A 54,322-nucleotide genomic window follows, 5' to 3' on the forward strand; every position below is an offset into this window, starting at 1 on the left:
ACATGATCTTCTCCCTGGTTTGAAGCGGCGCATCGTTCTTGCCGAGTATGAGGTTCGGGCCGATGCGGTGGTTGCCGCCTCACGCCTTGCGCAGGCGTAGAGGCCGGCTCTTGTCGCGTCTGGCGATGCCCTTGGCCTCCAGATCGAGCTGGACGGTCTTGGCCCACCGGCCCAATCCAGCCCTGCCGGAAACGTCTCTTCGGAAGGATGCGTTCCGAGGCGCAGGCTGATTTCTTCCGATGTCGGCCCGTCCGGAGCCGACGAGAGCACGGCGAGATAGGCTCGTTTCGCCGCCTCGCAGCGGGCGGCGTCCACTTGCCTGGTCGAGCCGGAATGGTTGAGGTTCTCGCCCGTCACCATGGCCATGGTCCGCCTCCTGTCAGGGTTGGAGGTCGACGGCGGCACGGAAGCTACCGTCCATGTAGAAGGGCACGGATTCGTGTTCGTGCACGATCCGCCAGTCGCCGCCGATTCGCCTCAGGCACAGAGTGACGCGGGTCCAGAAGACGGCGTGCTCGCCACGCCTGGTCGTCGCGCTTGTGCGGAGCAGGGCGTGGCAGAAGGCGATGTCGTCCTCGGCCGTTATGGCGAGGTCCTGTGTCGACCGGTCAATCGGTCCCTCCCAGCCGTCGAACCAAGCCTGCAGCCTGGCGGGATCGGTCCCCGTCGCGGAAACGAGTGGCGGAGCGAGGTCGAAAATGGTCGCATCGGATGCATAGGGCGCCAATGCGGCCGCGCTGTCCTTGTCATGAATGCTCCGTTGGATGCCTTCGATCAGTGCGCTGATCGCGTTGCGGTCGGTCTCGCTGGTCATGTTCATTCTCCTCGTTGTTCCTGCCCGAGGACGATCGGCATCGGGCGATCCCGACATCATGGCGGGCATTTTTTCTTGCATCCGGCCAGGCGGACCGAAAAATCCGGCCGCGCTTGTCGGCGCGGCCTGCTGTGCTACGTCCTTGATCTGGATGAAGGAGGACGAACCGATGCGTTTTGCGATGTTCTGCTACGCCCCCGAATCGGTCGAGTGGCGCAAGGAGGACGACGAGGCCGTGATGGCCAGGCATACGGTCACGGATGGAAAGCTCGAAGCTGCGGGAAAGCTCGGCCCCAATCTGCGCCTTATGCCGACCAGCACCGCGATGAGCATTCGCGGCGGGGCCGAACCGATGGTGCTGGACGGTCCTTTCGTCGAGACCAAGGAGGTTCTGCTCGGCTTCTGGGTCTTCGAGGCGGCATCGCTCGAGGAGGCCATCGACATCGCCCGCGAATATGCCAGCCACATGCCGGGCGGCGGGCTCGAGCTCCGTCCGGTCAAGGAATTCAACCCGGGTGTCGGACTGAAATGACCGAAATCGGCTGGATCGGCGCACAGCTTGCGGCGGCCCGGCCTCGGGCCATCGGTGCGCTGCTGCGTTATTTCCGGGATCTCGATCTGGCCGAAGAGGCCTACCAGGAAGCCTCGCTCCGGGCGCTGAAGACCTGGCCCGGGAAAGGGCCACCGCGCGATCCGCTAGCCTGGCTCATCTTCGTCGGTCGCAATGCCTCGCTCGACGAGACCCGCCGCAAGGCGCGGCAGCAGGCCCTGCCGCCCGAGGATGCGATTTCCGACCTTGATGACGCGGAGGCTTCGATGGCCGAGCGGCTGGACGACGGGCTCTATCGCGACGATGTGCTCAGGCTGCTGTTCATCTGCTGCCATCCCGATCTTCCGGCGGGACAGCAGATCGCGCTGGCGCTGCGCATCGTGTCCGGCCTTTCCGTCAAGGAGATCGCCCGCGCCTTCCTCGTGGGAGAAAGCGCGATGGAGCAGCGGATCACGCGGGCGAAACGCCGGATCGCCGCAGCCTCAGTTCCCTATGGCGCGCCCGACGCCCTCGAAAGGCAAAGGCGGCTGGGCGTCGTAGCGGCGATGATCTACCTGCTGTTCAACGAAGGCTATGCCGCAAGCGGCGGCGAGGCGCATATCCGGCTGCCGCTCTGTGAGGAGGCGATCCGCCTGTCGCGACTGCTGCTCCAACTCTTTCCCGGCGAACCCGAGATCATGGGGTTGGCTGCACTCATGCTTCTGCAGCATGCGCGCGCCGGAGCCCGGCTCGATGCCGATTGCGCGATCGTGCTCCTCGACGACCAGGACCGCCGCCTCTGGGACACCGCACTGATCGCGGAAGGCACGGTGCTGGTCGAGAAGGCGCTGCGCCACCGCCGCCCCGGGCCCTATCAGATCCAGGCGGCGATCGCCGCGACACATGCCGCCGCGGCCCGGGCTGAAGACACGGACTGGGCCGAGATCGACGCGCTCTATGAGGCGCTCGAAAGGCTGCAGCCCTCACCTGTCGTGAGCCTCAACAGGGCGGTCGCCGTGGCCAGGCTCCATGGACCGGAATCCGCGCTCGCCATGGTCGAGCCATTGGCCGCGCCGCTCGACGGCTATTTCCACTTCCACGGTCTCAAGGGCCAGCTCCTGATGCAGGCGGGGCGTGACAGCGAGGCCAGGGCCGCGTTTGCCAGGGCGATCGTCCTCGCCAACACCGCAGCCGAGGCGGCTCATATCCGGATGCAACTCGATCGGCTGGGCGCGACGCGCTGAGCGTGCGCTCGTGGCGCCTGGGGATCGCCGGCCTACTACAGCGTGTCGCGTGAAAATGGATTAACGCGACACGCTGTAGGTCTTTAATTTGACGCATGTCATTGTCCCGAAACCGGTACCCACTTTCGGGAGACATGCTTTATCTCGGCCGCGATGCCGTGAGGCCGAGATGACGGATATTGGACAGCCGCCGGGCGAGCGAAGCATAGAGCCGGCTCGCTGTTCGTCCGACCGGCCCGACAAACGACCTCTCGCGGTTTGCCCTGGTGTCGCCGATGTCAGACCGTTCCTCGACATCATGACGGATGTGGAAGGGCAGGATCGCCACGCTCTGGACGCCGTGGGTCCAGAAACGGTCGAGATAATCGTCGACCGGCTCGATCCAGGCACCCGCCTTGGCGAGCAGCATGCGCGCGGCCTCCGGCGAGATCGCATAGCACTGCGTGCCGGCAGGCCCTTTCAGGAAGCGGACGAGCCGATAGGGCGCTTCGAGCGGACGGATGGTCACCTCGGCGACCTTGTTGAGGCCGGCCAGGCGGATGAAGCCGAAACGAGCGATCGAAGCCTCGACGAGCGCGACCACGCTGCAGAAGCCGGCATCGATGGCGAGATCGTCCTCCATGACGATGATGGGCTCCGTGCCGGATGCACAGCGTTGCCAAAGCAGATAGTGGCTGGCGAAACAGCCGATCTCGCCGGCGCTCATGCGCCGCTGGCGCAGCCAGACCGCGCGCCGTGGAGCGTAGCGCGAGATGGACAGGTGCTCACCCTTCGACGCGTCGACAGCATCGAAGAAGGAATGGCCGATGCCAAGCGCGTCGAGCTGGCGCTTCATCGTTGCCCGCCGGGCGCCCGACCGCTGCAGATTGATGACGTAGAGCTGCAAGAGGACCCGCCGCATCGTACTTCGACCGGGCCTTGGGTATATGAAGCCGCCGGGTTCTTCAATGATGACAAACCGCGTTCCGCGCGGCAGGCGAAAGCATCAATCCGACAAGGCGGCCAGCTCTGCGGACGGAACGACATCAGCCGGGCAACCGGGCGTGATGACGATCGCCCGGATCTTCACTTCCGGCGCGCCGATTCCCGCATAACGCTGAAGCCGGGCGAGATAGTGAACCATCATCGGCTTCAGCATAGGCTGCTGGTCGCGCAGTTCGCCCATTGCGGAGTATTGAAGTCTTTTGCCGGCTGCATGCCAGTCGACGATTGCGCGATGCCAACCCTGCGGGGAGACGCCGGCGATGTCGATTTGGCAGCCATTCCTGGTGCCGTGCACCCAGACCGGATCCGTGTCGGTCGCGGCTCTCCACGTCTGGAAGCCGTGCTTTTGAAGAAGGGCGACGATATCCTGGTCGCCGACATCGTCCGCGCTCCCGGCGAGCGCGGCACGGCCGTAGACCTTGATGGCGAGGCTTGCCGCGAGCAGCAGGCCGAGGGCGACGCTAAGCGCGAGCCGGCGCATCGGGTTTGATCCCCGCGGTGTAAATGGCGAGAACCGCCAATATGGTCGCCCATTCCGCCGCCATTGCGCCGGTCGTACCGTGGAGCAGTGCGTAGCTGTCGGGGAAGACCCCGATGAGAGCGATCCGGAACACGTTGATCGCGATGGTGGCAAGGCAGGCGAGCAAGGTTGCGCCGATGATCGGGCCAGACCATAGCCGATCGTAGACCTTCACGAACAGCACGCCGCACAGAAGGGCGAGCGACACATTGGTGAGTGAGGAGCAGGCCGGCTCGAGGAACAGCACGCCGTTTCCGTTGGCGAAGGGGATCGTGTTGCCCGTGCTCTGAGTGCCGACGAGCCAGCCGACTAGCTTGGCGTCGACGCCGAGGATCGCATTGCTGAATGAAGCGAAGAGGATGCGGGCCCACAGCATCGGCACGGTCAGGGCGGCGAGCACGACCGCCGCGCGCCGCATGGGCCCGTCGGGTGGCGAGGTCCAGACGAGCCAGGCGGCCAGCGCCGTGATCGCCAGCCAGGCGAGAGACGGGACCGGCAGCAGGAAAGCGATCGCCGCGGCCGCGGCGACGGCGAAATCCATTCGCGTCGCAGCCTCGCGCGGAGCCCGCGCGAGCAGCCAGAGGGCCGCGATTGCGCCAGCCCAGACCACCGCGCTGACCCCGAATGTGTTGAACAGTGCCGTCGCGACACCGCTCCCGGCGATCTGGTCGGCGGCCCGCTCGCTGATGCCGTTGGCGAAGCCCACGACAGTGAGGCCGCCAAAGAGCACACCCCGGGTGACCGGTGCGGCCTGAAGGTGACCGCTCGCCTCCGGCGCGGCCGCCGAACCCGAGGCGTGTGCGCCTGACTTCGGCGCGCCGGCACGGGAAAGTTGTGAGAGAAGTTTCGTCACGGCCTGCCGACACCCAACCGGACGGAGTCCTTTAGCCGCGGCCACTTACGCGCGCCGCTATTTCCTGCGCCGGATCATGTACAGCGCGTACCCACCTGCGATCGCCAATGCCGGGAGGCCGATTCCAAGGACAGGCCCCGGCGCGGAATGGCTTTGCGGCGGGTTTCCCTCGCCATCCCCGTCACCGGGGAACCACCATCCCATTGCAAAGCTCGGAGCTGTGGCCATCAACAAGACCGCGCCTGCCCAAGCAAAGGTTTTGATCTTCCGCATTCCTACTACTCCCAGCCCGTATGGAAAAACTGACCGGAGCTTACCACAACGTCCGCGCGTGCCACGTTACGCATAAGGCGTAAGCGCGGTACGGATTCAGGGTGGACGCGTTTCTTGTGGGACTGTCGTGCGTCCGACTGGCTTTGCATCCGACTCCCGCGTTTCGACCAGGCGTCGGATCTTACCGGTTTCGCATCGGATAAGCCCGCCGTTGCAACGTGTTGCACGCATGATGCCTCCCCGTGCAAGCGCTGCGCCGAGGATGATGAGCATGACCGCTGCGATCCGCAGCGGATCGAGCGGCATCCCCCAAATGGGGTATTCGATCGCGAGGCCCGCCGCCATCTGGCCGCCGATGATCAGCGTCAGCGTGGTGAGGGCGCCGAGCCTCGGGAGGACGCGGCTGTTGATCGCGACGAAGAGCGCCCCCAGAACGCCTCCGCAATAGGCGGCGGGCGGTGCGCCGAGCGCTCTGTCGGGATCGGGCAGCCCGGCGGCAGTCAACAGGACGGTGAGCAGGATCAGGCCCCCGAGATGGTTCCAGAAGGAGGAACGCAGGGCGCCGATCGACATGCCAAGGCGTGCGTTGATCGACCGGCTGGCTGCGATCAGTCCGCCATTGAGAAAGGCGACGAGGATGAGGATGGTCACGGTGCGCGCCCTCCGAGATGCAGAAACGCGCTGCCGGCAAGAAGCGCGAGGGCGCCGACCAGTTCCCTTGCTCCGAGCGGTCGCCGCGCAAGGCCGAACCATCCGAAACGATCGGCGGCCATGCCGAATGCCGTCTGTCCGACAAGCATCAGGGCAAGCGTCGCCGAAAGCGTCAGGCCGCCATTCACTGCGATTGCCGCCAGAACGACCGTGAAGGCTCCCGGAATCCCGCCGAGATAGGCCCAGAACGGCGTCGGCAGGCGCGGAAGAGGCTCCTGCGTGTCCCCCACGTCGCGGGGGCCTGCAAAACGGGCGAGCCGCGAGGCGGCGGCCGCCAGGCAAAGGGCCATTGCGGCGCCGACGCCGTGAGCGACCCATGATGCAAAAAGGGCGCTGCTGTGCGCGGCGAGCAGGCTGTTCAACTGGATCATCACTGCGAGCACTGCACCGGCGGCGGTTGCGAGCAGCCAGTCTGTCGGGCGTCCCATGAAGGTTTCCTGCCTGTCTGGTCGATGGCCATCGAAATAAGGCATCGGCTTTCCGGAAAAATCAGCTATGGTTCCGGACAATCCGGAAGATTCTTCCGCAATCGAGGTGCAACCATGGACAGGCTCGTCGCGCTCGGCGCCTTCGTCCAGGCTGCCGAGGCTGGTAGTTTCGTTGCCGCGGGGCGGCAACTCGGCATGTCGGCATCCGCCGTCGGCAAGGCGGTGGCGCGGCTGGAGGGCCAACTCGGCGTGCGGTTGTTCCATCGCAGCACGCGCACCATGATGCTCACCGCCGACGGCGGCATCTTTCTCGAACGCTGCCGACGGATCCTGCGCGAGATCGAGGCGGCCGAGCAGGAATTGTCGGAAGCCGCCTCCGCTCCGCGAGGGACGCTTCGGGTCAGCCTGCCGATCGCGGAGGGCCTGCTGCTGCCGACGATCGCGGCCTTCATGCGCGCTTATCCCGATATCCGCATGGAGATCGATTTTTCCGACCGCCTCGTCGATATCATCGAGGAGGGTTTCGACGCGGTGGTGCGGACCGGCGACGTCGCCGATTCCCGGCTGATGAGCCGTAAGCTCGGCAGTTTCCCGCATCGGCTCGTCGCCGCCCCCGCCTATTTGGCGCGCCGCGGCGTCCCGGCCGTGCCGGAAGACCTGACGAAACATGCCTGCCTGCACCACCGGCATCCGACATCGGGCAAGCTGGAACCATGGCCGCTGGTGCGGGATGGCGCCGATCTGGACATTGAGTTTCCGGTCGCCGCCACGGTGAGCACGATCGAAGCCCGTGCCTATCTGGCCGAAGAGGGCTTCGGCATCGCCTGCCTGCCCGCCTATGCGGTCACCAGGCAGATCGCGGCGGGAAGGCTGGTGTCGCTGCTCGAAGGCTCGGTGCGCGATTGCGGGGCGTTGCGCGTGCTGTGGCCAGCAAGCCGCTCGCCGAGAATCCGGGCCTTCGTCGATTTCCTGGCCGAGCGGCTGGTGGTGTCCTGATCTCCGGTCAATCGATCTCGGGCGAGGGGGGCGGCAGGTCCCTGTCGTCGCCGATTTCGAAGGTCACGCGCTCGATCCGACCCGAAAAGCAGAACTGGTCGGCATAGTCGTCGACCACGGGCGGCATGCCGCTGCGGCCGATCAGCATCGGGGAGAGCGAGATGCGCTGCAGGGTCGCATCGAAGGCGCGCTCTCCCGCTGCCCGTCCAGCAACCGTCAGGCGGCCCGTTCCCCTGAGGATACCGGTCTTCCTGAACTCGAAGCCCAGCGACACCCGTCCCGTCCCGATCGCCCGGTCCGAAACAAGCCGCATGATCTCCCCGCAACGGTTGTAGGCATAGACGAGCCTGCCGCCCTTGACGAAGAGAGCGTAGCCGCCGGCGCTGCTGCCGAAGGCCACCAGCGCGCCCGCGTCGCCGTCGCCGAGTTCGGCTTCGATCTCGATGCGGTGCGAGACGTCCTGGGTGAGCGGCGCGGCCTCGGCGGGAACGGCCGAGATCGGGGGATGATAGACGAAGCGCTTCTTCGCCCGGATGGAATCGGGCTTTGGCGCCGGCTTGAACAGGATCTCGCGCCGGTCGTCCAGCGGCAGGACGTCATACTTGCCGGCTTCCGCCCACCATCGTTCGACCAGTTCCCGGAGTTTTTCGGGATGCGACTTCGCCAGGTTTCGCGTCTCGGCGAAGTCCTCGTCGAGGTGGTAGAGCTCCCAGTTGTCGAGATCGAAGGAGGTCGCCGGCTGGTGGTTGGTGACCGCCTTCCAGCCCTTGTGCCAGATGCTGCGGTGGCCATACATCTCGAAATACTGCACTTCCTTGCGCGTTTCCGCCTTGGGGTCGGCGAAGGTGTAGGCCAGGCTGGTGCCGTGGATCGGCATCTGCGGCACGCCGCGAAACGTCATGGGTGCGTCGACGCCGCAAATCTCGAGCACGGTCGGCGTGATGTCGGTCACGTGGTGGAACTGGTGTCGTATCGCGCCGTGATCGGCAATACGCCTTGGCCACGAGACGATGAGCGGGTCGCGCACGCCGCCGCCATGGGTGTAGCTCTTGTAGAGCCGAAGCGGCGTGTTGCTCGCCTGCGCCCAGCCCCAGGGATAGTTGGTGAAGCTGCGCGGCCCCCCGATCAGGTCGATCTCGGCGAGATTGCGCTCGACCGTGTCCGGGATCTGGTTGAACCAGCGCAGCACGTTGGTCGTGCCATCGGGGCCGCAGTCGATCGACGCCCCGTTGTCGGACAGGAGCACGATCATCGTGTTGTCCAGCTTGCCGACGCGTTCGAGGAAGTCGACGAGCCGGCCGAAATGGAAATCGGTATGTTCGAGGAAGCCGGCATAGGCCTGCTGAAGCCGCACGGCGACCGCACGCTGCTCCGGCGAAAGCGCCGACCAGGGCTCGACCCCGGGGTTGGACGGCGGCAGTTCCGTCGCCTCGGGCACAAGTCCCATCCGCTTCTGATGTTCCAGCCGGGAGGCGCGGACCTCGTCCCAGCCCGCTTCATAGACGCCGTCATAGCGGTCCATGAATTCGCGCGGCACCTGATGCGGGAAATGCCCGGCGCCGAAGGCCAGGTTGAGGAAGAACGGCTTTTCCGGCACCAACGAGACGTGGTTGGAAAGCATGGCGATCGTCTTGTCGATCAGGTCCTTCGAGAGATGATAGCCGTCCTCGGGGCCGGCCGGTGCCTCGACGGGATGGTTGTCCTCGATCAGCTCCGGATAGTACTGGTCGGTGCTGCCGTTCATGAAACCGTAGAAACGCTCGAAGCCGCGTCCCAGCGGCCATTGGCCGAAGGGGCCGGCGGCGCTCGCCTCGTCGGTGGGCGCCACATGCCATTTTCCGACGGCGAAGGTGGAATAGCCGCTCTCGCGCAGCATTTCGGCGATGGTCGCGGCGCGGTGCGAGATGGCGCCGCGGCCGCTCGGCCAACCCATGTCGACATTGGCGAGATAACGCATGCCCACGGCATGATGGTTGCGGCCGGTCAGCAGGCAGGCGCGGGTGGGCGAACAGAGCGTGGTCGTGTGGAAATTGCTGTAACGCAGCCCGCGCCCGGCGAGGCGATCCATGTTGGGGGTGCGGATCTCCGAGCCGAAGCAGCCGAGATCGGCATAGCCGACGTCGTCGAGAACGACGAAGATGACATTGGGACTGTCCGGAGCCGGCTTCGGCCTGGCCTCGTACCAGGGTGCGGATTCCAGATGCGTGCGACCGATGCGGCCGGCCGGGCGGCTTTCCGTCATGACCTTTCCTTTCGTCCTTGCCGGCGCGCCGGCGGCACCCGCGAGGCTCGTGCCTTGCTGGGCGCCAGCGCGGCGGGTCAGTATTTCAGCGCGTCGCGCAGATAGCGTTCCATCAGGAGACGCCCCAGGACGCGCATCATCCTGTCCGTGATGAAGCCCAGCAGGCCGAGCAGGACGATGGCGCCGAACATCCAGTCGATGCGGAAATAGAGCCTGGAGTTCCAGATGAGGTAGCCGAGGCCCGATTGCGCCGCCAGCATCTCGGCCGCCACGATCACCAGGAAGGAAGAGGCAAGCGCGAGGCGCATACCGACATAGATGTTGGGCAGGCTGGCCGGCAGGATGACCCTGGCGAAGACCTGCCACGGGCTGGCGCCGAGGCAGCGCGCGGCATCGATCTTGTCGGCGGGTATCGCACCGATCCCGCTGGCCGTGTTGACCAGCACGATGAAGCCTGTCGCGTAGGCGATCAGCAGGATCTTCGAAGTCTCACCGATGCCGAACCAGACGATGAACAGCGTCACCAGCGCGATGGCCGGCACGAAGCGGAAGAAGTGGACGAAGGGGTCGACGACGCTCTTCACCGGGCGGAACGTTCCGACCAGCAGGCCGATCGGGATCGCCACCAGGCTGCCGAGAAGCCAGCCGGCGAAGATGCGGTATAGGCTCGCGCCGACCGACTGCGCGAGGGTGCCGTCGAGCAGCATTTCCCATAGCCCGGCGAGCACCGCCGTCGGCGTCGGCAGGAAGAAAGGATCGATGACCCGTCCCGGGGCGAGCTGCCAAAGCGCCAGCGCAAAGACGACCGCCGCGACCGAAATGAAAGTATTCATTTTCCAGCCCATTGCCGTGTCGCCTCCCTTTCGATCTCCTCGTCGAGCTGGCGGGTGAGCGCCAGGAATTGCGGGTCGAGCTCGTCGCGCGGGAACGGCAGGGCGATCTCATGGATGTGCCTGACCGTCGCCCGCGGCCCGACGCTCATGACCCCGATGCGCTGGCCAAGCAGCAGCGCCTCGCGGATGTCGTGGGTCACGTAGACGAAGGTCTTGCCGGTCTCGCTCCAGATGCGGGCGATCTCGCGCTGCAGAACGCGCCGCGTCAGGGCGTCTAGTGCGGCGAAGGGCTCGTCCATCAGCACCACGTCGGGTTCGACGGCCAGCGTACGGGCGATCTGGACGCGCTGCTTCATGCCGCCGGAGAGCTGATGCGGAAACTTGGTCTCATGGCCCTTCAGGCCGACGAGCTCGACATGGCGCGCAACGACAGCGTCCCTGACGTCGCGCGGCGTATGGGCGATCTCCAGCCCGAAGGCGATGTTCTCGGCCACGGTCAGCCAGTCGAAGAGTGGCCCGTCGACGGACTGGAATACCATTGCCCGCTTCCGGCCGGGACCGGTCACGGGTGCGCCCTCGAAAGTCACCCGGCCTTCGTTGGGGAATGCCGTGCCGGCAATAAGCTTGAGCAGGGTCGACTTGCCCGAGCCGCTCGGGCCGACGAGCACGAAGAACTCGCCGGCGCCGATCGTCAGATCCAGATCGGCCAGGATGTAGTTCTCAGGCCTGGCGGCCTGGCCATAGCCCATGCCGACGCCTTCCAGCCTGACGGCGGCCGGGCCGGCGCTGCGCCCGCCCGTCATGGCGGCTGAACGTTGCAACGTGACGTTCATGGGTCTCCTCCCGGTCCGTCGGTTCAAGATAGGGCGCCCGATGGGTGACGGCGCTATTTCGCCAGCGAAACCCGAGCGGGGTCGACGGCCCCGAGGAAGCTGGGGTCGATGAAGTCTCCCGGCTCGACCCGTGCCTTGGTGATGCCGTTCGTCGCGGCGAAGTCGGCGATCTTCTCGAAGCCTTCGAGCTGCTCCGGCTTCAGCGAGATGGTGAAGTGCTGGATCTCCATCTGGGCCTTGACCCTGTCGCGCGGGGATTTGGCGTGGCTGGCGACGATGTCCACCGCTTCCTCGAAATTGTCATCCATCCAGTCGGTCGCCTCGGCGAGGGCTCGCAGCGTGTTCTCGACGGCCTTGGGGTTTTCGGCGGCAAAGGCCTTGGTCGTCGAGATGTAGCCGTAGAGGCGGACCTTGGCTGGCTTGTCGTCGCCAAGGATCCGGAAACCCGGGATCTCGGACGCCTGCGCCACCCCGTCCCCCCAGACGAAGGCGGCATCGAGGCGGCCGGCGCGCAGCGAAGCGATGATCTCGAGCAGGCTCGGAAGCGGTATGATGGTCGCATCCGCGGGATCGACGCCGGCATTCTTGAGATAGCTGAGCGTCACCAGGTGCTGCGCCGTTCCGTTGGCGAGGCCGATGCGCTTGCCGGCGAGGTCCTCCGGCTTCTGAATGGCTTCGCTGACGGCCAGCTTGTGGAAGCCCGGCTCCGGTTCGATGATCGCCGAGACGATCTTGAGCTGGCCGCTCTGGAGGCGGGTGGTGGTGGCGAAGTCGAGCGCGAGACCGAAATCGAGTTGCCCGGTCAGCGCGGCATCGATGGTGTCGATGCCGAAGGCGAAGGGCTGAACGTCGGCATTGATGCCGTTCTTCTCGAAGAAGCCCTTGTCCTTGGCGACCCAGACCTGAGAGCCGAGAATGTTGAAATCGACTCCGATCGTCACATCGTCAGTTGCATGGGCCGCGCCACTCGTTGCGACCAGCACGGAACCGAAGGCTGCGGCCAGCAGGCCGCGCAGCACAACCGAAATTCTCCTCATTTCCTGGATTCCTTTTTCCCCTGGGTTGGGTTCATGCTTCTTTGCGTACGCTGGGCGACGGGGGAGACCTCGTCGGCGAGCGTGATGATCGGCGGGCTCGCCAGGTTCACGCGCCGGCTGGACTTGAGTTCCATCAGCCGAGGATTGAGCCAGGCCCAGGCCACGCAGACGGTGCCGGCCGCCTCTGAATGGATGATCGAGTAGATGTGGAGTGCCGGGTGGCCGGCAGGCAGTTCAAGCAGTTCGGCGCGCTCGTCCGAAAGGTCAGTCGCGGTCGTCCAGGTGTCGATGCGTGTGCCTTCCATATTCGTCTGGGTGGTGAGGCCGGCGATCAGATCGATCGCGTAGGCGTCGAGGTCGATCCTGGCCGCGTCCAGCCCGGGCGCGAGGTGGTCCTCGATAAGAACGACCGGGTCGCCATTGGCCCTGAAGACGCGGAGCAGCCGCGAAGCCTCGGTGCCTTCGGCGCAGCCGAACTCGGCGGCGAGTTCGGCGCCGAGCGGCACGCGGCCGACCGAGATGAGGTCGACCGTCGGCGTGAAGCCGGCGGCGCTGATGCTGGCAGCAAAGCCCGTCTGATAAGTCTGGTCGTCCTGGATGGGGACCTGGCCGACGAAGGTGCCGAGCCCGTGGCGGCGCACGATTATCCCCTGCGCCATCAGCCTGACATAGACCTCGCGGATCGTCGCCCTGCTGATGCCGAGCTGGCCGGCCATCTCGACCTCGGCCGGCAACTGGTCGCCGGCCTGCAGCCGTGCCTGCCTGATGTAGTCGAGGATCTGGTTGCCGATTTCGCGAGCGCGGAATTCGGATGTGTCGGCCATGGTTTCCTCCCAAGGTCAGACGTCAGACGTCTGACGTCTGACCTTTAACCCGACTGAAGGCTGATAGCAACCGGAATCATGGGGCGGAGCCCGAAAGCGGTTCGATCCGAGTGGCCGCGCCCTCAGGGCTGAAAGTCCGCCAGGGATCAATGGGCCGATCCGGGAGTCGGGCGCATGATCATCCGCCGCTCCCTGAGCGCAGATCGACGACACGCGCAAGGCGAAGATCGAGCGTCGGAACGAAACGAAAGGAAACCCGATCCGTCATGACAAGGCTGCATGACAGGGCTATCTATGTGGAGCCAGGAAGGGAGGGATCATGACGAGAGTTCCGCGAATCCTCGCAGTAGTGGCCGGCATCATGGCATTGTCGCCTTCGGCGCGAGCCGAAGTTGCTCTTGATGGCGCCTTCACGGCGGGCGAGAACTGCAGCGCGTTCCAATCTCTGAATAAGAAGTCCAATCCGGTCCCCCTTGAGGCAGACCGCTCCTACCGGATCGTCGCCGGCAACAAGCAGCCGCCGACCCACTATCTGATCATCGTTCCGGGCGCTGCTCCCGAGCGGCGCTGGGCGCCGGTCGACTGCGGTACGGCTGCGGTTGAGGGCAGCGGTCCGGCAGGCGAAGCCTCCGTGGGAAGAACGGACTATGTGCTCGCCGCGAGCTGGCAGCCGGGCTTCTGCGAGACGAAGCCCGGCAAGGCCGAATGCGAGAGCCAGACTGCCGACCGCTTCGACGCCAGCCATTTCGCGCTGCACGGGCTTTGGCCGCAGCCCCGGAGCCTGGGCTATTGCAATGTCGGGCAGGCGGCGGTCGCGGACGACAAGGCCGGGCGATGGGACCGGCTTCCCGAGGTGGTCCTCGAGCCGGCTACGGCGAAGGAACTCGACCAGGTCATGCCCGGCACGCAGTCGCATCTCGATCGCCACGAGTGGATCAAGCATGGCACCTGCTACGGGCCGTCGATGGAGGAATATTTCGGCGAGTCGCTTTCGGTCATGCGCCAGCTCAACACGTCACCGGTCCAGGCGCTTTTCGAGGGCAGGGTCGGCGGCTTCCTCTCCTTCGACGATATCAGCACGGCTTTCGACGAGGGTTTCGGCGCCGGTGCCGGGGACCGGGTGCGCATGCAGTGCGTGCGTGACGGCGGCCGGCTGATCATCTCGGAACTCACCATCGGTCTCGGCGGCGAAATCACGCCATATGCGCGGCTCGCCGATCTCATCGCCGCGGCCGCGCCGACCAGGACGGAATGCCCGGGCGGAATTGTCGACCCGGTCGGTCTGCAGTAGGCCGTTGCCCAGCGACAGGTTGTGCTCCGGCCTCTTTTCGGCGAGCCGCGAATAGTCCACAAGCCGGTCTGAAGGGTGGGGCCACTTGCTTCATGGGGCGGGGCATGGCGTTGAAGGCAGAGGACATCGCCGGTAACCTGGCCTTGCCTGGCTGCATCCGGCGGCAGTCCCAGGCGCTCGTGCTGGCCTTTGAGGCCAATCCGCGCGTTTCGGCCGTCTTCGCGACGCAGCAGCGCTGGCTGATGGCCCATGCCGGCCTGATGTTGCATTTTCGGGGCAGTCTCGGCCAGGGATGGAAGGGGCTGACGCTGGCGCGCCTTCTGGAAAAGGTTGCCGAGCACAATATCGCCAGCCGCAATACGGCCGATGCCTTCATCAAGGAACTTCTGAAATACGGCATTGTGGTCCATGTGCCCGCCGCCGGGGATCGCCGCGTGCGGCTGATCGCCCCGACCCCGGCTGGCCTCGACGCCCTGATGGGCTGGACCTATGCGCATCTGACGACGCTGGACGGCCTGGACGGCGGCAGGCGCGTCGCCACCTTCTCGACGGAGGAGAACGCGCTCGCACGCCTGCAGCCCCTGATCGCGGATGGGCTGCTGGCCTCGCAGCCGGTGCGAGAGCCGGAGCGCACCTTCTCGCTGTTCACCTGGCTCAACAATGGCGGCATCGTCATGGACTGGCTGATCTCACGCATCGGCGCGGCCGATGCGGATGCCGAACGCATTCCGGCCGGCGTCGTGTCGATCGCCGAATTCGCCGGACTGCTGAAGCTGTCGCGGACCCATCTCGGCCGCAAGCTGCGTGAGGCCGAGCAATTGGGCAGCATCGGCTGGGAGGGCGCGCGCGGGCGTTCGGTGATGTGGGTGTCGAAGGGGTTCCGCGAGGAGTATACGGCTGCCCAGGTGATCAAGCTCGCCATCATCGACGATGCCTTCGACCGCTGTTTCGCGGTCGCTTGACGGCGGGCCCGTCAGGCTGCGGCCTTCATCGCCTGCTCGAGCGTACCGTAGACGCGGTCATCGGTGCATTGAGCGACATTGAAGCGCATGAAACCGGAAGCCGTCTGCGACGGGCTGAACACATTGCCGGGCGCCAGCACCAGGTCGGCCGAGATCGCGCGGCGCGCGATTTCGCCTGCATCGAGCCCGCCGGGCAACCGGCACCACAGGAACATGCCCGCCGCCGGTTCGATCCAGGGCTCGATGCCGAGGGCGCCGAGCCGGCGTCGCGTCGCCGCTCTCGCTTTCGCCAGGCGCCCGTGAAGAGCTTCCAGATGCCTGCGGTAACTGCCGTCCTTCAACATTGCGAGCACGAGCTCGGCCGAAAGGCGCGGGCTGGAGAAGCCGGTGGCTATCCTCAGATCGACGAGGCTCTCGATCCAGTCCCGTCGGCCCGCGATATATCCGCAGCGCACCGATGCAGACAGCGTCTTGGAGAAGCTGCCGATGCGGACCACTCGGTCGAGACCGTCGAGAGCGGCGAGGCGCGGCGCCGGCTCATGCTCGAAATCGGCGAATATGTCGTCTTCGACGATGATCAATTCATGAGCTTCGGCAAGCTTCAGCAGCCTGTGCGCGACGGAAGGGGCCAGTGACGCTCCGGTCGGATTGTGCAGGCCGGAATTGGTGACGTAGAGGCGTGGCCGGTGCTCGGCCAGGGCCTGCGCGAAGAGTGCTATGTCGGGCCCGCTCGGCGTATAGGGCACGCCGACGATCTTTGCCCCGTGGGCACGCAGCAGCGCGAGAAAGTTGAAATAGCAGGGATCGTCGACGAGCACCGTGTCGCCCGGTCCGATCAGCAGGCGGCACAGAAGATCGATCGCCTGCGTACCGGATTCGGTGAGCAGGATCTGGTCGGGCGGAGCGTCCATGCCGCGCTCGGAAAGCCGCCGGGACAGCAGGCGACGCAGCGGCGGCAGGCCGAGCGCTGGCCCGTAATCGGTCAAGGCCGCTATCTCCGCCGTCCGCCCGAGGCCGCGCAAAGCGCGCCTTATGCCGTCGATCGGCATCCATTCGGCGGGCAGCCAGCCGCAGCCGGGCTTCAGCATGCCTTCACCCGCATCCAGCGACTGGCGCGACACCCAGAACGGATCGACGGCCCGGTCGAGGCGCGGACCGATCTCCGCCAGCGAAAGCGGCGCCAGGGGCGCAGCGACGTAGAAACCGGAACCGGGCCGCGAGCGTATGGCACCCTCGGCGGCGAGCCGGTCGTAGGCTTCCACCACGGTCGACTTCGACACCCGCATGGTTTCGGCCAAGGCGCGGATCGAGGGCAGCTTGGCGCCCGGGGTCAGCGCGCGGCGGGCGATCCTCTGATGGACTGCGCCCATGACCTGCTCGACGAGGGTGCGTTCATCCGTAGCGGTGCTGTCCACTGTATTGCATCCATATCAGGTACAGTTTGTCAGAACCGTATCGAACCGTTTCTGGAACGTCGAGTCGCTTCGGAGGAAAGGTGCGGCCGAGAGAGACTGGAAACGAAGGACCCGGTATGGACAAGACCTCGCAGGGGTGGCTCAGCGGCTTCCTCGGAGTGCTGATCTTCAGCGGTTCGTTGCCTGCTACCCGCGTGGCGGTGGCGGATTTCGATCCGCTCTTCCTGACGGCCGCTCGCGCGAGCATTGCAGGGCTTCTGGGGGTCGCGCTTCTTGCCGCGCTCCGCCAGAAGCGACCGCAGCGCGAGGACCTCGTGCCGCTTCTCATCGTGTCGCTCGGCGTGGTCGTGGGATTTCCTCTTCTGACGGCGCTGGCGCTTCGCCATGTCACGACGGCGCATTCCATCGTCTTCGTCGGGCTCCTGCCTCTGGCGACCGCCATCTTCGGCGTCGTCAGGGGCGGCGAGCGGCCGCAGCCCTTGTTCTGGCTGTTCTCCGGCCTGGGCAGCGCGCTGGTCGCAGGTTTCGCGCTGGCGCAGGGGCTCCAGGCATCACCGGTGGGCGACCTGCTGATGCTGGCCGCGATCATCGCCTGCGGGCTGGGATATGCCGAAGGCGCCAAGCTCTCGCGCAGGCTGGGGGGCTGGCAGGTCATCTGCTGGGCGCTGGTCTTGTCGCTGCCCGTGATGGTCGGGCTCACGCTGGCCAGCTTGCCCGCCTCCTGGGGTGGGATCGGGGGACCGGCCTGGCTCGGGCTGGCCTATGTGTCGCTGTTCTCGATGCTGATCGGCTTCGTGTTCTGGTACCGGGGGCTGGCCTTGGGCGGCATTGCCGGGGTCGGCCAGTTGCAGCTGCTGCAGCCCTTCTTCGGGCTGGGGCTGGCCGCACTGTTGCTCAGGGAACCCGTCAGCGGCCTTATGCTGGCGGTCACGCTGGGCGTGGTGCTGTGCGTGGCCGGATCGCGACGCTTCGCGAAATAGCCGTCTGGAGCAGGACAGCGGGCCCGGACCGCTTTGCGCCAACGCTTCCCCGTTGAGCCTCGCCGCCGCATTGCCTATGGTCTGTGGCGTTGCAACGGGAATGCCGCGCAATGCCCTTGTTTTTCATCGTGGTCGGCCTGGTCGCTGTGGTCGTCCTCTGGTGGTATCGGCGCAAGATGTTGAACGAGGCCGCGAATGACGCGGCGGAGGCGCTCGGACGCGCGCGCCGCGCGGTGCGCGGGGAAAGACAGCGCGGGCTGAACGGCGCCTCGCCGCTGCCGTCCATCGACGATCCCGTGGTCGCCGCGGCGGCCCTGCTGGCATCCATCGCTTCCGACGGCGTCGAGATGGCGCCCCAGCGGGAGACAGCGCTGCGGAAGGAGATCTCCGCGATCGCTGCCGCCGGGAAGGCGGATGCTGCTGTGGACTATGCCCTGTGGGCGACCGGCCGGATCGACGACACTGCAATGGTGATCGACCGGCTCGCGCCCTTCTTGCGCGACCGGCTCGACGAGGCGGAGAAGGGCGATCTGCTGACCATGATACGGCGCGTCGCCACCGCGGGCGGCCCGCCGCTGCCGATGCTTGAGCCGCGCATGCATCGTCTGCGGCAGAAGCTGGGGGTCGTCGTAAACTGAGCGAATAGCGAATAGCGAGTAGCGAATAGGGGAAGGACAGCCAGCCGAGCCCCTATTCGCTACTTGCTATTCGCTATTCGCTTCTCCTCATATCGCTTCTCCCCGCAGCAGCTTCGGCGTGTCGCCCGACAGGCCTGAGGCCTGGCGGATGAAGAACTCCTTCAGGCGGGGCATGCGCTCGACGAGGCCGAGCCCGATGTCGCGCACGGCACGGACCGGGCCGAGGTCGTTGGAGAAGAGCCGGTTCAGCACGTCGGTCGTCACGCCCATCTGGACGGTGTCGAAGCGGCGCCATCGCTCGTAGCGCTGCAGGACGTCCAGGGCGCCGATGTCCTGGCCGAGCCGGTCTGCCTCGACCACGGTCTCGGCGAGCGCGGCGACGTCCTTGAAGCCGAGATTGAGACCCTGGCCGGCAATCGGATGGATACCGTGGGCGGCGTCGCCGGCGAGCGCGAAACGCGGCGCCACGAAGGCGCGCGACAGCGTCAGGCCGAGCGGCCAGGCGCGGGGCTTGTCCTCGACCCTGATCTCGCCGAGCTTCAGGCCGAAGCGCTGCTCCAACTCGATCTCGAAGGAGAATTCGTCACCCTGCACCAGCCTTTCCGCGTCGCTGGTGCGTTCGACCCACACGATCGAGGAGCGGTTGCCGTTGAGCGGCAGGATGGCGAAGGGGCCGGCCGGCAGGAAATGCTCCTCGGCGCGGCCGTCATGCGGCCGTTCATGGGCGATCGTGCAGACGATGCCCGACTGGCCATACTCCCATTTCACCGTCTTGATGCCTGCCATGTCGCGCAGCCGCGACCTTGCGCCGTCGGCGGCCACCAGGAGCCGGGCATCGATGGTGATGCCGTCGGCCAGATGCACCGAGATGTCGCGGCCGTTCCTGACGAAGCTGGTGACCGCGACGCCTTCGATGATGTCGATGCCGAGTTCGGCGGCGCGCCGGCGCAGGGCGCCGTTGAGGATCCTGTTCTCGACCATATGCGCGAACGGCTCACCGGGAGCGACCTCGCCGTCGAAGGTCAGGAAGACCGGCCGCACGGGGTCCGAGGTCCTGGAATCGGTGATGATCATCTCGGTGATCGCCTGCGCCTGCGGGGCGATCTCGTCCCAGCAACCGAGTTGGCCGAGCATGCGGCAGGCCGCGGCGGCGATGGCCGAGGCGCGGCCGTCCTTTTGCCAGACATTCGCCGGCGCGGCGTCGACCACCGCGACCGAGAGGCTCGGTCGCGCCTCCCGGATCGAGACGGCGGCCGCCAGGCCGACATAACCGGCGCCGGCCACCAGCACGTCGATATCGGTCTTGTTCTGGTCGGCCATGGCCTTCGTCCTTTTCACCCGGCCCGGCGCCTTCCGCGCCGGCAAGCTTGACTTCGACGGTGGTTCGTCTGAAACCGGCCCGTCCGTTCTCTCAACCAAAAGGGCGAACCATGTCGGCCGCCATGCAAGAGTTGCTTGCCATACTCGACCTCGAGGAACTCGAACACAACCTTTATCGTGGTCGCAGCCCGAAGGTGAACTGGCAGCGTGTCTTCGGCGGCCAGACCATCGCGCAGGCGCTGGTCGCCGCGCAGCGCACCGTCGAGCCCGACCGGCGCGTCCATTCGCTGCACGGCTATTTCATGCTGCCGGGCGACACCACGGTGCCGATCGTCTATCAGGTCGACCGTATCCGCGACGGCGGCTCCTTCACCACGCGGCGCGTCGTCGCCGTCCAGCACGGCCAGGCGATCTTCTCGCTGGAGGCTTCTTTCCAGGTCGAGGAGAAGGGTCTCGAGCATCAGTTCGCCATGCCCGACGACGTCCCGCCGCCGGACAGCCTGAAGTCGCAGCGCGAATTGCTCGAACAGGCCGAGAACGTGCCGGAGAATATCCGCCGCTTCTGGGCGCGGGAGCGGCCGCTGGATATGCGGCCGGTCAATGTCGATCACTATACCAGCCGCGAGAAGCTGCCGCCGAGGCAGAACATCTGGCTGCGCACCACCGGGCCGGTGCCCGCCGATCGCACAATGCAGGCGGCCGTGCTTGCCTACCTCTCGGATATGACGCTGCTGGACACCTCGACCTTCGCGCATGGCCGCGCGGTGTTCGACCGGGATCTGCAGGTGGCGAGCCTCGATCACGCAATGTGGTTCCACCGTCCGCATCTGCTCGACGGCTGGCTTCTCTACACGCAGGATAGCCCCTCGTCGTCGGGCGCGCGAGGCTTCACCCGCGGCGCCATCTATGCCGAGGACGGCACGTTGATCGCCTCGGTGGCGCAGGAAGGCCTGATCCGCCTGAGGACCCCGCCCTCAAACTAGGCAATTCTGAAAATTTGCATAATTTTTGTGCATGTTGGACATGGCGATGGCGTGGGCCGTAGCCACAAGCAGCCTTTTTTCCGTTCAATTGCAAAGCCTTGAGCGACGATTCCGGCAACTGGCACGGAGCTTGAATCCCTTGTTGCACGCTCCGTCGCCTTCGGGTGGTCGGAGATGCCACGACCAATCGCGGGACCCGCAGAACAACAAGGGTGAACCAATGAAAATCGTGATGGCAATCATCAAGCCGTTCAAGCTCGACGAGGTGCGCGAGGCGCTCACCGCCGTCGGGATCCAGGGCCTGACCGTCACCGAAGTGAAAGGCTACGGCCGCCAGAAGGGCCATACGGAGATCTACCGCGGCGCCGAATATGCCGTGAGCTTCCTGCCAAAACTCAAGATCGAGGTCGCCGTCGCCGCCGACCTCGTCGACAAGGCCGTCGAGGCGATCACCAACGCCGCCAAGACCGGACAGATCGGCGACGGGAAGATCTTCGTCTTCGGGATCGACCAGGCGGTGCGCATCCGCACCGGCGAAACCGATACCGACGCCCTCTAGCTTGCTGTTTCCGCGCCCGACTTCCCGAGGCGGATGTCCGCTCCGGGCCGATGCGGCAGCCGCCATTCCGCCTTCATGGAGATATCGATGAGATTAGATGCTTCACCTTTCGCGCCGCCGGCGCGGACCGCCCTTGCGGGCCTGTTCTTTCTTGGGGCGCTCGGCACCGTCACCGCCTTCGCCCAGGAGGCCGCGCCGGCCGCCGCAGCGGCGCCGGTCCCCGACAAGGGCGACACGGCCTGGATGCTGGTCTCGACCATCCTCGTCATCCTGATGACCATTCCGGGCCTCGCCCTCTTCTACGGCGGCCTGGTTCGTGCCAAGAATGTGCTGTCGGTGCTGATGCAGGTGTTCGCCGGCTTTGCCATGATCGCGCTTCTGTGGGTCGCCTACGGCTATTCGCTCGCCTTCACCGGCGCCGGCACGGCCGAGGAAGCGACCGCGCTGACCCCCTTCATCGGCGGCCTGAGCAAGGTCTTCCTGGCGGGCGTCGGACCGTCGTCCCTGGCCGAGACCTTCTCGGAGGGTGTCTTCATCCCGGAACTCACCTTCGTCGTGTTCCAGCTCACTTTCGCGGCCATCACGCCGGCGCTCATCATCGGCGCGGTCGCCGAACGCATGCGCTTCGGTTCGGTGATGTTCTTCCTGGCGCTGTGGTTCACCTTTGCCTATCTGCCGATCGCCCATATGGTCTGGTGGTGGGGCGGCCCGAGCGCGGCCTCGGCGCCCACGGGCTATCTCTTCGGCATCGGCGCGCTCGATTTCGCCGGCGGCACGGTGGTGCACATCAATTCCGGTGTCGCCGGCCTCGTAGCGGCGCTGGTGGTCGGCCCGCGTGTCGGCTTCCTGAAGGAGAACATGGCCCCGCATAACCTGACGTTCACGCTGATCGGCGCCTGCCTGCTGTGGGTCGGCTGGTTCGGCTTCAATGCCGGCTCCAACCTCGAAGCCAACGGCCTGACCGCGCAGGCGCTGCTCAACACGATCACCGCTACGTCGGCCGCAGCCCTTGCCTGGTCGATCGTCGAGCGAATCACCCGCGGCCATGCGAGCCTCTTGGGTGCGGCTTCGGGCGCCGTCGCCGGCCTCGTCGCGATCACGCCCGCAGCCGGCCTCGCCGGCACCGGCGGCGCGATCCTGCTCGGCGCGGTGGCCGGTGCGGTCTGCCTGTGGGCGGTGGTCTCGCTGAAGCCGATGCTGAAATACGACGATTCGCTCGACGTCTTCGGCATCCACGGCGTCGGCGGCATCGTCGGGGCGCTGGGCACCGCGATCGTCGCGGCGCCCGCCCTCGGCGGCTTCGGACCCGGCGCGGAGGACTACTCGATCGCGGGGCAGTTCGGCACGCAGTTCTGGGCGGTCATCGTCGCCGTCGTCTGGTCGGCGGTCGTCGCCTTCGTGGCGCTGCAGATCGTGAAGGCGGTGATGGGCCTTCGGCTGCCTGAGGCCGGCGAGCGCGAAGGGCTCGACATCACGTCGCATGGCGAACGCGCCTACAACTGATCGTCCATCGACGGGGCGGCGACCCAACCGCCGCCCTGTCCTTCAATTATCCTCCCTGACCCGGCTTCGGCCGGGTTCTTTTTTGTCGGCAACTCAGCGCGCGACGAACCTCGACGAGGAGAAGCACCTTTTCACCGGGCAATATTTCATATCCGAAGTCGGGACGCCGGCTGGGGAAAGCACGCTGCCGTCAGGGCAGTATTGCTGGCCGCTGGCATAGTGATCGTAGATCGGCAAGCCGAGTACGCGGGACGAACGATAACTGAGGATCGCCAAGCCGTCGGCTGCGATGCGTGCCTGCACCTGCGCGCAGGTCATCTGCGTGACGTCGTAGCGTGACGCGGCGGCTGCATCGAAAACGGTGAATGAGAGAAAAATCGCGACAGGCAGAAACGGCTTCATACATCAAGGTCCGTACTCAAGAGCGCCGATCATGCGCGAAAAACGATTGCACGCGCAATGCCTTGTCACTGCGGCGCCGGGCAATTGCCACCGCTGGGCGATGACCGGAAGAGATGCCGGGCCTGTAAGTCTTGCGGGGGAGAAAAGCGGAGAAAGCCGCCCGGCTCATCCCGGGCGGCCTTCACGACCTGCCGGGTTGGGGAGGACAGCAGGTCGTGAGACAGAGACTAGGTCGGCAGCGTGAATTCAGCGTGACCTAGCGGAAGCTTAAGGCCTACCCCTTATGATCAGGTATCCTCCGCCAATCGGAGCAGTCGACTCTCCGGTAGGCGACTTTGGAAGGTGGGCGAGCCGCGAGACCATAACGGTGCAATGGCGGCGCGCATGACCAAGGGGCCGGCTTGCGGCTGGCCGCTTCCGGGCAATCGCTTTCCCGTCTTCCCGATGATCCGTGCAAAGGGGCTCCGCGATCGATTGCTCGACCGATCGGGCAACAGGACAATTGCCGTGCCGCCTGAACGCGTCGCCCACGGCGCCTTTGAGGGACTTCTCGACCTCGTCGCGTGGCGACACGCTCCAGGGATCGTCAGCCGGAGCACCTTGGCTGGCACCTCAGGCAGCGGCTTTGGATTTGAGCGGCGGCTTCGCCGTCTTGGACGCGCCATCCGGGCTAGGCGACGGCGCCTCTCTGGTGTCGCGAGGAGGGTGCGCCTTGTGCCCCGACGGCGGCTAAGCCGCGGCTTGCGGTTTTCCGCGGCTTCCTGAGAAAAATCGTCTCGCGGGTCAGGACCACTCGCGGCCATGAGTTTGCGAGCGCCGAGTTCGTAGGCAGTCTTGTCGGGCATCGCCAGTACTCCGGTTTCGATCGAGTCAACCGGCTGTGACGCTTCTGGTTCCGGGCTCCTTGAGCGACGGAGCCGCTATCGTCAGCGCTACCCCTCCGACCAGCCGGCGTCCTCCAGAACTCAAGCATCCATGCGCTTGTCGGGCGTCAGGAATGGTGTGAGTATTCCGTCCGAATATCGTGATTGCGATGGAGAGGTGCCATGCAACTTCATCAACGCGGCGTCGATCTCCTGGTCAACGTGATGGATGCCGCCGACCACGTCGAAGTGCTCACACACGATGAAATCCGTCGTTTGCTCAAGGAAGTCGCGGAGGTCATGAGTCTCATTCTCGAGCGCGACGCAGAAGTTGCGCTCAAAGAACAATAATCGAACGACCTTCGATCCTGCGGGGACGTTTGAGCTGGATCGCTACCTAACCTGGGCCTTGAAGGCGGCGTAGCGCGCCTTGTTCTCCTCGTTCGGCGGATAAAGACCTGGTAGCGCCACGCCTTCGTCCACCCGGCTCATGATCCAGCCTTCCAGCCGTTCCTGCTCGATGGACTCTTCGGTCACCGCTTCGACCAGGCCGGCGGGGATCAGCACCGCGCCGTCATCGTCGATCACGATCATGTCGCCGGGGAAGACGGCCACGCCGCCGCAGCCGATCGGCTCTTGCCAGTTGACGAAGGTGAGGCCCGCCACCGAAGGCGGAGCAGCGACACCGCTGCACCAGACCGGCAGGCCGGTGGCGCGCACGCCCGCCACGTCGCGCACGACACCGTCGGTCACCAGCGCGGCCACGCCGCGCTTCCGCATGCGCGCGCAAAGGATGTCGCCGAAGATGCCTGCGTCGGTGACGCCCATCGCATCGACCACGGCGACGCAGCCCTCGGGCATGGCTTCGATCGCGGCGCGGGTCGAGATCGGCGAGGACCAGCTCGCCGGCGTTGCCAGATCCTCGCGCGCGGGCACGAAGCGCAGCGTAAAGGCGCGGCCGACGATACGCGGCTGGCCGGGGTTGAGCGGTGCCGCGCCCCGCAGCCAGACATTGCGCAGGCCCTTCTTGAGCAGCACCGTGGTCAGGGTCGCCGTGGTTACCTTGGACAAGGCCTCGATGAGTGCCTGATCATTGTTTGTATCGACGGTCATGAATGTCTCCTCGGGAATTCGGTATCAGATGCTGGCGATCAGGCCGCCATCCACGCGCACGGTGCTGCCGGTGATATAGGCCGCGCGCGTGCTGGCAAGGAAGGTGACGGCGTCGGCATATTCTTCGGACTGGCCATAGCGCCCGACGGGGATGGCGGCGACGCTCTCGGCGGCCACTTCCGCAACGCTGCGGTTTTCGCGTTCGGCTTTCTGCTTGTCCAGGAAGGTGATGCGCGACGTGGCGATGCGGCCCGGCAGGATGATGTTGGCTGTGATACCGTCGCGGCCCACCTCGCGCGCGAGCGTCTTGGACCAGCCCACAAGCGCAACGCGCAGCGAATTGGAAAGGCCGAGATTGGGGATCGGCGCGACCACGCCCGAGGAAGTGGAGGTGATGATGCGTCCCCATTTACGCTCACGCATGCCGGGCAGCACCCGGTCGGTGATCGCAATCACGGACAGGACCATGGCCTCGAAGCTCTGCCGCCACAGAGCGGCGTCCTGGCCCGACACAGTGGAGGGCTTCGGCCCGCCCGTGTTGTTGACGAGAATGTCCACGTCTCCAAGCTCCGCCTCGATCCGGGCAACGTTCGGCTCGATCACGGCAAGGTCGCCGAGGTCCCATTCAAGGGCGAGTGCAACGCCACCCTGAGCACGGATCACCGTTGCCGTGGCCTCTGCCGCCGCGAGATCTATGTCGCCGAGTGCGACCTTGACGCCTTCGCGCGCGAGCGCCTGCGCGATGGCGCCGCCGAGGCCGCCGCCCGCGCCCAGAACCAATGCCGTCTTTCCCCTGATTCCAAGATCCATCACCTAATCCGTTCCTTGTCAGTGTCGTCGGGTTTGGGGCGGCTCGATCTCACGACAGCCTGTCGCAAGCCGACCTGATGCGGGTGCAGGCCGCTTCCAGCTTCTCGGTCGCCGTGGCGAAGGAGATGCGGAAATAGGGAGCAAGCCCGAAAGCGCTGCCGGGCACGGCGGCGACGCCGGCTTCCTCAAGCAGCCACATGACGAAATCCGTATCGGTCGCGATGATCTTTCCGTCCGGGCGCTTGCGGCCGATCATCCCGGCGCAGGAGGGGAAGAGATAGAAAGCCCCGACCGGCTTGATGCAGCTCAACCCCTCAATGGAATTGAAAGCCTCGAGGCAGAGGTCACGCCGCTGGCGGAAGGTTTCGTTGCGGGCGGACAGGAAATCCATCGGCCCGTTCAGCGCCGCGACCGCCGCTGCCTGGCTCACTGAACTCGGGTTCGAGGTGCTTTGCGACTGCAAGGTGGCCATGGCCTTGATGATATCTGCCGGGCCGCCGGCAAAGCCGATGCGCCAGCCCGTCATTGAATAGGCCTTCGACACGCCGTTGCAGGTCAGAGTGCGGTTCATGAGCTGGGGCTCGACGGCGGCAATGGTCGCGAATTCCCATCCGTCATAGCGGATATGCTCGTACATGTCGTCGGTCATGACGAGGATGCGGGGGAATTCCAGCAGCACCTCGGCCAGTGACTTGAGATGCGCGGCCGAATAACCGGCGCCGGTCGGGTTCGACGGTGAATTGAGGATCAGCCATTTGGTGCGCCGCGTTATCGCGGCGCGCAGCGCCTTCGCCGTCAGCAGGAAATTGTCTTCCTCGGGACAGGGCACGGTGACAGGCACGCCGCCAGCAAGACGCACCATGTCCGGATAGGAAACCCAGTAGGGCGCTGGGACGATCACCTCGTCGCCCTCGTCCAGCGTGGCCAGCAGCGCGTTGTAGAGCACCTGCTTGCCGCCGGTACCGACGCTGACCTGGTCGAGCCCGTAGCTCAGGCTGTTCTCCCGCAGGAATTTCGCGGCCACTGCCTGCTTCAGCTCGGGCGTGCCGTCGACATCGGTGTAGCGGGTCTTCCCCGCTGCGATCGCTGCCTGTCCCGCCACCTGGATATGCTCCGGCGTATCGAAATCGGGTTCGCCCTGCGACAGACCGATGATCTCCTTGCCCTGGCCGCGCAGTTCGGCTGCGAGCCGGGTCATGGCGATGGTGGGCGAAGGCTGAACTGCCTGAAGACGCGAGGAGAGGCGTGGCGCCGAATTGGAGGTCATGTCGTTCTCATGCTTCCCTAGGAGTGGGCCGCATCAGATTGCGGCGATCAACTGGATTTCGACCGGCGCATTGCCGGGAAGTGTCGTGACACCGACGGCGGCACGGCTGCCGATGCCCTCCGGTCCCAGCTCGGAGCGGAGATGCTGCGAGGCGAAATCCGCAAGCTTCGAATGAGCGATGAAGCCTGGCTCGGCCGCGAAATAGACGGTAAGGCTGAGGATCGCGGCGATGTGCTCACCCTCGCCGAGCATGCCGCGGGCGGCGGCAAGCGCGTTGGCGCAGGCCAGAACCACCGCGTCGCGATAATCCTCGACCGACACGTCGGCGCGCACCGGACCCGTGAACATCAGTTTGCCGTTCCGGCGCGGCGTCATGCCCGAGGTGAAGATCAGACCGCCGTGCCGTTTGGCGGGAATATAGTCGCCCTGCGGCACGGGCTGGCCATGCAGAGAGGCGCTCATGCGCGATACCTTTCGACCAGCGAGGCCAGACGCTCCACCGCCGCAACGGCGGCCAGATGATCCTGCGAAAAGTTCAGCCGCACGCTGTCGCCGGTATGCGGGCTGAATTCGGTTCCCGGCGTTACGATCACGCCGGCTTGGAGGCGGAGGATCTTCACGAAATCGGCGTGGGAGACGGAAAGCGCGGGAAGGCGCGGGAAGAGATAGCTGCCGGCCTGCGGTGCGCGGGCGAAAGCCCCCTCGATGCCACGCAGGACCTTGAGCAGATCGTCGCGGATGGCCTGATGCTGGCGGATGCGGTCGTCCATCCAGCCTTCCGGCTCGTCGAACCAACTCCGCAGAACCGCCTGCGAATAGCCTGCCGCGCGCAGGCTGACGATGGCCTGCAATTTTTCCATGCGAGCGATGACGGATTTCGACCCGAAGGCCACGCCGAGGCGGTAGCCGGAGAGCGATTCCGTCTTGGACGGCCCCATGATGGTGACGACGTTTTCCGCGTTGATCGCCTGCGCGCGCAGATGCGTGTAGGTGACGCGCGTATAGTGCAGGCGCGAATAGAGCTGGTCGGCGATGACGGTCGCGCCGTATTTACCGGCCAGCGCCGCGATCTGCCTGACTTCCTCGGCGGAGTAGACAACGCCTGCTGGATTGTTCGGGTTGGAGAAGAGGAAGACCTTCGCCCCCGCCTTGAAGGCGTCTTCGAGCCCGCTGAGGTCGAGCCCGGCGCGGCTTTCATCAGCGCTCACATAGTCGAGTTGGACCGGGAGCATCTCGCCCTCGAAGAACTCAACAAGCTTGCGATTGGCGAAGTAATCCGGCTGAACGATGGCGACCTTGTCGCCGCGTGACACGGTTGCCGCCACGGCGAGGAACAACGCGCCTTGCGTGCCGGGCGTGATGATCATGCCGTCGCGGCCATCGACAGGCGCGCCGGTGAAGGCGGCTAACCGCCCGGCGACCAGTTCGCGAATGCCGATGTCGCCGCGATATTCGGTATAGGCCTGCGCGCCTCCGAGCGCGACGCCGGCCGAAAACAATTCGAAGGAGCCGGGCGTCGGCTCATGTGCGTCAACGTCGCCATGCGAGAAATCGACCGGACGCCCTTCGATCGCCGCGCCGCGCAGCAGGCTTTCGATGTCCGATGTCTGTTGTCGGACTTCCTGGCCGGGCGCATTGTCCGTGCCCAGCTTCTTGAATTTGGCTTCGATCGACATTCCGGTTCCTCGGGGAAAGGCGTGTATGGGCGGACCGGCGTCCGTCGCGGCGGCGACTTTATGCGCCGAAAAGAAACGACAAAATCTGGTCTTTTGTAGTTTTAGAAGATAGAAAAACTATCTTATGGACATTCGTTTTCTCGAAAGTTTCGTCACGGTCGCGGATTATGGCTCAATCGCCGAGGCGGCGCGCCGGCTGAACGTGACGCCCGCCGCATTGGCGCAGCGTCTGCGCACGCTGGAACAGGATCTCGGTCATTCGCTTGTGACACGCGTAGGGCGCACGGTGCGCCCGACCGCCGCGGGCCTGGCAGTGCTGCGACATGCCCGCAACCTGATCGAGAGTGCGCGCGACCTGCGCGCCATTGCAGCCAATGACGAGCCAGCCGGTCTGCTCCGGCTCGGTGCGACCGCGACATCGCTGACAGGGCTTTTGCCCGATATCATCTCGCGGTTGAGGGCGCGCCATCCGAGGATCGAATATTTCATCCGGCCGGATTCATCGGTCGATCTCTATCACGGTGTTCTGGCGGGGGAACTCGACGCTGCCGTGATCGTGCAGCCGCAGTTCCCGATCCCGAAATCGACCGGCTGGCTGACGCTCCGGGAAGAACCTCTGGTGCTGATCGCGCCCGAGAAGACGGAACTGGGCGATCTCCACGCGGTGATCGCGCACCATCCCTTCATCCGCTATGACCGCAACCAGTGGGGCGGACAGATCGTCGATCGATACCTGCGCGAGCATTCGCTGAGCGTGCGGGAATGGCTGGAACTCGATGCGCTCGACGCGATCGCGGCACTTGTGAGCCGCGGGCTTGGCGTAGCCATCGTGCCGGACTGGGCGCCGCCATGGCCGGAGGGCCTGAAATTGCAGAAGCGCCATCTGCCAAAAGGCGGCGTGCGCCAGACCGGCGTTCTCTGGAACCGGTCCGGCGCGCGGATCGCGGCCGTGCGGGCCTTCGTCGATATTTGCGGCGGCGAGTCCGCGGAGTAAGTCAGGCCAGCCGGATTTCCAGCCGCGCCATCAGCCTTTCGACTTCAGCAATGTCAACTGCCGAAAGCTTCGGTCCCGGCGCGCGGGTCGCGGCCGAGGCGATCGCGCCGCGCCGCATCAGTATATATTTGCGCACCGCGAGACCGAATCCGGGCTGCTGCTCGTGACGCAGGATCGGAAGGTAGCGGTCAAACAGATCCTCGGCTTCGTCTGCCTTGCCGGCGCGATGCAGCGCCACCGTCTTCACCAGCGCCTCGGGAAAGGCGAATCCGGTCATCGCGCCGTCTGCTCCGCGCTGCAATTCCTGCGGCAGATAGAGCCCGCCATTGCCGACGAGGATCGACAGCCGCGCCACGCCAGGCGTTTGCTCCTGCTCGCGCAACTGCGTGATTTTGGTCAAACCCGGCCAATCCTCATGCTTGAGCATGACGATCTGTGCACGGGCTGCCGAAAGGCGCCGGATCAGGCCGGGCGATACCGGCAGGTTGGTCGAAAGCGGGAAGTCCTGGAACACCACCGGCACGTCTGCGCCGAGCGCATCACAGACCGCATGGAAATAGGCTTCGATTCGGTCCTCGCGAGCCGGGCCCGCATTGGGAGCGACCATCACGCCGGCCGCGCCGTGATCCATCGCGTAGCGGCCTAGATCGGCGAGATTGCCGAGCCCCGCATCCGAGACGCCGACGACAACCGGCACATCGCCGGCGCGCTTGGAGACCGTGTCGATGACGGCGCGGCGTTCTTCCGGCGTCATCTTGTTGGCTTCGCCCATCATGCCGAGGATCGTCATGCCGGTGACGCCGTGTCCGACATAGAAATCGACCAGGCGGCGCAGGCTTTCGTGATCCACCGCTCCGTGATCGGTGAACGGCGTCGCGGCGATGATGTAGACGCCGCTGGTTTCACGATCGATTTTCCGAGCCATGTCTTCTCCCCTCAGATCGCCGCGGCGCGGCGCGTTTCGATGTAGTAGCGGCGCAGGTCACGTGTGAGTGCGCCCGGCTTTCCGCCGCCGATGACTGCGCCGTCGATGCGGACCACCGGCACCACGAAGTTGGTTGCGGAAGTGATGAAGGCCTCGCGCGCCGCCACTGCCTCGGCTGGTGTGAAGGGGCGTTCCTCAACGCGGATGCCGTGCTCGGCTGCAAGCTCGAGCACAGAGGCGCGGGTGATGCCCGGCAAAAGCGCATGTGAAAGATCGCGTGTGACCAGGACATCGTCGGCCGTGACGATATGGGATGTCGCCGCGCTGGATTCGGTGACATGCCCGTCTTCGACGAGCCAGGCATCGTCCGCGCCACGTTCCTTGGCCTCCATCTTGGCCATGCAGGGATAGAGAAGCTGGATCGTCTTGATGTCGCGCCGGCCCCAGCGCAGGTCGGGCAGAAGCGCAACCGCGATGCCCTCTTCAGCGGCGCGGTTCTCCAGCACGTTCTTCGCCTGGGTGAACAGTACCAGAGTCGGCGGCGTGCCGGCCGGCGGATAGGCGAAATCGCGGTCGGCGACGCCGCGCGTCAACTGGAGATAGATCATTCCCTGATCCATGCCGTTGCGCGCCACGATCTCTCGGTGCACCGCAAGCAGGCCGTCCTCGTCCAGCGGCAGAACCATGCCCAGTTCGCGTGCCGAGCGCTGCAGGCGTGCCGCATGGCCGGCATAGTCGACCAGCTTGCCGTCGAGCACGCAGGTCACTTCGTAGATACCGTCGGCCATGAGAAAACCGCGGTCGAAAACCGAGACCTTGGCTTCGGACTCCGGCAACCACTCGCCGTTGATGTAGATGATCCTTGTCACGTCCTTATCCTTCAGGCTTTTGCAAAGGGCGCGATCTCGACGCCGTTGTCCTCCAGCGCGGCCCGCAGGGCGCGCGCGATTTCGGTCGCGCCAGGCGTATCGCCATGGACGCAAAGCGTTTCAGGCTCGACCGGCAGCGTCTTGCCGCCGGTCGTCGGGATGCGGCCGTTGAGCACCATCTCCAGCACCTGATCGAGACTTTGCCTCGGATCGTGGATGACCGCGCCCGGCTGGCCGCGCGGGGTCAGTTCCCCCTCATCCGTGTAACTGCGGTCGGCATAGATCTCGCAGGCCACGGGCAGCCCCGCCTTCTCGGCGGCGCGGTAGGTCTCGGAATAGGGCAAGGTAATGAAAGTCAGGCCGGGATCGACTGCGCGGATCGCACTGACACAGAGTGCGGCAAGTTCGGGATCGACCGCCGCCATGTTGCCGAGCGCGCCATGTGTCTTCACATGGGTCATCGGGTGGCCTTCCAGCGCGCACATGCCCTGCATGGCGACGATCTGGAAAATGAGCTGGGTTTCAAGGTCCTCCGGCCGCTCGCCAGAGATGCGGCGACGTCCGAAGCCATAGAGATCGGCGAAGGATGGATGCGCGCCAACGGCCACCCCGTTCTCCTTGGCCATGCGAATCGTCCGGCGCATCACGACCGGGTCGCCGGCATGAAAACCGCAGGCGACATTGGCCGTCGTGACGAGTTTCAGCATCGCGGCATCGTCACCAATCGAATAGGCGCCGAAGCTTTCTCCCATGTCGCAGTTAAGGTCGATTCTTCTGGTCATTCCCGCCTCCTTCGAGCGAATGCCTTTTGATTACAACTTGTTAGCATATTTTCCGAGGTCATTTCCCCGCAACGGATTGACAGGCGGGATTATGATGGCCTTATAATGGATACAGGTGGTGTACCGAAATTACAAGAACATTGGCAACCACTGGCAACATCAAAGGGAACATGATGAAAATGGGAAAACTTGCTACTTTCACCGCTGCCTGCGCGTTCGCAATCTCGACAACGGCTGCATTCGCCGAAACAGCCTGGGACATGTCCGTCGTCTGGCCCGAGGGGAACTTTCACACCCAGAACGCCATGGCTTTCGCCGAGCGCGTCAAGGAAGCGACCGACGGCGAGGTTGTCATCACCGTGCATTCCGGCGGCGCGCTTGGCATCAAGGGCCCGGAAGGCATGGCAGCCGTGCGTGACGGGCTCGTGCCGATCGCCGATATCCTGCTGAACCAGCAGGTCGGTGAGGCTCCGGTGCTGGGCGTTGAGACGCTGCCTTTCCTCGCGCCGACGATGCCTGAGCTTGCGCTCCTGCACAAATTCTATCGGCCCAAGCTGGAGGAAGTCGCGGCCAGCATGAACCAGAAGGTTCTCTACATGGTGCCGTGGCCGGGTCAGGCGGTCTATTCGCCTGACAAGATCGATACACTCGACGACATGAAGGGCCTGACCATTCGTGTCGTGGATGCGAATGGCACGTCCTTCTTCGAGGCACTTGGAGCCACGCCGATCCAGATGCCATGGGGCGAGGTCGTTCCCTCGCTCGCAGCCGGAACCATCAAGGGCGTTACGACGTCGTCCTCCTCCGGCGTTGACGGTGCATTCTGGGAATTCACCAAGAACATGAGCACTTTCAACTGGCAGGCTTCCTCCAATATGGTTTCCGTCAACCTCGACGCCTGGAACGAGTTACCGCTGGAGACCCAGAAGAAGATCGAAGCGGTTGCCGAGCGGATGGAAGGCCAGTTCTGGCTCAACAGCCGCGCCGAGGATGCCAAGAAGATCGCGATGCTGAAGGAGCATGGCATCGACGTGACGGCGCCTTCGTCGGAGCTGAATGCGGCCCTGATGGAAAAGGCGATGCCGTTGTGGGACGAGTTCAAGAAGCGCGTACCTGACGCCGCGCCGATAATCGACGCCTATCTCACGGCCAGAGACTGAGGCTGTTTCGCCGAAACCGGCTGGCTTGGGGTCAGCCGGGACGAAACCCGGTCGCTTGCCGTTGACGCAAGCGGCCGCCTATCGGTCGGATTATTGTTATGACATCTTCCTCTTCTCCTCGGTTTCATGGTCTGATCGCGATGATCGACCGGTTGACCGATCTGGGCAGCATCACCGGCGCGCTGAGCCTGCTCTGCATTCTCATCCTCATCGGCGGCGAGATCGTCGCCCGGAACCTCCTCGGTATCTCCCTTCATTTCTCGTGGGATCTTGCAGGTTATCTGATGGGTGCCTGCTTTCTGCTCTCCAGCGCCGCCGCGATGAAAGGCGGCAGCCACGTTCGCGTCACGGCGCTTCTCGAGACGCTTCCTCCCGCTGTTGCCCGTGCGCTTGAGGTATTCGCCTGTCTGGTGGGCTTCGCGATCTGCGTGACGCTGAGCTGGGCGCTGATCGACATGGCCTGGCTGTCGGGAATGCGCGGCTCGACCGCAGCGACTGCCTTCCGCGTACCGCTGATCTATCCCCAGGCCGTGCTCGCCATCGGCGCCGTGCTTCTGACCTTGCAATGTCTGGCGCAGTTCCTGAGGCTGATGTGCGGCGAAGCGCTCGCGACCGGTCCGGGCCTGGAATAAGGGGCGCGAGGATGGGAAAAATCATTGCCACCCTTCTCGGTCTGATGACGCTGCTTCTGGGCTCGGGCCTGTGGATCGGCCTGGGTCTGATCGGCACTGGCGTCGGCCTGCTGGAATTTTTCCGGCCGAACATGCCGTCGCTGAAGCTGATTGCTCAGCAGACCTGGAACACGGTCGTATCGCCCGAGCTGCTGGCATTGCCGCTGTTCATTCTCATGGCCGAGATCCTGTTCCGAACCAGGATTTCCGAAGCGCTTTTCACGGGCCTCTCGCCCTGGCTTCGGCGCGTGCCCGGCCGGTTGAGCCACCTGACGGTAATGGGCTGCACGCTGTTTGCCTCGGTCTGCGGATCGTCGGCTGCGACGACCGTCACGGTCGGACGCATCACCGCCAAGGAACTGATCGGCCGGGGCTACAATCGCGATCTGGTCACTGGCAGCCTAGCCGGGGCAGGAACGCTGGGCTTCCTGATCCCGCCTTCCACCATCATGATCATCTATGGGGTGATGGCGGAGGAATCGATCCTGCGTCTCTTCATCGCCGGCATTGTGCCGGGTGTCCTGCTGGCGGCCTCCTATATGGGCTATCTCGGCATCCGCGCCTGGCTCAATCCATCGCTGGTTGGCGAGCCGCCGGACCCCACGACATTGTGGGAGAAGCTCGTCGCACTCAAGGATCTGGGGCCGCTCATCCTGCTCATCCTGGGTGTGATGGGCTCCATGTATGGCGGCATCGCCTCGCCGACCGAGGCTGCCGCCGTGGGCGTGGCCGCTTCGATGGCGATCGGCTTCGCGCAGCGTACTTTGGATCTGAAAGGTGTGATGATTGCCGCACGCCAGGCTGCGGAAAGCTGCGCCATGATCGGCCTGATCATGATCGGCGCCATGTTCCTGTCGACCGTCATCGGCTATCTGGGCGTGCCGCGCTTCATCGCCACCGGAATCCAGAGCTGGGGCATGCCGCCGCTTATGCTGGTTGTCGTGCTGCTGGTCTTCTACGTCCTGCTCGGCATGGTCATGGAGGGGCTCGGCATCATTGTCATGACCCTGCCGATCACGTTGCCGCTGGCTCTGTCGGCGGGCTATGACAAGATCTGGTTCGGCATATTCATCGTGATCGTTGTCGAGATGGCGCAGATCACGCCGCCGGTCGGCTTCAACCTGACCGTGATCCAGCGCCTGACAGGCGACAGCATGGGGCGGATCACCCGGGCCACCATGCCGTTCTTCTTCATCATGGCGGCCTTTGTGTTCATCATGGCGCTCTTTCCCGGAATAATCGGGTTCCTGCCCCAGACGGTGCGGGGACAGTGAGAGCGGACCGGCAAACCGATGCGCGGCGGCCCCAGGGTCGCTGCTCCAAACGGAACTGATACTGTGAATACCGATGACCCCGACCATTCTTCCCTGCGGTGATGCCGCGCTCGTGCTGCAGATCGGCGACAAGATCGACGCCGAAGCAAATGCGTGCGTCATTGCATTGGCGGACGAGTTGACGGCCCGCGCGCTGCCCGGGGTGCTGGAGATCGTGCCTACCTATCGCTCGCTGCTCGTGCGTTACAATCCTGGGCAGATCAGGGGCGGCGATCTGGAACAACGGCTGCTCCAAGCCTTTGAACATCCTGCCAATGTGTCAGACCAAGGACGCTTGTGGATCGTGCCTTGCCTTTATGGCGGTGAGGTCGGGCAGGACCTTGACGAACTGGCCGCGACGAAGGGCCTGTCGTCCGAGGAGGTTATCGCGCTGCATTCCGGTGCGGAATACCGCATTTACATGATCGGTTTCGCGCCCGGTTTTGCCTATCTCGGCGGCCTTCCGGAAATCCTCCATACGCCGCGCCTGCTGAAGCCCCGGCAGAACATTCCGGCAGGCGCCATCGGCATAGGCGGCCAGCAGGGCAATATCAACTCCGTGGCTGGCCCGTCGGGATGGCGTTTTATCGGCTGGACGCCGGTGAAGTCATTTGATCCCGAGCGGGCTGAGCCGTTCCTGTTCCGCGCCGGGGATCGCATCCGCTTCCGCCCCATAGGCGAGGAGGAAAGCCGCGATCTTATCGCGCGCTCCGCCGCGGGCGAAATGATCGTTGTCCCGGAGACCACGGGAGGACTGGCGCAATGAGCATCGAAGTCCTCTCCGCCGGGCCGATGCTGACCATACAGGACGCCGGCCGCTTCGGTTTTCGTCATCTCGGCGTGTCGGCCGCCGGCCCGATCGATGCGGCGGCCATGGCGCTGGCCAATGCGCTTTGCGGCAATGACATCGGAGCGGCGGCTCTGGAATTTGCAGGTCCGGGCGGCCGCTTTCGCACGACGCGCGCACTGCGCTTTGCCGTCACAGGCGGACCCTGCGACATCCGTGTCGACAACCGGATCGTCGCTGCCGGCGAAAGTCATCGCCTGTTGCCCGGCGAAACCCTGTCCATAGGCGTGCCCCAGGGCGTGGTCTGGGGTTACATGGCCATTTCGGGGGGCATCGCTTCACCTGTCGTACTGGGGTCGCGCTCCACTCATCTGCGCAGCGGTCTCGGCGGGATCGAGGGGCGTGCCCTGCGTACGGGCGACATACTCCCGCTCGGCCTCGATGACGTCGATGGTCCATGCCTGCGGCCCGCGAGCCCGCTTCAGGGGGCGAGCATTCCTTGCGGCAAGGGACCCATTCGTCTGATCCTCGGCCCGCAACAGGATTACTTCGCGCCTGAGATCATTGCACGGCTGACGGAGGAGGAGTTCACCGTCACACCGCAGCGGGACCGGATGGCCATGGTGCTCGGAGGTGTCGAACTGCCGGCAATGGGCGGACACGACATCGTCTCCGACGGCACAGTGCCGGGCTCGGTTCAGGTGCCCGGTTCGGGTCTCCCGCTGGTTCTTCTCGCGGAAAGCCAGACGACCGGCGGTTATCCGAAGATTGCCACCATCGCGTCGGTCGATCTGGCGCGGCTGGCACAGATGCCGGTAGGCAGCACGCTGCGTTTCGCCATCATAACCCGCGACGAGGGAGAGGAACTCTTGTTGGCGCATCAACGCAATATGCGTGCGGTGCTCGCGGATCTGGTCGCCAAGCCTGAAGGCGATCTGCATTCCGAATATCTTCTCTCATGCGATCTGATCGGTATCTTTGCAGCCGAAGAAATCCTACATCCCGTGTGGTCGCAGCAGGGGGGAGGTTGACATGAGCGGCTCGTATAATCTGGCACGAGAAGCACACAGGCGGATCATCGGCATGATCTTCGAGGGTGCTCTCAAATCCGGCGACGCCCTTCAGGAGGCCGCGCTGGGCGAAGTGCTCGGCATGTCGCGCACGCCCGTCCGCGAAGCGATCAAGCGGATCGAGAGCGAGGGGCTGGCCGCGGCCGAAGGCCGGTTCACGCGCGTGCGCAGCCTGGCCGCTGCGGAGATCGAGGAGATTTTCTTCCTTCGCCTTGAACTGGAGCCATTCACCGCTCGTTCCGCCGTGCGGCTGCCGCCGGCTCAGGTCGATGCGATGGAGGCGCGCATCAGGAAATTGATGGCGGCCGGTCCGGAGATCGATGATCTGCATTGGCAAACCGACGATGATTTCCACGCTTTGCTGGCGCAGGAGGCGGGTAATCGGACCATCGCTTCGACCGTTGCGGCTCTGCGCCGCCGTACCTGCGTCTTCGACCATACCCAGGTGCCGGACCGCTTTCTGAAAGGCTGTGCCGAACATCTCGTGATCCTGGACGCCGTCCGTTCCGGTGAGGCCGATGCAGTCGAAACGGCGATGCGACGCCATCTCGAGAATGCGCGCGACGCAGTGCTTGGCCGTTTGCGGGAGCTTCCAGGCCAACCGCAGGACACGACAGCAGAAACGAAATGAAGTGTCTTGTCATCCAGCCGATTCACGAAGCCGGCCTCTCGAAGCTCCGGCAGAACGGGATCGAACCGGTTTTCTGTCCGGCTCCCGACATGGCAACCGTCGCGCTCCATATTGCGGGCTGCGAGGCGGTCATCACGCGCGATGCCGGACTGGATGCGCGCGCTTTTGAGGCAGGCGACCGGCTGCGCGTGGTGGTGGTGCACGGAACCGGCCATGACCCGGTCGACAAGGCCGCAGCCGCGCGGGCCGGCGTCGTGGTAGCCAATACTCCGGGCGCCAACGCCCGCTCGGTCGCCGAACTGGCGCTCGGGCTTGCGATCGCCGTGGCGCGCCGGATTCCCGCAGCGGACCGTGCCGCGCGCGATAGTCGCAAGGGTTTTCGCGAGTCCGCCAGCTTCACCGAGCTTTCCGGCAAGACAGCGCTTATCCTTGGCTGGGGTGCTATCGGGCGCGATTTCGGACGAATGCTCGACCAGGCTTTCGGGATGCGCGTTCTGGTTCACTCTCCCCGCGCGCCCGAGACGGGCGGCTATGCCCGCGCGTCTAGCCTTGCTGCCGGCCTTGCCGAGGCTGATCTGGTTTCCCTGCACACGCCGCTGCGCGAGGAGACCCGCAACCTGATGGACGCTGCTGCCTTCGCCGCGATGAAGCCGGGAGCGATCCTTGTCAATGTTGCCCGCGCCGGGCTGGTGGATGAGGAAGCGCTGCTGGCCTCGATCGCATCGGGCCATCTTGGCGGGGCAGGGCTCGACGTCTATTCCACTCACGCATCGCAAGGTCCACTGGCGGGATTCGAGAACGTCGTTTTCACGCCCCATCTCGGTGGGACTTCGGACGATGCGCTGCGCCGGGTCGCCGAGGCGGCGGCGGGGCATGTCGTGTCCGCCCTTTCTGGGCGGATGCCTGCGACTACATTGAATCCCGGAGCCTGGGGGGGCGCTTTCGCATGAACGGCACAGCCGCAAGCAAGGTCGCAGCGGACAGCACTTCCCAGGTCGTTCGCGACACCATTGCCCGCGTCCTGTCGCGGGTGAATGCGCTCTCCGAAGACGGGCCGGGCTGGACACGCCCGTCCTACAGCGACCTGGAGAGTCAGGCCCATGCGGTTATCGAGGACGAGGCCCGCGCTCTCGGTCTGGCCGTCAGCCGCGACGCGGCGGGCAATCTCTTCGCCCGCATGAAGGGAAGCGATCCGGCCGCCACGGCACTCTACACCGGCTCGCATCTCGATACCGTCAGCCAGGGCGGCGCCTATGACGGGCAGGCCGGCGTGGCCGGGGCGCTGGCGCTGGTCGCGGCGCTGCGCGCGGGCGGCGCAACCCCGCCGATGGATATCGTCGTCACCGTTACCCGCGCCGAAGAAAGTGTGTGGTTTCCGGTCTCCTATATCGGCTCGCGCGCGGCTCTCGGGCGGCTAGAGCGCGCCGATCTTCAGGCCAGACGCGTCGATACCGGCCGCAGCCTGGCCGATCACATGCGCGAACAGGGGTATGATCCCGAAGCGCTGATGCGGGCCGTCCCGCCCGCTCCGGCGAAATTTCTCGAGTTTCATATCGAGCAGGGACCGACGCTGCATGATGCGAGGGAAGCTTATGCCGTGGTCACCGCGATCCGGGGCGGACTGCGCTATCGCACAGCCAGGGTGCATGGTGCCTGGGCCCATTCGGGCGCAGCACCACGCGAGGGCCGCGCCGATGCGGTGGTGGCGTTTTCCGATCTGGTCATGGCGATGGACCGGATATGGGCGCAAATGCTTGCCGACGGTATCGACCTGACGGTGACTTTCGGCAAGGTCGATGCCGCCAGCCCCGCCCATGCCATGGCAAAGGTGGCAGGAGAACTGGGTTTCTGTCTCGATCTCCGCTCCGCCGACCCGGATGCGCTTGAGGCAGCCGACCGCAAGCTGCGGGCCGAGATCGCCCGGATCGAGAGCGAACGTCCGGGCATCCGTTTCGACCTTGGCGTTCAAAGCCGCAGTCTGCCGGCCCGCCTTTCAGGCGAAATGGCCGACTGGGTGGCCGGCGGGGCCGCACGGCTGGGCGACAATCCGCGCCGTATGCTGTCAGGCGGCGGGCACGACGCAGCCGCCTTCACCACTGCGGGATGGGACAGCGTCATGGTCTTCATCCGCAACTGGAACGGCAGCCACTGTCCTGAGGAGGGCATGGATCAGCACGATCTGGCGCGGGCAGTGGAGGCAGTGCACGCTGCGGTGCTGGAGCTTGCGACACCATGAGCTCGCAAACACTTTCCCAAAACGCCTATCAAAGCATCAAGGACGACATCGCTACGGGCCGGATCGCGCCGAACACCATTCTGTCGGAACGTGATCTCGCCGACAGGCTCGGCATTTCACGCACGCCGCTGCGATCGGCCATGTCCCGACTGGAGCGAGAAAACGTGATCGATCGGCTGGCGAACGGGGCCTTGCTGGTGCGTGCGGTCACGATCGAACAACTGCTCGAAATCGTCCAGCTTCGCCAGATCCTCGAACGATCCGCCGCAGCGCGCGCCGCCGAGTTCGGACCGACACCGGCGCTTCTTGAAGTGCGCGAGGCCATGACGCGTTACCTTGGCGACAGCAGGGCCACCTTCGACGACTTCTGGCGCGATGACGAGTTGTTTCACCTTGGCGTTGCCCTTGCCGCCCGGATGGAGTTGCTGCCTGAACTGCTGGCCGAGCAGCGGGCCATAATCCGGCGCAGCACGATCATCCGCACGCATGACAATTTCGCGGATCAGGCGAAGGAGCATATCGCCGTCATCGACGCCATTGTCGACGGCAATCCCGCAGCCGCCCGCGCGGCCATGTCGCTCCATTTCGATAACATGCGGACGCGAACGCTCGGCTCGCTGTCCAGTCGCTGAAAGACGCCCGATGCTCGACGACCTGCGCATGCAAGAGCAAGATCCGCTGCGCGGCATGGACGCCGTTTTCCCCGGCGAAGAGTTCGCGGGACGGATCGAGCGTATCCGTGCCGCGCTCGCGCCGCTCGGAACCGATGCGCTGCTGCTGACCGGACCGGAGAACATCTTCTGGGCCACGGGGCGTCAGACGGCCGGCTATTTTGCCTTCCAGGCGTTGATCGTGCCTGCCTCGGGCGAGCCGGTTCTGCTGGTGCGCCAGCTTGAGACCACCGGTGCTCGGGCGTCGACTTGGCTGTCCGACATCCGCGCCTGGCAGGACGGCGAAGACCCGGCCGCCGCGCTCGGCCGGCTTGTGGCTGAACTCGGGCTGAAAAGCCTGGCCGTCGAACGCAATGGCTGGTTCGTAAGTCTGTCGCTCGGAGCGCGCATCGCCGCCGCGCTGAAAGAAGTCCGGATCCATGACGGATCGGGTATCGTGGAGGATCTGCGGGCCGTCAAGTCGCCTGCCGAACTCGCGGCCATCCGCCGGGCGGCGACCTACGCCCAGACCGGCATGGCTGCTGCCCTAGAGATGTGCCGCGCCGGGGTCAACGAAAATGATGTCACCGCTGCAATGACGGCAGCGGCGATTGTCGCGGGGTCGGAGGCGATGGCGATGGAGCCTTTGGTATCCTCGGGGCCTCGTTCCGGCGTACCCCATGCCACGTGGCGGCGGCGGCGCATCGAGCACGGCGATGCTGTCTTTCTCGAGCTTGCCGCCAGCCACGACCGCTATCACGCAGCACTTATGCGCAGCGTCTGGATAGGGGAACCGCCGGCGGAGGCAACGCGCATGATGGATACGACGCTACGAGCGCTGGAGGCGGCGCTTGCCGCGATGCGACCTGGTATTCCTTGTGCCCGGCCACACGAGGCGGCCCAGGCGGTCATTGATGCCGCCGGCTATTCGAGCGCCTTCCGCAAGCGGATCGGCTATTCGATGGGCGCCGCCTTCGCGCCCGACTGGGGCGAAGGGGCGATTCTGTCGCTGTTTTCGCATGTGACCCGGCTGCTTGAACCGGGCATGGTTTTTCATCTGCCCGCCACCTTGCGCAGCTATGGAAACTTTACGGTCGGAGCGTCGGAGACTGTGATCGTTACTCATACCGGCATCGAGGTTCTGTCGGACTTACCGCGCACGATGACCGTTCGGTAGTCTGCCCTTCATCTTGAGCTCAAAAGGGATTTCAGGCGCCGACCAGTGAAGAGGCGCGAAAATCTCAAGGGGCGGGATGAAGCACGCCGGCCTGAACGTCACCCTGGATGATCTGCCCATGTTGGCGAGCGACCGGCAGATCGCGGAAGCGATCGTAAGCAAGGAAATCGCAGAAAAATGGCTACGCCAGCGCCTGCCGACTCTCGCGGGCGCGAGATCTGCGGGCGTCCGGGATTACGGTAGGAGGCGCTGCCGATGCCTCTACCGACGACGCGGCCAAGGTTGCCGGGCACTCCGGAAAGAGAACGACGGCACAGGTCTATGACCGGGCCTTACTGCAGGCGGCCAATCGCTTCGCACAAACCCGCCTGAAGGGGCGAGAACGTAGTGGTAGCGCGCTGCTCTCAAAGCCCTGCGGCACATGCGGTTCAAAAAAGCGCATGGTTAATGCAGCCTTAACCTTCCCGCCGATAGTCTGGTCCGCGATTCTCGGGACATGACCGGCCTGCCGGTGGTCCCTGCCAAGACCGGGGGTTCAGGCATGCGCTCAGAGCTTTCAGCGCCACTATCGCTGGCTGGACAAGGCCGAGGGCTGCAAGCCTTCGCGCGCCGCCAGATCTGGCGCGCGGCGGGCCTCGCGCTGTTCGGTTTCGTTGCCTTCGCGCTGGCGGCGCTGGGTACATGGAATGTCGCCGATCCGAGCTTCAGCCATGCCACCGCCAACCCGGTCACCAATGCCATGGGCTATCCCGGCGCGGTCCTGGCCGACATCGCCATGCAGTTCTACGGCCTCGCTTCCGTCGCAGCCCTGGTGCCGGCGGTGATCTGGGGCGCTTTCCTGGTGTCGGCGCGCGGCGTCGATCGTATGCCGCGACGGGCCTTGGCATGGTTCGGTGCCTCGATCCTGTTCGCGGCGATCGCCGGCTGCCTGACACCGCCCCCGACCTGGCCTCTGCCGACGGGGCTCGGCGGGGTGTTCGGCGACATGGTGCTGAAAATACCGGCCTCGGTGACCGGCACCTATCCGCGCGGTATCCTGTCGATCGGCGTCGGGGCCGTCATCGCATTGCCTGCGCTATGGCTCTTCGCTTTCGGCTCCGGCCTGCTCCACAGGCCGGGCGGCCTCGGCGCCGTGCTCGCCGAGGGCGAGCCGGTGCGCACAGCCGAAGCCGTGCTCGACGAGGACGATGACGACGAGGACGAGGGTATCCTGGCGCTCGGCGCCGTCACCCATTGGTGGCTCTCGGCCCGCGCCTTTTTGCGCAGGCACTTGCCGGGCCACGGCAGCGACGGTTTCGGTGGTTCTTCGCGCCAGGCCCGGGGCCGGACCGGGGAGGGCGACGATTTCGAATTGCAGGCGCCGCGCCGGGGTGTTGCGGCGGGCCATCGCATCGAACCGGAGTTCTCGATGTCACGCGAACCAACGGGTCCGCGGGAGCCGGTCTTCGACAGTGACGACGATTTCGACGACGAGGATGATTTCTCGCCGCAGCCTGCCCGCCGGCAGGCCGCAGGAGCCGAGATCCCTCGCGCCGCCGGGGTTCGGGTCGACAGTCCGGCGCCGCGTCCCCAGCAGGGCGCGCGCGTGCAGCGCGAGGCCCAGACCTCGCTGATAAGCTCCGGGCATTTCGAGATGCCGTCGCTGCACTTCCTGTCGGAGCCGAAAAGCGTCGTCCGCGATCCCAGCCTGTCGAAGGACGCGCTGGAGCAGAATGCGCGGCTGCTGGAAGGCGTGCTGGAGGATTTCGGTGTCAAGGGCGAGATCATCCATGTTCGTCCCGGCCCCGTCGTCACGCTCTACGAGTTGGAACCGGCGCCCGGCATCAAGTCGTCGCGTGTGATCGGCCTCGCCGACGACATCGCCCGTTCGATGAGCGCGATCGCCTGCCGTGTGGCCGTGGTGCCCGGCCGCAATGCCATCGGCATCGAGTTGCCGAACGCCAAGCGCGAGACCGTCTATCTGCGCGAACTGCTGGCCAGCCGCGACTTCGAGCAGACCAAGGCGAAGCTTGCCCTGGCGCTCGGCAAGACCATCAATGGCGAGGCCGTCATCGCCGACATCGCCAAGATGCCACATGTGCTGGTGGCCGGCACCACCGGCTCGGGCAAGTCGGTCGCCATCAACACCATGATCCTGTCGCTGCTCTACCGCATGACGCCGCAGGACTGCCGCCTGATCATGATCGACCCGAAAATGCTGGAGCTTTCCGTCTATGACGGCGTCCCGCATCTGCTGACCCCCGTCGTCACCGATCCCAAGAAGGCGGTCGTCGCGCTGAAATGGACCGTACGGGAAATGGAGGACCGCTACCGCAAGATGTCCAAGGTGGGCGTGCGCAACATCGACGGCTTCAACGCGCGCGTCGCGGCGGCGGCGCAGAAGGGCGAGACGATCTCGCGCACCGTGCAGACCGGCTTCGACCGCGAGACCGGCGAGGCGATCTACGAGACCGAGGATCTCGATCTCGCGCCGATGCCCTTTATCGTCGTCATCATCGACGAGATGGCCGACCTGATGATGGTGGCCGGCAAGGACATCGAAGGCGCCGTGCAGCGCCTGGCGCAGATGGCGCGCGCTGCCGGCATCCACGTCATCATGGCCACGCAGCGCCCCTCGGTCGACGTCATCACCGGCACGATCAAGGCCAACTTCCCGACCCGCATCTCCTTCCAGGTGACGTCCAAGATCGACAGCCGCACCATCCTCGGCGAGCAGGGCGCCGAACAGCTGCTCGGCATGGGCGACATGCTCTACATGGCCGGCGGCGGGCGCATCCAGCGCGTGCACGGGCCTTTCGTCTCCGACGACGAGGTCGAGAAGGTGGTGGCGCATCTCAAGCTGCAGGGAGTGCCGGAATATCTCGACGCCATAACCGAGGACGACGGCGAAGAGGACGACGAGCCGGCCGGGCGTTCAGGCGGTAGCGGCGGATCGGGCGGCGGCAATCTGGACGATTCGGACGACCCCTACGATCAGGCCGTGGCCGTCGTGCTGCGCGACGGAAAGGCCTCGACGAGCTACATCCAGCGCCGGCTCGGCATCGGCTATAACCGTGCCGCCTCGATCATCGAGCGGATGGAAAAGGAGGGTATCGTCGGGCCGGCAAACCACGCTGGCAAGCGCGAGATCCTGGTTCCCACCGAAGAGGACAAATTTTAGTGATGACCGGGGCGGCGTGGAACCGGCGGCACCCGTCAAACTTAAGCCCAACTGAAAGCCTAGAGCATATCTGCCGAAAGTGTGACGCGGTTTCGGGAAGCAGGCGTGCGCCGAGTCAGGCTGCAAGCGGCAATCCCGCAGAAGAACGGAAAGCGATGAGCCACATGAGCAACGAAAACCGAACCCCCTTCCTCGCCACGCGGCGCCAGGTCCTCGGCTTGTCGCTGGCCGCGCTCGGCGCGTCGCTGGCCGGCGGGCTGGTTCCGGGCCTTGCCACCGTCGCCGAGGCACAGGCTGCGACCGACGCGGCGCAACGCATTGCCGACCATTTCTCCAATGTGCGCACCATGACCGGCGAGTTCGTCCAGTTCGGTCCCAAGGGCGAGCAGACCGGCGGAAAATTCTACATCGAGCGGCCCGGCAAGATCCGCTTCAACTACGATGCCCCGGCCGCCTTCCGCGTCATCTCGGACGGCAAGTCGGTGGTGCTCAACAACCAGCGCCTCAAGACCTGGGACCTCTATCCACTGTCCAAGACGCCGCTGAAGCTGTTGCTCGACGATCGTATCGATCTGTCCGGCAGCAAGGTCACGAGCGTCAGGGAAGAACGCGACATGACCACCATCCAACTGTCCGACAAGTCGGTGTTCGGCAATTCCAGGCTGACGATGATGTTCGACCCCAAGACCAACGCGCTGCGGCAATGGACGATCACCGACGCCCAGGGCAAGGACACGACGGTGATGATCTTCAACGTGAGGGAAGGCGTGAAGTTCGCCGCCGACATGTTCAAGATCGACTACGGTCTGGTTTCGGCCAGCACCGGGCGCCGGACCAACCGCTGACGCCGATACGTCGGGGCGCGCGGCCATCACCCGGGCCGCCTCTCCTTGCCTTTGCCGCCCAAGGCTGGCAGTTTCCGGCTCCTTTCCAAGCCGGATTCTCTCATGCCCTTTTCGATCGCCACGTGGAACATCAATTCCGTTCGCCTGCGCATGCCGCTGGTGGAGCGCCTCCTGAAGGAGCGTGCGCCCGACGTGCTGTGCCTGCAGGAAACCAAATGCCCGGACGACCAGTTCCCCTCGGCAGCCTTCCGCAGGCTCGGCTACGAGCACCTCGCCTTCAACGGACAGAAGGGCTACCACGGCGTCGCGACGATTTCCCGCCGCCCGCTTTCCATCGTCGAGAAACGACAGTTCTGCGGCATCGTCGACAGCCGCCATCTGGCCACCCGCGTGGAAGCCGGGGGGCATTCGCTGCTGCTGCATAACTTCTACGTGCCCGCCGGCGGCGACGAACCGGATCCGGAGATCAATCCCAAGTTCAAGCACAAGCTCGCATTCGTCGAGGAGATGCGGGCGGTGACGGCCGACACGCCCGACTTCAGCGCTTCCATACTGGTCGGGGACCTGAACATTGCGCCACTGGAGAACGACGTCTGGTCGCACAAGCAACTGCTCAAGGTGGTCAGCCACACGCCCGTCGAGACCGAGGGCTTCGAAGCCATGCGCATGGCGGCCGGCTGGGTCGACCTTATGCGGATGCGCGTGCCGCCGGAGGAGAAGATCTACACTTGGTGGAGCTACCGCGCCCAGGACTGGGAGGCGTCCGACCGCGGCCGTCGGCTCGACCATGTCTGGTCCTCGGACAACATCAAGGACGCGCTCGTCGGTGTCGAGATCCTGCGCGAGGCGCGCGGCTGGGACCGGCCGTCCGACCATGTGCCCGTCATCGCGAGCTTCGCCTGGGAGTGAGCGGCCCGGCCGCCTGCGGCTCGCAGCTTGCGACGCGTCAATCTTGGGGCGTGAAGCGCGGTGCAAGGCTCTCGATCTCGCTGACCAGCTTCTGCAGTTCGTCGACGATGCGCTGGTGAAGCGCCACGGCGATCTCGGGAAATTCCTCCAATATGCGCCGGAACAGCGTGCGGCTCAGCCGGACGAGTTCGGCATCGGAGGCGACCGTCGCGTCGGTCAGGCGATTCGAATCGGCGATCAGGGCGAATTCGCCAAGGATCACTCCGGGGCCGGCCTTGCCGGCAGGCACGCGCTTGCCCTCGACGTCCCGGAAGAGCTCGACCTCGCCGCTTACGACGACAAAGGCGCAGTCGGCCTGATCGCCCTCGCGATAGAGGATGCGGCCGGCCGGAACCCGCATGTTCTCGGCACCGAAAGCCAGCAAACGTAACTGTTCCTGCGTGAAACCCTCGAAAAGGCCCACGCCGGACAGGATGCGGACGTCGTCATCCAGCGCCATTATGTCCCCGGCTCACAGGCACCGGGTCCCTCCCGCGTGCGGCCCTCCAAGCCCCTCTCCGCGAACTGGTCAGGGAACCAGCTTGTAACCTCCGCTTTCTGTCACAAGAATTTCCGCATTGGAAGGATCGCGCTCGATCTTCTGGCGGAGCCTGTAGACATGCGTCTCAAGCGTATGGGTGGTGACGCCGGAATTATAGCCCCACACTTCCTCGAGCAGCACGTCGCGGGTCACCACCTTCTGGTCGGCGCGATAGAGATATTTGATGATGGAAGCTTCCTTTTCCGTCAGCCGCACCTTGCCGCCGCGCTGGTCGACAAGCAGTTTCTGGCTCGGCTTGAACGTATAGGGTCCGACGGAAAAGGTGGCGTCCTCGCTCTGCTCATGCTGGCGAAGCTGCGCCCGGATGCGGGCGAGAAGCACCGCGAAGCGGAACGGCTTGGTCACATAGTCGTTGGCGCCGGCTTCCAGCCCGAGGATCGTGTCCGAATCGGTGTCATGGCCGGTCAGCATGATGATCGGCGCCTTGTAGCCGCCCTTGCGCAGGATCTTGACGGCCTCGCGGCCGTCCATGTCGGGCAGGCCCACGTCCATGATCAGGAGATCGACCATGCCGCCGCGCGCCGCGGCCATGCCTTTGGCGGCGGTGGCTTCCTGCAGCACGTCGAACTCCTCGTAGAGCGACAACTGCTCGACGAGAGTGGCGCGCAGGTCTTCATCGTCGTCGACGATCAGGATGGTCCGGGAGGTCATGGCTCAATCCATTGTTTTGAAATGAAGAATGCAGTTGACCGGCAAGCCTTTATGCGGAACCTGACGGGCAGGAAAGCCAGTCACGGTGATTTGCTTCGTGAACCGATCATACTCCAAAAAAAGTGAGCGCAATGGGGCGGAGAGAAAAATCGGCAAACGATTCTCTCCACTTACCGTCAGGGCCCGGCCCGGAAACCGAAGCCAGGGACTGATCAATGCCGGCGGCCTGGTCTTTCCCTGCGCGCTCGGGCGCGGCGGTATCTCTGCGGCCAAGCGCGAGGGCGACGGCGCGACGCCGCTGGCCCGGATGCGGGTGCTGTCCGGTTACTTTCGCCGCGGCCGCTTCCCGATGCGCAGCCGGCTGCCGCTGAAAGCGATCTCGCCCGATCTCGGCTGGTGCGAGGTGCCGCATGACCGGAACTACAACAGGCCGGTCCGCATACCCTATGGCGCGAGCCACGAACGCATGCTGCGCGACGATCGCCTGTATGACGCGGTCATCGTGCTCGACTGGAATATCCGGCCCCGGCGGCGCGGGCGCGGCAGCGCGATCTTCTTCCATCTGGCGCGCCCCGGCTTCACGCCGACGCAGGGCTGCGTGGCGGTGAGCCATGCGGTCATGGCCCGCATCCTGCCGCTCTTGACGCGGCAGAGCGTGCTCCGGGTGATTCGTTAGGATAGCGCGACAAGAAAGGGCGGCACCGTATGGTACGGTACCGCCGTCTCATAGCATTGTCCTTGCCGGTTTGCAGAACCGACCGCCGTTCTATCGGAGACGGCATGAACGCGATCGAGCCCAACCGGTGTCGGCGAGGGTTGCGCGGGTAATCTCGGCGTTGACGGCCTCCGAAATCTGCCGGCGATCCACGCCGACATCGCGCAGGTAGCGGTCGGACAGTCCATCGAGTTCGTCTTTCGTCGCGTGGTAGCGCAGTGCCATGCGGAAGGAACGGCAGGCCCGCGCGATCGACGTCGACAGGCGCCAGGTTGTGGGGAGGTGGGAGGGAAGGTGCGCGATCGCGGACATTTCTTAGCCTCAAACAGATTTTGATAATCTGCCTTTCGAAGGGGAAGCTATTTCATTGATTGCTCCCCGAGAAGCGAGTAGTTTTTGGCCGATCATATAGGTCTGTTTGAAGATCATGGCCGTCCACATTCCCGGTACCCGCGCGTTGAGGACCTTGGAGGCGGCGGCGCGCCATCTGAATTTCACACGGGCCGCCGAGGAACTCGGGCTCACGCCGGCCGCAGTCAGCCATCAGATCAAGGAATTCGAGGAACAGCTCGGTGTGGCACTTTTCTCGCGCACCAGCCGCTCGATCGAGCTTACCGAGGCCGGCATGCTGGTCGTCGAAGCCGCCGCGGACGCTCTCGATCGTATCGGCCGCGCGGTAACGCGCGCACGCAGGATCAAGCGTGGGACTGCGGTGGTCAAACTGACGACGGACGCGGTCTTTGCCTCGAAATGGCTGCTGCCGAGGGTCGACCGCTTTCGCAGGCTGCATCCCGATATCGAGCTGCGCTTCGACATCGCCTCCGAAGTCAGGGACTTCGGCTATGACGACGTTGACATCGGGATACGCTTCGGGGGCGGCAGATATCCCGGCGTGATCGCCGATCGCCTGTTCGACAACGTCATCATCCCGGTCTGCAGCCCTGCTTTGCTGCAGAACGGTCCGCCGCTCAACGAACCGCGTGACCTGCTGAAGCACACGCTCGTCCACATAGAGTGGTCGCAGCAGGGCGTGACCTGGCCGAACTGGCGCATGTGGATGGCGGCGGCAGGGATAGAGGACTTCGACGACAGCCAGTGCGTGCTGTTCGAGGATACGAGCCACGCCGTGCAGGCCGCAATCGAAGGGAGCGTGGTCGCGCTCGCCGATTTCACAATGGTCGCCGGGGACCTGTCGGCCGGCCGTCTGGTCCGGCCTTTCGAACTCGGCATCAAGATGCCGGCGGACTTCGCCTACTATCTGGTCTATCCGTCCGAGTCGGCGTCCGATCCGCGCATCCTCGCCTTTCGGGAGTGGGTGCTGGGCGAGGCGAGCGCCGAAGGTATCGCTCAGAGAGCGTCGTTCTTGTAGCGCGTGGTATCTTCGCGAACGCCCGGTTGAGGTCACGGAAACGAGCTCGGCCGCGTCCGCGTCGCCCCTTCCCGGCGGCGAACACCGGCAAAGCAATCAGTAGTCCGCGATCTCGACGCCCTGCTGCCTCAGTCCGGCGGTAACGGCGCGGCGCGCGGCAAAGATGTCTGTCGGGCGGCTGCGGCGCGCGGCGGCGATCTCGGCGGACGCATAGGGCGTGAAGCCGTCCTGCAGCGACGAGCCTGCGAAATGGGGGACGAGCCAGTTCACCAATGCGGCGACGTCGTCGTCCTTCAGTCCGGAATTCATGATGCCCGGCACCTGGACAGTGTAGAGGCGCCCTTCGGGCAGTCGCTGGAAATGTCCGACGGTTCCCGCCAGGGCAGGTATGCGACCCGCGACCGACCCCGATCCATCGCGCATATGGCAACCCGAGCAATGCAAGACGTAGAGATACTGCCCGTCACCCGCCGCCGCGGCGTGGCAGAGGACCGCGGCGAGCAAGGCGAGAGCGATGCGCAACCTCCGCACGAGCCTACTCCAGCAGCTTTTCGCGCAGGGCAAGAAGCCCCTTGTGGTCGATCTTCTCCGCCCGCAGCGTCGCGATCTCGTTGGCCGTGTAGTCCTTCCAATCGGCCGGTGGCGGGTTCAGCGTGGCCATGACATAGGTCGCGAGCATGGCGATGTCGTCGTCGGAACGCTGCTTCTGCGGCGGCATGGCGCTGACAAAAGTCTTGCCGCCAGCGACGATCTTGCCGGCGAGGCCGTTCAGCACGACGAGCGGCAGGTAGCGGCGCGTATCCGGATCGCCCTTGGCAGCCCATTCGGCCTTCGCCAATGCCGGCGCGAGCCCGGCGATACCGGTGCCGTCCTTCTTGTGGCAGGCCGCGCAGGCTTTCCCGAACAGCGCCATGCCGTCCGCGCCAGGCGACGGTTGCGCCGAAAGGGCGAGAACCGGCGTCGCAAGGATGGCGATCCTAGCCGCCGCTGCTCCCCAGGCCGACAACCGCTGCGACCGTGCAATGATAGTTGCTCGCCTCATTCGCCATGCACCAGTTGATGTCGTTGTGCACGCCCATGCGATAACCCGGCCGTTCCCGCAGGTTGAAATTGCACAGGCAGCGGCCGCACGATGCCTGGCCGCAGCAGTCGTTGTAGGAGATCAGGTATTCCTTGCTGTCGCCCGGATTCTGGCAAGTGCCGACCCAGGTGACCTGCGAGACCGCGGCATTGGGCGGACACTGGTTCACCGAGCCGCCACAGCATGTGCAGAGGAAGCCGTCGAGTGCGCAATAACGCCAGTATTCGCACTCCGTATCGGCCTTTTCCGCCTGGGCACGCGCGGACCCGCCGCCGGCCCGGTCGAACGGCAGCATGGGCAGCAGGGCGCCGCCGATCGCCGCCTTGCCGATGAGGGACAGGACGCTGCGCCGGCCGGTGCGCTGTGCCATGAGCCGCGCGCCGCCTTCGGCGACGTTGTCGATCGTGCCGAACAGTCGATCCATGAGGCGATTCATGTTCCCCTCCTAGTTGAGAGTGGCGGTTTCAGCCTTGATCCAGTCCTGGATCGAGGCGTGACCGAGATCGTTGGCGTTCATCAGGCTTTCGAGCTGCTCGCGCGAATTGACCAGGCCCTTGCCGCGCACGACGCCCTGCCGGTCGAGCAGCACGGCGAAGGGCAGGCGGTTGATGCGGTAGGTCATGCCCAGGTCGGGCGACAGGACGTAGGGAAAGTCGCCGAGTCCGGCCGCCCTGTGGAAGGCCTGATGCGCGGTGTGGTCGCCATCGCTCGCGAGCACGATATCGAGCGACTTGCCTTCGGCGGCGCGCATCGATTTCAGCACCGGCAGCAGCTTCTTGCACACAGGGCACGTGGTCGAGAGGAAAAATACGAGCGTGTTTCTGGCGGAGGCGCCACCGATCGCCAGCGGCTTCCCGTCCAGCGTCATCAGGTCGAAACGCGGCGAGGCTTCGCCGACCTTGGGGCCGGCGTCCGTCATCAGCGCACCCATCGGCGCGACACGCTCGAACAGGATGCCGATCTGCCGCGCGAGCGCGAAGACCACGATCAGCAGCGCGATGACCACGACCCACAGCGCGACGACGGCGATCACCAACGGGTCCATCAGTGGGTCTCCATCCCGGCGTCACGCCGATGAGCGCCATCGTCGGCGGCGGCAAGATATGAGAGGTTGTCGGCGAGCTTCTCCGCGCCGGCCAGGAGCAGCCAGAAGCTGGCAATGGTGGCGAGGGTGGCGAACCAGCCGACCGCGCCGATATCTCCGGCTCCGGGCTGCTGCCCCGCGATCAGGGCAAGGCCGACAAGCGCGACGTTGCGTCCGACGAGGAACCAGGACAGGCCCTGGCCGGCCCCGCCGCAGCCGCAATCGATGCGGGTACGGCCTCGCAGGAGATTGACGGCGATGGCGGCCCCGTAGAGTACCAGCAGACAAGCGGCTCCTGCCGCGGCGCAGAAGCGTGTCTCCGGCAGGACAAGGCCAAGCGTTATGGCGACCTCGGCCGCAAGCAGGAAACCGGCCGCCGGAACGGCGAGGCCGACGGGCAGGATGCGGTATTCGGCAAGCGTATGCGCAAACCAGGTGAAATCGAGGAACTTGTGCGCGGCGCCGCGCAGGAAGACGCCGACCAGCGTGCCTGATGCGACGATGACGACGATAGGATGCGCGAGCGCTTCCAGTACCATCAGCGTACCTCGACCTGATCGGGCAGATCTCCGCCCGGCGCGGTAGCCGCCACGGACAAGGCGAAGGGCTGTCCCGAAGCAGGCAGGTCGTAGCGCACGATCTCGGCCTTCAGCCCGTCTATGGCGAAAATGGCGGGTGAGTCGCCCTGGCTTGCCGTCAGTGCGATGGCCGGGACAGATGCCGCCCTGCCGAGCACGGTCTCGTTCTTGAGATCCACGGCCCAGATCTCTTCGGCCGGGTTCTTGTGGCTGCCTTCGGTGCCGCCCGAATGCATCAGCACATAGGCGATGCCGGTCTTGTCGTGGACCGCGATAGGCTGATAGCCGCCGGGCCGCCAGTTGCCTTCGACCCCTTCGGTCAAGGCGATCTTGTCGGTCAGCGTGGCGGTATCGCCCTCGACGTCGATCACGTAGATGTTGCCGCCATAGGAGACGAAGACCCACTTGTCGCCCCAGCGGTAGGCGCCGGAGAAGAGCGCATCAGTGTCGGCGTCGAAAATCTGCTGCGACGGTTTCATCTCCGCCGAGCCGTCGGTCTTCACGTTGATCGTGCCGAAGGTTCCGTCGCCGCAGGTCGTCGCGAAACGCATCGGCATGGTTGCGGAGGGGAAGATGCCGTAGCAGCCGGGGTTCGGGATATCGGCGATCTGCTTCTTGCCCGCGATATCGACGACAGTCACCGATGTGGCCGGGGTCGCATTCTGGATGAAGAGATATTTGAGGTCGCTCGATGTCCAGAACAACGAGCGATAGTTGAGCGCCTGCGCCCGGTTGTTGGAGATCGGGATCTCTTCCTTGAAGGTGAGGTCCTTGCCGGAATAGATCTCCACCACGTCGGTACGCTCGCCACGCGTGGTGCGCGACAGGTGCGTGGTCGCCACATAGATGTCGGCGCTGCCCGCCGGCACATGAACCATCCCCAGATTGGCTATGCCGATGAGTCCGAGAAGTTTCAGATCCTTGGCGTCCAGGACGTAGGTGCGGCCGTCGACGACGTGATTGAGCGCCAGATCCACCGAGAACACAAGCTCGGTTCCGTCGGGGATGGTCATGTTGGTGACGGTCTCAGGCTGGATTTCCTGCGCCAGGACCGGGCCGGCGGTCATCAAGGTCGCAAAGGACAGTCCAAGGAAGATACTGCGCATGGCGTTTCCCCTCTTCCAGACGTCGAATATGGCACGATATCGCCGCCATTACCTA

General features: G+C 65.1%; 60 protein-coding genes (1 of these 60 only partly in view). 27 read left to right on the forward strand and 33 right to left on the reverse strand.

The window, feature by feature from the left end:
- The 3 genes from JN302_RS10165 to JN302_RS10170 all read right to left on the reverse strand — a co-directional run.
- Nucleotides 1-4: the beginning of a VOC family protein gene (locus tag JN302_RS10165; protein WP_202311847.1), read on the reverse strand. Its footprint begins 377 nt before the window's first position; the window shows 4 of its 381 coding nt (coding positions 1-4); the start codon lies at nt 2-4; its stop codon lies beyond the left edge, outside the window.
- A 75-nt stretch (nt 5-79) separates the two neighbouring features.
- Nucleotides 80-301 carry a DUF6958 family protein gene (locus tag JN302_RS39925; protein WP_446720747.1) on the reverse strand — a complete coding sequence of 74 codons (222 nt, stop codon included), beginning with the start codon at nt 299-301 and terminating at the stop codon, nt 80-82.
- A gap of 78 nt (nt 302-379) precedes the next feature.
- Nucleotides 380-814 carry a YybH family protein gene (locus JN302_RS10170; RefSeq protein ID WP_202332777.1) on the reverse strand — a complete coding sequence of 145 codons (435 nt, stop codon included), beginning with the start codon at nt 812-814 and terminating at the stop codon, nt 380-382.
- 169 nt (nt 815-983) lie between these two features.
- Here JN302_RS10170 and JN302_RS10175 point away from each other — a divergent pair, with 169 nt between their 5' ends.
- On the forward strand, nt 984-1,346 hold the full coding sequence (locus tag JN302_RS10175) for a YciI family protein (protein ID WP_202311851.1): 363 nt from the start codon (nt 984-986) through the stop codon (nt 1,344-1,346).
- Nucleotides 1,343-2,587, forward strand: coding sequence for an RNA polymerase sigma factor (locus JN302_RS10180; protein ID WP_202332778.1), 1,245 nt, complete (start codon nt 1,343-1,345; stop codon nt 2,585-2,587). The genes JN302_RS10175 and JN302_RS10180 overlap by 4 nt, the downstream gene beginning before the upstream one ends.
- 139 nt (nt 2,588-2,726) lie before the next feature.
- Here JN302_RS10180 and JN302_RS10185 read toward each other — a convergent pair whose 3' ends face one another.
- The 5 genes from JN302_RS10185 to JN302_RS10205 all read right to left on the reverse strand — a co-directional run bounded on the left by JN302_RS10185 (nt 2,727) and on the right by JN302_RS10205 (nt 6,356).
- A complete protein-coding gene (locus tag JN302_RS10185; RefSeq protein ID WP_202332779.1) occupies nt 2,727-3,488 on the reverse strand; it encodes a glycosyltransferase family 25 protein in 762 nt (253 codons plus the stop codon).
- Between the two features lie 84 nt (nt 3,489-3,572).
- Complete coding sequence (locus JN302_RS10190) at nt 3,573-4,052, reverse strand: hypothetical protein (RefSeq protein ID WP_202332780.1); 480 nt, start codon at nt 4,050-4,052, stop codon at nt 3,573-3,575.
- Nucleotides 4,033-4,944, reverse strand: coding sequence for an archaeosortase/exosortase family protein (locus tag JN302_RS10195; protein WP_202332781.1), 912 nt, complete (start codon nt 4,942-4,944; stop codon nt 4,033-4,035). Before JN302_RS10195 ends, JN302_RS10190 begins: the two co-directional genes overlap by 20 nt.
- A gap of 369 nt (nt 4,945-5,313) precedes the next feature.
- Nucleotides 5,314-5,868, reverse strand: a complete 555-nt coding sequence (locus JN302_RS10200) for a DMT family transporter (RefSeq protein WP_202332782.1) — start codon at nt 5,866-5,868, stop codon at nt 5,314-5,316.
- Complete coding sequence (locus JN302_RS10205; protein WP_202332783.1) at nt 5,865-6,356, reverse strand: DMT family transporter; 492 nt, start codon at nt 6,354-6,356, stop codon at nt 5,865-5,867. Before JN302_RS10205 ends, JN302_RS10200 begins: the two co-directional genes overlap by 4 nt.
- Nucleotides 6,357-6,470: 114 nt before the next feature.
- On the opposite strand from JN302_RS10205, the gene JN302_RS10210 reads away from it, so the two are divergent.
- Nucleotides 6,471-7,352: a LysR family transcriptional regulator gene (locus JN302_RS10210; protein WP_202332784.1), complete on the forward strand. Its 882-nt coding sequence runs from the start codon at nt 6,471-6,473 to the stop codon at nt 7,350-7,352.
- Between the two features lie 7 nt (nt 7,353-7,359).
- Here the strand turns inward: JN302_RS10210 and JN302_RS10215 are convergent, their stop codons facing one another.
- From JN302_RS10215 to JN302_RS10235, 5 genes are all read right to left on the reverse strand, one after another.
- On the reverse strand, nt 7,360-9,594 hold the full coding sequence (locus JN302_RS10215; protein ID WP_202332785.1) for an arylsulfatase: 2,235 nt from the start codon (nt 9,592-9,594) through the stop codon (nt 7,360-7,362).
- A 77-nt stretch (nt 9,595-9,671) separates the two neighbouring features.
- Nucleotides 9,672-10,439: an ABC transporter permease gene (locus JN302_RS10220; protein ID WP_244846275.1), complete on the reverse strand. Its 768-nt coding sequence runs from the start codon at nt 10,437-10,439 to the stop codon at nt 9,672-9,674.
- Nucleotides 10,424-11,260 carry an ABC transporter ATP-binding protein gene (locus tag JN302_RS10225; RefSeq protein ID WP_244743171.1) on the reverse strand — a complete coding sequence of 279 codons (837 nt, stop codon included), beginning with the start codon at nt 11,258-11,260 and terminating at the stop codon, nt 10,424-10,426. The genes JN302_RS10220 and JN302_RS10225 overlap by 16 nt, the downstream gene beginning before the upstream one ends.
- 53 nt (nt 11,261-11,313) lie before the next feature.
- Nucleotides 11,314-12,297 carry an ABC transporter substrate-binding protein gene (locus tag JN302_RS10230; RefSeq protein WP_202332786.1) on the reverse strand — a complete coding sequence of 328 codons (984 nt, stop codon included), beginning with the start codon at nt 12,295-12,297 and terminating at the stop codon, nt 11,314-11,316.
- A complete protein-coding gene (locus tag JN302_RS10235) occupies nt 12,294-13,121 on the reverse strand; it encodes a GntR family transcriptional regulator (protein ID WP_202332787.1) in 828 nt (275 codons plus the stop codon). The genes JN302_RS10230 and JN302_RS10235 overlap by 4 nt, the downstream gene beginning before the upstream one ends.
- A 319-nt stretch (nt 13,122-13,440) precedes the next feature.
- Here JN302_RS10235 and JN302_RS10240 point away from each other — a divergent pair, with 319 nt between their 5' ends.
- Entirely contained in the window at nt 13,441-14,412 is a 972-nt protein-coding gene (locus JN302_RS10240) for a ribonuclease T2 family protein (protein ID WP_244846276.1), read from the forward strand.
- A gap of 104 nt (nt 14,413-14,516) precedes the next feature.
- Nucleotides 14,517-15,374 (forward strand): hypothetical protein, encoded by an 858-nt coding sequence (locus tag JN302_RS10245; protein WP_202311875.1) that lies wholly within the window; start codon nt 14,517-14,519, stop codon nt 15,372-15,374.
- 11 nt (nt 15,375-15,385) lie between these two features.
- Here the strand turns inward: JN302_RS10245 and JN302_RS10250 are convergent, their stop codons facing one another.
- Nucleotides 15,386-16,744, reverse strand: a complete 1,359-nt coding sequence (locus tag JN302_RS10250; RefSeq protein ID WP_202334245.1) for an aminotransferase-like domain-containing protein — start codon at nt 16,742-16,744, stop codon at nt 15,386-15,388.
- 161 nt (nt 16,745-16,905) lie between these two features.
- Here JN302_RS10250 and JN302_RS10255 point away from each other — a divergent pair, with 161 nt between their 5' ends.
- Complete coding sequence (locus JN302_RS10255) at nt 16,906-17,769, forward strand: DMT family transporter (RefSeq protein WP_202332788.1); 864 nt, start codon at nt 16,906-16,908, stop codon at nt 17,767-17,769.
- 110 nt (nt 17,770-17,879) lie between these two features.
- Entirely contained in the window at nt 17,880-18,407 is a 528-nt protein-coding gene (locus JN302_RS10260; RefSeq protein ID WP_202311879.1) for a hypothetical protein, read from the forward strand.
- An 87-nt stretch (nt 18,408-18,494) separates the two neighbouring features.
- On the opposite strand, the gene JN302_RS10265 is transcribed toward JN302_RS10260, so the two are convergent.
- The gene (locus JN302_RS10265) at nt 18,495-19,727 is read right to left on the reverse strand and encodes a ubiquinone biosynthesis hydroxylase (RefSeq protein ID WP_202332789.1); all 1,233 of its coding nucleotides are present in this window, start codon (nt 19,725-19,727) and stop codon (nt 18,495-18,497) included.
- Between the two features lie 110 nt (nt 19,728-19,837).
- On the opposite strand from JN302_RS10265, the gene tesB reads away from it, so the two are divergent.
- The 3 genes from tesB to JN302_RS10280 all read left to right on the forward strand — a co-directional run bounded on the left by tesB (nt 19,838) and on the right by JN302_RS10280 (nt 22,772).
- The gene (gene tesB / locus JN302_RS10270; RefSeq protein ID WP_202311883.1) at nt 19,838-20,710 is read left to right on the forward strand and encodes an acyl-CoA thioesterase II; all 873 of its coding nucleotides are present in this window, start codon (nt 19,838-19,840) and stop codon (nt 20,708-20,710) included.
- A 220-nt stretch (nt 20,711-20,930) separates the two neighbouring features.
- Nucleotides 20,931-21,269: a P-II family nitrogen regulator gene (locus tag JN302_RS10275; protein ID WP_202311885.1), complete on the forward strand. Its 339-nt coding sequence runs from the start codon at nt 20,931-20,933 to the stop codon at nt 21,267-21,269.
- Nucleotides 21,270-21,356: 87 nt separating this feature from the next.
- Entirely contained in the window at nt 21,357-22,772 is a 1,416-nt protein-coding gene (locus JN302_RS10280; RefSeq protein WP_244846277.1) for an ammonium transporter, read from the forward strand.
- A gap of 93 nt (nt 22,773-22,865) precedes the next feature.
- Here the strand turns inward: JN302_RS10280 and JN302_RS10285 are convergent, their stop codons facing one another.
- Nucleotides 22,866-23,174 (reverse strand): hypothetical protein, encoded by a 309-nt coding sequence (locus JN302_RS10285; RefSeq protein WP_202311889.1) that lies wholly within the window; start codon nt 23,172-23,174, stop codon nt 22,866-22,868.
- A 1,046-nt stretch (nt 23,175-24,220) separates the two neighbouring features.
- Between JN302_RS10285 and JN302_RS10290 the strand changes: the two genes are divergently transcribed.
- Nucleotides 24,221-24,388 (forward strand): hypothetical protein, encoded by a 168-nt coding sequence (locus JN302_RS10290; protein ID WP_202311891.1) that lies wholly within the window; start codon nt 24,221-24,223, stop codon nt 24,386-24,388.
- A 42-nt stretch (nt 24,389-24,430) separates the two neighbouring features.
- Here JN302_RS10290 and JN302_RS10295 read toward each other — a convergent pair whose 3' ends face one another.
- Genes JN302_RS10295 through JN302_RS10315 form a run of 5 tightly spaced genes read right to left on the reverse strand, consistent with a single transcriptional unit; the run spans nt 24,431 to nt 28,903 of the window.
- Nucleotides 24,431-25,150 (reverse strand): ribonuclease activity regulator RraA, encoded by a 720-nt coding sequence (locus tag JN302_RS10295; protein ID WP_202332790.1) that lies wholly within the window; start codon nt 25,148-25,150, stop codon nt 24,431-24,433.
- A gap of 24 nt (nt 25,151-25,174) precedes the next feature.
- Nucleotides 25,175-25,960, reverse strand: a complete 786-nt coding sequence (locus JN302_RS10300; RefSeq protein WP_202334247.1) for an SDR family oxidoreductase — start codon at nt 25,958-25,960, stop codon at nt 25,175-25,177.
- A gap of 49 nt (nt 25,961-26,009) precedes the next feature.
- Nucleotides 26,010-27,227, reverse strand: coding sequence for a pyridoxal phosphate-dependent aminotransferase (locus JN302_RS10305; RefSeq protein WP_202332791.1), 1,218 nt, complete (start codon nt 27,225-27,227; stop codon nt 26,010-26,012).
- A gap of 33 nt (nt 27,228-27,260) precedes the next feature.
- Complete coding sequence (locus JN302_RS10310) at nt 27,261-27,689, reverse strand: RidA family protein (protein ID WP_202311897.1); 429 nt, start codon at nt 27,687-27,689, stop codon at nt 27,261-27,263.
- Nucleotides 27,686-28,903, reverse strand: coding sequence for a pyridoxal phosphate-dependent aminotransferase (locus JN302_RS10315; protein ID WP_202332792.1), 1,218 nt, complete (start codon nt 28,901-28,903; stop codon nt 27,686-27,688). The genes JN302_RS10310 and JN302_RS10315 overlap by 4 nt, the downstream gene beginning before the upstream one ends.
- 124 nt (nt 28,904-29,027) lie before the next feature.
- On the opposite strand from JN302_RS10315, the gene JN302_RS10320 reads away from it, so the two are divergent.
- Nucleotides 29,028-29,897: a LysR substrate-binding domain-containing protein gene (locus JN302_RS10320; RefSeq protein ID WP_202332793.1), complete on the forward strand. Its 870-nt coding sequence runs from the start codon at nt 29,028-29,030 to the stop codon at nt 29,895-29,897.
- Nucleotide 29,898: 1 nt separating this feature from the next.
- Here JN302_RS10320 and JN302_RS10325 read toward each other — a convergent pair whose 3' ends face one another.
- The 3 genes from JN302_RS10325 to JN302_RS10335 are packed head-to-tail and all read right to left on the reverse strand — an operon-like array spanning nt 29,899 to nt 32,473.
- The gene (locus tag JN302_RS10325; protein ID WP_202311900.1) at nt 29,899-30,822 is read right to left on the reverse strand and encodes a dihydrodipicolinate synthase family protein; all 924 of its coding nucleotides are present in this window, start codon (nt 30,820-30,822) and stop codon (nt 29,899-29,901) included.
- Nucleotides 30,823-30,833: 11 nt separating this feature from the next.
- Nucleotides 30,834-31,691, reverse strand: coding sequence for a D-amino-acid transaminase (locus JN302_RS10330; protein ID WP_202311901.1), 858 nt, complete (start codon nt 31,689-31,691; stop codon nt 30,834-30,836).
- Nucleotides 31,692-31,702: 11 nt separating this feature from the next.
- Nucleotides 31,703-32,473 carry a LamB/YcsF family protein gene (locus JN302_RS10335; protein ID WP_202311902.1) on the reverse strand — a complete coding sequence of 257 codons (771 nt, stop codon included), beginning with the start codon at nt 32,471-32,473 and terminating at the stop codon, nt 31,703-31,705.
- 179 nt (nt 32,474-32,652) lie between these two features.
- On the opposite strand from JN302_RS10335, the gene JN302_RS10340 reads away from it, so the two are divergent.
- The 13 genes from JN302_RS10340 to JN302_RS10400 all read left to right on the forward strand — a co-directional run bounded on the left by JN302_RS10340 (nt 32,653) and on the right by JN302_RS10400 (nt 47,082).
- Nucleotides 32,653-33,633, forward strand: a complete 981-nt coding sequence (locus JN302_RS10340; RefSeq protein ID WP_202332794.1) for a TRAP transporter substrate-binding protein — start codon at nt 32,653-32,655, stop codon at nt 33,631-33,633.
- A gap of 140 nt (nt 33,634-33,773) precedes the next feature.
- Complete coding sequence (locus JN302_RS10345; RefSeq protein WP_244846278.1) at nt 33,774-34,265, forward strand: TRAP transporter small permease subunit; 492 nt, start codon at nt 33,774-33,776, stop codon at nt 34,263-34,265.
- 11 nt (nt 34,266-34,276) lie between these two features.
- Complete coding sequence (locus JN302_RS10350) at nt 34,277-35,578, forward strand: TRAP transporter large permease (RefSeq protein WP_202332796.1); 1,302 nt, start codon at nt 34,277-34,279, stop codon at nt 35,576-35,578.
- 73 nt (nt 35,579-35,651) lie between these two features.
- Nucleotides 35,652-36,383, forward strand: coding sequence for a 5-oxoprolinase subunit PxpB (pxpB, locus tag JN302_RS10355; protein ID WP_202311910.1), 732 nt, complete (start codon nt 35,652-35,654; stop codon nt 36,381-36,383).
- Nucleotides 36,380-37,435 carry a 5-oxoprolinase subunit C family protein gene (locus tag JN302_RS10360; protein WP_202311912.1) on the forward strand — a complete coding sequence of 352 codons (1,056 nt, stop codon included), beginning with the start codon at nt 36,380-36,382 and terminating at the stop codon, nt 37,433-37,435. The genes pxpB and JN302_RS10360 overlap by 4 nt, the downstream gene beginning before the upstream one ends.
- Nucleotides 37,383-38,105, forward strand: coding sequence for a GntR family transcriptional regulator (locus JN302_RS10365; RefSeq protein WP_244846279.1), 723 nt, complete (start codon nt 37,383-37,385; stop codon nt 38,103-38,105). Before JN302_RS10360 ends, JN302_RS10365 begins: the two co-directional genes overlap by 53 nt.
- Nucleotides 38,102-39,055: a hydroxyacid dehydrogenase gene (locus tag JN302_RS10370; RefSeq protein ID WP_202332797.1), complete on the forward strand. Its 954-nt coding sequence runs from the start codon at nt 38,102-38,104 to the stop codon at nt 39,053-39,055. The genes JN302_RS10365 and JN302_RS10370 overlap by 4 nt, the downstream gene beginning before the upstream one ends.
- Nucleotides 39,052-40,341 (forward strand): hydantoinase/carbamoylase family amidase, encoded by a 1,290-nt coding sequence (locus tag JN302_RS10375; protein ID WP_202332798.1) that lies wholly within the window; start codon nt 39,052-39,054, stop codon nt 40,339-40,341. The genes JN302_RS10370 and JN302_RS10375 overlap by 4 nt, the downstream gene beginning before the upstream one ends.
- Nucleotides 40,338-40,973, forward strand: a complete 636-nt coding sequence (locus tag JN302_RS10380) for a GntR family transcriptional regulator (protein ID WP_202332799.1) — start codon at nt 40,338-40,340, stop codon at nt 40,971-40,973. Before JN302_RS10375 ends, JN302_RS10380 begins: the two co-directional genes overlap by 4 nt.
- Before the next feature lie 28 nt (nt 40,974-41,001).
- Nucleotides 41,002-42,168 carry a M24 family metallopeptidase gene (locus JN302_RS10385; RefSeq protein WP_202334249.1) on the forward strand — a complete coding sequence of 389 codons (1,167 nt, stop codon included), beginning with the start codon at nt 41,002-41,004 and terminating at the stop codon, nt 42,166-42,168.
- 541 nt (nt 42,169-42,709) lie between these two features.
- Nucleotides 42,710-45,328, forward strand: a complete 2,619-nt coding sequence (locus tag JN302_RS10390) for an FtsK/SpoIIIE family DNA translocase (protein ID WP_202332800.1) — start codon at nt 42,710-42,712, stop codon at nt 45,326-45,328.
- A gap of 155 nt (nt 45,329-45,483) precedes the next feature.
- Nucleotides 45,484-46,173, forward strand: a complete 690-nt coding sequence (locus JN302_RS10395; protein ID WP_202332801.1) for an outer membrane lipoprotein carrier protein LolA — start codon at nt 45,484-45,486, stop codon at nt 46,171-46,173.
- A 102-nt stretch (nt 46,174-46,275) separates the two neighbouring features.
- A complete protein-coding gene (locus tag JN302_RS10400) occupies nt 46,276-47,082 on the forward strand; it encodes an exodeoxyribonuclease III (RefSeq protein ID WP_202332802.1) in 807 nt (268 codons plus the stop codon).
- A 37-nt stretch (nt 47,083-47,119) separates the two neighbouring features.
- On the opposite strand, the gene JN302_RS10405 is transcribed toward JN302_RS10400, so the two are convergent.
- Entirely contained in the window at nt 47,120-47,581 is a 462-nt protein-coding gene (locus tag JN302_RS10405; protein ID WP_202311921.1) for a Crp/Fnr family transcriptional regulator, read from the reverse strand.
- Between the two features lie 69 nt (nt 47,582-47,650).
- The gene (locus JN302_RS10410; protein ID WP_202311922.1) at nt 47,651-48,334 is read right to left on the reverse strand and encodes a response regulator transcription factor; all 684 of its coding nucleotides are present in this window, start codon (nt 48,332-48,334) and stop codon (nt 47,651-47,653) included.
- 85 nt (nt 48,335-48,419) lie between these two features.
- Between JN302_RS10410 and JN302_RS10415 the strand changes: the two genes are divergently transcribed.
- Nucleotides 48,420-49,010 (forward strand): L,D-transpeptidase family protein, encoded by a 591-nt coding sequence (locus JN302_RS10415; protein WP_202332803.1) that lies wholly within the window; start codon nt 48,420-48,422, stop codon nt 49,008-49,010.
- A 90-nt stretch (nt 49,011-49,100) separates the two neighbouring features.
- Here the strand turns inward: JN302_RS10415 and JN302_RS10420 are convergent, their stop codons facing one another.
- Nucleotides 49,101-49,361 carry a DUF1127 domain-containing protein gene (locus JN302_RS10420; RefSeq protein WP_202332804.1) on the reverse strand — a complete coding sequence of 87 codons (261 nt, stop codon included), beginning with the start codon at nt 49,359-49,361 and terminating at the stop codon, nt 49,101-49,103.
- 115 nt (nt 49,362-49,476) lie between these two features.
- On the opposite strand from JN302_RS10420, the gene gcvA reads away from it, so the two are divergent.
- The gene (gcvA, locus tag JN302_RS10425) at nt 49,477-50,418 is read left to right on the forward strand and encodes a transcriptional regulator GcvA (protein WP_202332805.1); all 942 of its coding nucleotides are present in this window, start codon (nt 49,477-49,479) and stop codon (nt 50,416-50,418) included.
- Nucleotides 50,419-50,514: 96 nt separating this feature from the next.
- Here the strand turns inward: gcvA and JN302_RS10430 are convergent, their stop codons facing one another.
- Genes JN302_RS10430 through JN302_RS10455 form a run of 6 tightly spaced genes read right to left on the reverse strand, consistent with a single transcriptional unit; the run spans nt 50,515 to nt 54,267 of the window.
- A complete protein-coding gene (locus tag JN302_RS10430; RefSeq protein WP_202332806.1) occupies nt 50,515-50,949 on the reverse strand; it encodes a c-type cytochrome in 435 nt (144 codons plus the stop codon).
- 4 nt (nt 50,950-50,953) lie between these two features.
- Entirely contained in the window at nt 50,954-51,460 is a 507-nt protein-coding gene (locus JN302_RS10435; RefSeq protein ID WP_244846280.1) for a c-type cytochrome, read from the reverse strand.
- Entirely contained in the window at nt 51,396-51,935 is a 540-nt protein-coding gene (locus tag JN302_RS10440; RefSeq protein WP_202332808.1) for a methylamine dehydrogenase light chain, read from the reverse strand. Before JN302_RS10440 ends, JN302_RS10435 begins: the two co-directional genes overlap by 65 nt.
- A 9-nt stretch (nt 51,936-51,944) precedes the next feature.
- Nucleotides 51,945-52,544: a methylamine dehydrogenase accessory protein MauD gene (gene mauD / locus JN302_RS10445; RefSeq protein ID WP_202332809.1), complete on the reverse strand. Its 600-nt coding sequence runs from the start codon at nt 52,542-52,544 to the stop codon at nt 51,945-51,947.
- A complete protein-coding gene (locus tag JN302_RS10450) occupies nt 52,544-53,122 on the reverse strand; it encodes a MauE/DoxX family redox-associated membrane protein (RefSeq protein ID WP_202332810.1) in 579 nt (192 codons plus the stop codon). Before JN302_RS10450 ends, mauD begins: the two co-directional genes overlap by 1 nt.
- Entirely contained in the window at nt 53,122-54,267 is a 1,146-nt protein-coding gene (locus JN302_RS10455) for an amine dehydrogenase large subunit (protein WP_202332811.1), read from the reverse strand. The genes JN302_RS10450 and JN302_RS10455 overlap by 1 nt, the downstream gene beginning before the upstream one ends.
- Between the last annotated feature and the right edge of the window lie 55 nt (nt 54,268-54,322).

Source organism: Mesorhizobium sp. L-8-3 (genome assembly GCF_016756615.1).
Classification (GTDB): Bacteria; Pseudomonadota; Alphaproteobacteria; order Rhizobiales; family Rhizobiaceae.

Coding starts and splice junctions, on each gene's coding strand:
- JN302_RS10170 (WP_202332777.1), bottom strand. CDS start 814: ATGACCAGCGAGACCGACCGCAACGCGATCAGCGCACTGATCGAAGGC.
- JN302_RS10175 (WP_202311851.1), top strand. CDS start 984: ATGCGTTTTGCGATGTTCTGCTACGCCCCCGAATCGGTCGAGTGGCGC.
- JN302_RS10180 (WP_202332778.1), top strand. CDS start 1,343: ATGACCGAAATCGGCTGGATCGGCGCACAGCTTGCGGCGGCCCGGCCT.
- JN302_RS10185 (WP_202332779.1), bottom strand. CDS start 3,488: ATGCGGCGGGTCCTCTTGCAGCTCTACGTCATCAATCTGCAGCGGTCG.
- JN302_RS10190 (WP_202332780.1), bottom strand. CDS start 4,052: ATGCGCCGGCTCGCGCTTAGCGTCGCCCTCGGCCTGCTGCTCGCGGCA.
- JN302_RS10205 (WP_202332783.1), bottom strand. CDS start 6,356: ATGGGACGCCCGACAGACTGGCTGCTCGCAACCGCCGCCGGTGCAGTG.
- JN302_RS10210 (WP_202332784.1), top strand. CDS start 6,471: ATGGACAGGCTCGTCGCGCTCGGCGCCTTCGTCCAGGCTGCCGAGGCT.
- JN302_RS10215 (WP_202332785.1), bottom strand. CDS start 9,594: ATGACGGAAAGCCGCCCGGCCGGCCGCATCGGTCGCACGCATCTGGAA.
- JN302_RS10220 (WP_244846275.1), bottom strand. CDS start 10,439: ATGGGCTGGAAAATGAATACTTTCATTTCGGTCGCGGCGGTCGTCTTT.
- JN302_RS10225 (WP_244743171.1), bottom strand. CDS start 11,260: ATGAACGTCACGTTGCAACGTTCAGCCGCCATGACGGGCGGGCGCAGC.
- JN302_RS10230 (WP_202332786.1), bottom strand. CDS start 12,297: ATGAGGAGAATTTCGGTTGTGCTGCGCGGCCTGCTGGCCGCAGCCTTC.
- JN302_RS10235 (WP_202332787.1), bottom strand. CDS start 13,121: ATGGCCGACACATCCGAATTCCGCGCTCGCGAAATCGGCAACCAGATC.
- JN302_RS10240 (WP_244846276.1), top strand. CDS start 13,441: ATGACGAGAGTTCCGCGAATCCTCGCAGTAGTGGCCGGCATCATGGCA.
- JN302_RS10245 (WP_202311875.1), top strand. CDS start 14,517: ATGGCGTTGAAGGCAGAGGACATCGCCGGTAACCTGGCCTTGCCTGGC.
- JN302_RS10250 (WP_202334245.1), bottom strand. CDS start 16,744: ATGGGCGCAGTCCATCAGAGGATCGCCCGCCGCGCGCTGACCCCGGGC.
- JN302_RS10255 (WP_202332788.1), top strand. CDS start 16,906: ATGGACAAGACCTCGCAGGGGTGGCTCAGCGGCTTCCTCGGAGTGCTG.
- JN302_RS10260 (WP_202311879.1), top strand. CDS start 17,880: ATGCCCTTGTTTTTCATCGTGGTCGGCCTGGTCGCTGTGGTCGTCCTC.
- JN302_RS10265 (WP_202332789.1), bottom strand. CDS start 19,727: ATGGCCGACCAGAACAAGACCGATATCGACGTGCTGGTGGCCGGCGCC.
- tesB (WP_202311883.1), top strand. CDS start 19,838: ATGTCGGCCGCCATGCAAGAGTTGCTTGCCATACTCGACCTCGAGGAA.
- JN302_RS10275 (WP_202311885.1), top strand. CDS start 20,931: ATGAAAATCGTGATGGCAATCATCAAGCCGTTCAAGCTCGACGAGGTG.
- JN302_RS10280 (WP_244846277.1), top strand. CDS start 21,357: ATGAGATTAGATGCTTCACCTTTCGCGCCGCCGGCGCGGACCGCCCTT.
- JN302_RS10285 (WP_202311889.1), bottom strand. CDS start 23,174: ATGAAGCCGTTTCTGCCTGTCGCGATTTTTCTCTCATTCACCGTTTTC.
- JN302_RS10290 (WP_202311891.1), top strand. CDS start 24,221: ATGCAACTTCATCAACGCGGCGTCGATCTCCTGGTCAACGTGATGGAT.
- JN302_RS10295 (WP_202332790.1), bottom strand. CDS start 25,150: ATGACCGTCGATACAAACAATGATCAGGCACTCATCGAGGCCTTGTCC.
- JN302_RS10300 (WP_202334247.1), bottom strand. CDS start 25,960: ATGGATCTTGGAATCAGGGGAAAGACGGCATTGGTTCTGGGCGCGGGC.
- JN302_RS10305 (WP_202332791.1), bottom strand. CDS start 27,227: ATGACCTCCAATTCGGCGCCACGCCTCTCCTCGCGTCTTCAGGCAGTT.
- JN302_RS10310 (WP_202311897.1), bottom strand. CDS start 27,689: ATGAGCGCCTCTCTGCATGGCCAGCCCGTGCCGCAGGGCGACTATATT.
- JN302_RS10315 (WP_202332792.1), bottom strand. CDS start 28,903: ATGTCGATCGAAGCCAAATTCAAGAAGCTGGGCACGGACAATGCGCCC.
- JN302_RS10320 (WP_202332793.1), top strand. CDS start 29,028: ATGGACATTCGTTTTCTCGAAAGTTTCGTCACGGTCGCGGATTATGGC.
- JN302_RS10325 (WP_202311900.1), bottom strand. CDS start 30,822: ATGGCTCGGAAAATCGATCGTGAAACCAGCGGCGTCTACATCATCGCC.
- JN302_RS10335 (WP_202311902.1), bottom strand. CDS start 32,473: ATGACCAGAAGAATCGACCTTAACTGCGACATGGGAGAAAGCTTCGGC.
- JN302_RS10340 (WP_202332794.1), top strand. CDS start 32,653: ATGGGAAAACTTGCTACTTTCACCGCTGCCTGCGCGTTCGCAATCTCG.
- JN302_RS10345 (WP_244846278.1), top strand. CDS start 33,774: ATGATCGACCGGTTGACCGATCTGGGCAGCATCACCGGCGCGCTGAGC.
- JN302_RS10350 (WP_202332796.1), top strand. CDS start 34,277: ATGGGAAAAATCATTGCCACCCTTCTCGGTCTGATGACGCTGCTTCTG.
- pxpB (WP_202311910.1), top strand. CDS start 35,652: ATGACCCCGACCATTCTTCCCTGCGGTGATGCCGCGCTCGTGCTGCAG.
- JN302_RS10360 (WP_202311912.1), top strand. CDS start 36,380: ATGAGCATCGAAGTCCTCTCCGCCGGGCCGATGCTGACCATACAGGAC.
- JN302_RS10370 (WP_202332797.1), top strand. CDS start 38,102: ATGAAGTGTCTTGTCATCCAGCCGATTCACGAAGCCGGCCTCTCGAAG.
- JN302_RS10375 (WP_202332798.1), top strand. CDS start 39,052: ATGAACGGCACAGCCGCAAGCAAGGTCGCAGCGGACAGCACTTCCCAG.
- JN302_RS10380 (WP_202332799.1), top strand. CDS start 40,338: ATGAGCTCGCAAACACTTTCCCAAAACGCCTATCAAAGCATCAAGGAC.
- JN302_RS10385 (WP_202334249.1), top strand. CDS start 41,002: ATGCAAGAGCAAGATCCGCTGCGCGGCATGGACGCCGTTTTCCCCGGC.
- JN302_RS10390 (WP_202332800.1), top strand. CDS start 42,710: ATGCGCTCAGAGCTTTCAGCGCCACTATCGCTGGCTGGACAAGGCCGA.
- JN302_RS10395 (WP_202332801.1), top strand. CDS start 45,484: ATGAGCCACATGAGCAACGAAAACCGAACCCCCTTCCTCGCCACGCGG.
- JN302_RS10400 (WP_202332802.1), top strand. CDS start 46,276: ATGCCCTTTTCGATCGCCACGTGGAACATCAATTCCGTTCGCCTGCGC.
- JN302_RS10405 (WP_202311921.1), bottom strand. CDS start 47,581: ATGGCGCTGGATGACGACGTCCGCATCCTGTCCGGCGTGGGCCTTTTC.
- JN302_RS10410 (WP_202311922.1), bottom strand. CDS start 48,334: ATGACCTCCCGGACCATCCTGATCGTCGACGACGATGAAGACCTGCGC.
- JN302_RS10420 (WP_202332804.1), bottom strand. CDS start 49,361: ATGTCCGCGATCGCGCACCTTCCCTCCCACCTCCCCACAACCTGGCGC.
- gcvA (WP_202332805.1), top strand. CDS start 49,477: ATGGCCGTCCACATTCCCGGTACCCGCGCGTTGAGGACCTTGGAGGCG.
- JN302_RS10435 (WP_244846280.1), bottom strand. CDS start 51,460: ATGAGGCGAGCAACTATCATTGCACGGTCGCAGCGGTTGTCGGCCTGG.
- JN302_RS10440 (WP_202332808.1), bottom strand. CDS start 51,935: ATGAATCGCCTCATGGATCGACTGTTCGGCACGATCGACAACGTCGCC.
- mauD (WP_202332809.1), bottom strand. CDS start 52,544: ATGGACCCGTTGGTGATCGCCGTCGTCGCGCTGTGGGTCGTGGTCATC.
- JN302_RS10450 (WP_202332810.1), bottom strand. CDS start 53,122: ATGGTACTGGAAGCGCTCGCGCATCCTATCGTCGTCATCGTCGCATCA.
- JN302_RS10455 (WP_202332811.1), bottom strand. CDS start 54,267: ATGCGCAGTATCTTCCTTGGACTGTCCTTTGCGACCTTGATGACCGCC.